The organism is Rudaea sp. (assembly GCF_036560865.1).
Classification (GTDB): Bacteria; Pseudomonadota; Gammaproteobacteria; order Xanthomonadales; family Rhodanobacteraceae; genus Rudaea.
Map to the genome: position 1 here is coordinate 1 of NZ_DATBQK010000140.1, position 57,176 is coordinate 57,176.

A 57,176-nucleotide genomic window follows, 5' to 3' on the forward strand; every position below is an offset into this window, starting at 1 on the left:
GTCGAATCGATCGATACGGCATCCGTCGCCGGCTTGAGCGGCGCCACCGCACGTCCGGCGTCGCGCACGTCGCGCGCCTCGATCTCGCGCAAAAGGGCGGCAAGTGTAACGCCCAAGCCCTTTTCTTTCAACTGCTTATAACGCCTGCGCGCGCGTTCCTCGGCGCTGGCGGTCAGGAAAACCTTGAGACCGGCGTCCGGGAATATGACCGTACCCATGTCGCGGCCGTCGGCGACCAGGCCGGGCGGCTTGCGGAAACTGCGCTGTTTGTCGAACAGGGCCGTGCGCACCGAGGGAATCGCCGCAATCGCAGATGCCGCCGCCCCGCAGGTTTCGGTGCGCAATTCGCCCGTGGCATCGAGGCCATTGACGATCACGCGCGTCTCGCCGCCGTCTTTGAGGTCACGAAATGTGATCTTGGTCGTCTCTGCGCAGCGGGTTACCGCCTCGGCATCGGACAGATCCAGCCCCGCCATGCCCGCGGCGAAGCCGACCGCCCGGTACAAGGCCCCGGAATCGAGCAGATGCCAGCCCAGCGCCTCGGCCACGCGCGCGCTGATCGTGCCCTTGCCCGAACCGGACGGGCCGTCAATGGTGAGCACGGGGATGACTTTCTCGGGGCTCGAAGCGGGCATGAAGGCATGGGCTGGCCTGGACGCGCGATTCTACCGGGCAATGCCAAGCCATAGCAAAACGCTCGATTTTAGTTCGATCTCGTTTGCAACATTGTCTAAAAGTATATATTTCGACATTAATTCGAGCCTCATCCCTATTTGCGCGCCGCGATGATCTGGCTCAGGTAATCCGGCGTGCCCTCGACGCGTACCAGATGCGGGTACTGCAGGCCGTCGTGGTAGTCCACGGGTATGGTCCGATATTCGCTCTGATACTTCAGCAGCAGCTGGATCGGCGCCTTGCCGTCCTTTGCCGCCGTAATCGCTTCCTTCAGAATGTCGCTCGTGTAGGCGTGGCCGTTCACCGCGACCAGGGTCGCGCCGGTGCTGACGCCCGCCTTGAACGCCGGCCCGTTCCAGCGCACGTCGTTGATCTGCCCCTTGTCGGTCAGCGTGAGGCCGATCGACCAGGCGAAGTTGTACAGGTGACGAGCCGGTTCCGGCCGGCTGTCGTACTGTTTTTCGAACCCGCTCTGCTGATCGGTGTAGACGAGCTTCCAGCCGACGCCGGCAATGCCGTCGAGTAGCGGCGGATGCGTCGCCTCGACGCGCGCGCGCAGGAAGGACGCCCAGTCGTCCTTTGCCACGCCGTTCAATGCCGCGACCACGTCGTCGAAGGTGTAGGTTTTGGTCACGAAGCTGCCGTTGTCGACGCCGAAAAACGCACGCGCGAAATCGTCCAGCGATTTGCCGTCATGGGTCAGCGCGCGGATGCGCGCGTCCGCCGCCAGCCACATCATCTGCCCGCCACTGTAATAATCCTCGCTGAGCTGCCAGCTGCGATACGGCAGGCCCGTGCGATGCGCGGCAGTCGGATCGTTGGTCGTGTCCTCGAGTGTGCGCCAGCCAAAACCGGGGCGGTTGCGCTCGTAGTTGGCCGCGACCATGGCCAGGGAGTCGCGAAACTCCTGCGCGGTCCACATACCCGAACGCGCGGTCAGCACAAAGCCCCAGTATTGCGTCTGTCCTTCGTACACCCAGAGCAGCGAGTCACCCATCGGCACGTTGAAGTTGGGCGTCCACAGGTCGGCCGGACGGCGGAATTTGCCGTTCCACGAATGGGTGTACTCGTGCGGCAGCAGGTCGCGACCGGGTGCGGCGTCCTTCCATGCGCTGAAGTAGTCGGCGCCCAGACCATTCTCGCTGGACTGATGGTGCTCCGTGCCATTGCCGCCCAATTGATCCGACAGCGAGAACAGGAAGTCGTAATGATCGTAGTGGTGCGAGCCGAACAGTTTGACCGCCTGTGTCACCAGCGCGCGGTGCGCTTGCAACTGTTCAGGCGTCATCTCCAGGTACTTCGGCGCGTCGGCGACGATGTCCAGATGTACCGGCGTCTCGCCGTCCGGGTTGAGATCGACGCGCTTGAAATACTGGCCCGCGTAGATCGGCGAGTCGACCAGCGTGTTGAGCGTCACCGGCTTGAACGTGATCGTGGCGCCCGCCTGCGAGGACGTCTCCAGCGCGGTGCCCAGCTGCCATCCCTGCGGCAAGGTCAAGCTGGCCGCAAAGGTGATGCCGCGCGAGAAATAGCCGGCCGGATACAGCACCACCTTGCTCCACTCCATGTTCGTCATGCGGTCGGTGATCTCGAAGCCTTCGCTGTCGGTGCGGCCCGACAGGTACTGGAAGGTCGCGTCGATCGTCGAGACGCCCGCGGGCACGTCGAGATGGAACGCGTACACATTGTATTTGTCGCGTTTCCACGCGAGCGACTGGCCGTTGGCGCTGAGCGTGAGCCCGCCGAGCATGGCGATCGGACCGCTGGGCGAATGGTCGCCCGGAATCCACTGCGGGTAGAGCAGCGTCAGCGCACCGGCGGTGACTGGAATCGTCTCCTGCACCCGGAAGATGCCCTGCGCCGTGTCGCTGGCATCGACATGGATCGCGATCGTGCCTTGATAAGGCGTGTCCTGCGGCGGCGGCACTTGGGCGCTTCGCGCCTCTTGCGCGGATACGGCACCCATCGCGAATGCGATCGACAGGGCCAGGACAACACGCGCAAGCGTACGGCGTGTGGGCAACGCGGCGAGAGAGACAGTGGACATCAAAGACTCCAGTAACCAGACCAATAGCAAATCACGAATAGCGCGAGACTCATACTTCCAAATCATGCGAAGACAAAATCGCATACCGATCTCGTAGCAAGGGCGGCCTCAGCCCAACACAAACCCGCAACCGTTGGCCAGCTCGACGAAGCCGGGAAACGAGGTCGCGACATTCGCGCAGTCGAGAATTTTCACCGGAGATCTCGCAACCAGGCCCGCAACCACAAAACTCATCGCGCAACGGTGGTCACCGGCGCTGTCGGCTGCCCCGCCATGCAAGGCCCCGCCATGGATGATGGCGCCGTCCGGAGTCTCCTCGATCGCGATACCGAGCGCGCGCAAGCCCTTGGCCATCACCGCGATGCGGTCGGATTCCTTGACGCGCAATTCGGCGGCACCGGTGACACGCGTCGTACCGGTTGCGGCAGCTGCGGCGACAAACAGGCTAGGGAATTCATCGATCATGTCCGGCACCAGCGCAATCGGCACGTCGACCCCGTGTAAAGGCGCGTGGCGGACGACGAGATCGGCGACCGGTTCACCGCCGAGTTCGCGCGCGTTCGTCTCGCCGATATCCGCACCCATCAGGCGCAACGCCCGCAGCAGACCGGTGCGGCGCGGATTCATGCCGACATCGCGCAGCGTCAATTCGGAACCCGGCACGATGCTCGCGGCGACCAGAAAAAAGGCAGCCGAGGAAAAATCCGCCGGCACGACCACGTCCGTCGCATGCAGTCGATGGCCGCCGCTGAGCCTTGCACGCCCGGCGGAAAACTCGATCGGATAGCCGAATGCACGCAGCATGCGTTCGCTGTAATCGCGCGTCGGGTGCGGCTCGGTGACCCGCGTTTCGCCCTGCGCGTAAAGCCCGGCAAGCAACAGCGCGGACTTCACTTGCGCGCTCGCGATCGGCAAGGTGTAATCGATGCCGTGAAGTGTACTTTTCCCGGAAATGCGCAGCGGCGGCAAGCCGCCGGATTGCGATTCGATCCTGGCACCCATTTGCGCAAGAGGTTCGATCACGCGGCGCATCGGCCGCTTCGACAGCGATTCGTCGCCGGTCAGGGTCGTATCGAAGCCCTGCCCGGCCAGCAGACCGGTCAACAGCCGCATGCCGGTGCCGGCATTGCCGCAATCGATCGCTGCCGCGGGTCGCTCGAGGCCATCGATGCCAACACCATGCACGATGCGCTCGCTGGCTGTCGGCGTCTCGATTCTCACGCCCATTTGCGCGAACGCACGCGCGGTCGCCCGCGTGTCTTCGCCTTCGAGAAATCCCGATATGCGCGACACACCGTCGGCGAGCGAGGCGAACATGATCGCGCGATGGGAAATCGATTTGTCGCCGGGGACGCGCACCTCACCGCGCAGCGGCGAAGTCGGCGAGCTTATCCAATCTTGTGATTCTGTCATGCTCGTCATTCCGGCAGGGATTGCCGGAATCCAGGGGCCACGGACGGCAAGCTCAGAAAAAGAAGTGGCGTTTTCCCCGCGCTCATCGATTAATTCCAAACTTTTCGCAATATTGGCATCCGTGCAGTCTGGGTTCCGGCAATCCCTGCCGGAATGACGGCTTTATAGAACCGCGACCGGATACGAGCCCAAAATCTTGATCTGCGCGGCGTGCGCCTTGAGTTCGGCGAGCGCTTTCTTCATCGGCTCGTCCTCGATATGGCCGGCGAGGTCGATGAAGAACGCGTATTCCCATTTCGCGTGGTGCGAAGGCCGCGACTCGATGCGGCTCATCGACACGCCGTGGCGCGCAAACGGACTGAGCACGTTGAACAGCGCACCCGGTTGATCCTTGATCGACACCAGCACCGAGGTGCGGTCGTGGCCGCTGCTCGGGAAAATCTGCCGGCCGAGCACAAGAAAACGCGTGGTGTTGTCGTCGCGATCCTCGATCGGACTGACGACCACTTTCTTCAGGCCGTAGACATGCCCGGCGGCCTCGCCCGCAATCGCCGCCGCATCGTCGGCATTGCGTGCACGACGTGCAGCCTCGGCGTTACTCGATACCGCAATCTTCTCCGCCTTGGGCAGATTCGAGCGCAGCCAGGACTTGGTCTGCGCAAACGACTGCGGGTGCGAATAGACGCGTTCGATATCCTCGATATGTCCGGAACGCGACAGCAGATACTGGCGCACGCGCAGTTCGACTTCGCCACAAATCTTCAGGTTCGAGGTCAGGAACATGTCGAGAGTGACCTGGATCGTGCCCTGCCCGGAATTTTCGACCGGCACGACACCGAAATCCGCATGTCCGGCTTCGACCTCCTGGAATACTTCCTCGATGCTGGCCAGCGGCAGACCATGCGCGGAATGGCCAAAATGCTTGCCCATCGCCTGCTCGCTGAACGTGCCCTCGGGGCCGAGATAGCCGACCTTGAGCGGTTCCTGCTGGGCAAGGCAGGCCGACATGATCTCGCGAAACACGCGCACCAGCACTTCGTCAGCGAGCGGGCCGTGATTGCGGTCGATGACCATGCGCAGCACCTGCGACTCGCGCTCGGGCCGGTAATAGTCGACGGCTGCCTTGAGCGGTCCCTTGGCCTTGCCGACCTGATGCGCCCAGCCGGCGCGCTCGGCGATCAGCTCCTGGATCTGCCGGTCGATGCCGTCGATGCGTTGACGCGCTTCGGCAAGCGCGGGCGCTGTTTTCGCGGGCGCGGCGGGTTTGGCTTTGATTTTTCTTGGCATATCGGGCTGAATCCGGCTGCGATGCGGCGTTGGTGCGATCAGCTCAACGGCCGATCGCGCGCACGCAAAGTATACCTTCAATCGCGCCGATCGAACGCACCAGTGCCTCAGGCAGCGGCGAATCGATATCGACCAAGGTATACGCCAGCTCGCCGCGCGAGGCGTTGTGCATCTGCGCGATGTTCGTCCCCGCCTCGCCCAGCACGTGGCTGAGCTGGCCGATCATGTTCGGTCGGTTCGAATTGGCGATGCACAGCCGCGTGCTTCCGGCGCGCCCCATGCGCATGTTCGGAAAGTTCACGGAATTGTATACATTTCCATTTTCGAGGAACTCACGCAGCTGATCGACGACCATCACCGCGCAATTTTCCTCGGCTTCGCCGGTCGACGCGCCCAGATGCGGCAGGCCGATCACGCGCGCATTGCCAATCAGGTCGGCGTCCGGGAAATCGGTCACGTAGCGGCCGATACGCCCGTTGGCCAGCCCTGCGCTCAATATCGATGGATCGATCACGCCTTCGCGCGCGAAATTGAGCAGGACCACGCCGGGCCGCGCAAGATCGAGCGCAGCCGGACCGAAAATTCCCCGTGTCGCGTCGTTGAGCGGCACATGAAACGTGATGTAGTCCGATGCCGCATAGAGCTCGTTCAGGGAGCCGGCGCGGCTCACGTCCGACGACAGCGCCCAGGCGCCATCGACGGTCATGTGCGGATCGAAACCCAGCACGCGCATGCCCAGCGCGTGCGCGGCGTTCGCGACCTTGACGCCGATCGCGCCGAGGCCGACCACACCGAGCGCCTTGCCCGCGAGTTCGGAACCGACGAAGCGTTTCTTCTCGGCCTCGACGCGGTCGTGCAGATTTTCGCCCGCGCTCAAACCGCTGACGAAGCTCAGCGCGTCGCCCAGGTTGCGCGCGGCGATCAGCATGCCCGCGATCACGAGTTCCTTGACCGCATTCGCATTCGCGCCGGGCGTGTTGAACACCGGCACGCCGCGTTTGCTCAGATCGGCCACTGGGATATTGTTCGTGCCCGCACCCGCGCGCGCGACGGCCTTCACCGACGCGGCGATCGGCTTGGCGTGCAGATCGGCCGAGCGCAACAGGATTGCATCGGGTTCGGCAAACTCGTTGGCGACCCGGTACAACGCGGTTGGCAGCCGGCTCAACCCGTTGCGCGAGATGCTGTTGAGCGTCTGGATCTTGAACATCAACCGTTGCGCCGAGCGAAATCGCGCATGAAGCCCACCAGCGCCTGCACGGCTTCGAGCGATACCGCGTTGTACAGCGAGGCGCGCATGCCACCCAGCGCGCGATGCCCCTTGAGCGCCATCAGGCCGGCAGCTTCCGCTTCCTTGAGGAACGCCGCATCGAGTTCGGCGCGCGGCAGGGTGAACGGCACGTTCATCCACGAGCGCGCGGATTTGTCGACCGGATTCTTGTAATAACCGGAGCCGTCGATATAGCCGTACAGTAATTCCTGTTTCGCGCGATTGCGTGCACCGATCGCCTGCATGCCGCCTTCGGCCAGCAGCCACTTGAAGATCAGGCTCGCCAGATACCAGCCGAAGGTGTTCGGCGTGTTGAGCATCGAATCATTGGCCGCATGCTCGGCATAATTGAAAATCTTCGGGATGTCCTTGGGACAGCGCGCGAGCAGGTCCTCGCGCACGATCATCACGACCAGTCCCGAGGCGCCGATGTTCTTCTGCGCGCCGGCATAGATCGCGCCGAAGCGGCTCACATCGATCGGCCGCGACAGGATATCCGAGGACATGTCGGCGATCAGCGGCAGCGCGCCGACATCGGGAACATCCTGGAACTCGACGCCATGGATCGTTTCGTTCGGCGTGTAGTGCACGTACGCGGCGCCCGGATCGAGCTGCCACGTCGCGCGCGCGGGAATCGCGCTGTAGTTGCCGTCCTTGCCGCTCGCCGCGATGCGCACCTGCGCCAGCGTTTTCGCCTCGCTCGCCGCCTTCTCGCCCCAATGGCCGGTGACGACGTAGTCGACAGCTTGGTCGCGGCGCGCGAAATTCATCGGGATCTGGGCGAAATGCTGGGTCGCGCCGCCCTGCAAAAAGAGTACTTTGTAGCTTTGTGGAATATTCAGCAATTTGCGCAGATCCTGCTCGGATTCGGCGGCCAGCGCGATGAAATCCTTGCCGCGGTGGCTGATCTCCATTACCGACGCGCGCGCCTTGCCCCAGTCGAGCAATTCGGCCTGCGCCTGGCGCAAGACCGCTTCCGGCACCGCCGCGGGACCGGCGCTGAAATTGTAACCACGACTCATGGGCAGTTTCCTCAAATGGCAGCGCATTATGCCGTGCGCCGACGATACGGCAACTGACGATCCGCTATATCGGCGAACGGATCAGACCTCGATGCGGAAATCGTCCGCATCCATCCACGCCGGAAAGCGTTCGCGATGCGCGGCGAGCGCCGCAGGATCGAGGGTGATCGTGACAACTTGCTCCTGCGTGCCGAGTTCGGCGAGCGACTGGCCGAGAAAATCGAGTGCAGCGCTGTCGCCGGCGTATGGCAGATCGTTGCCATCGACGCCGACGCGGTTGACGCCGACGACGTAGCTTAGGTTTTCGATCGCGCGCGCACGCAGCAGCGTACGCCAGGGCTGGCGCCGCGGTGTAGGCCAGTTGGCGACGAAGATAGCGAGATCGTAGTCGAAACGATCGCTTGCGGATTTGCCGTGACGATTGCGCGTCCACACTGGAAAACGCAGGTCATAGCAGACCATCGGGCAGATCCGCCAGCCATTGAGTTCCACGATCAGGCGCGTGTCGCCGCCGGCGTAGCGCTCGTGCTCCTTGGCCATGCGAAACAGATGACGCTTGTCGTAGATGTCGAACGTGCCGTCGGGCCGCATCCAGACGAGGCGATTGAAGTAGCGCTCGCCGTCACGGATCACCATGCTGCCGGTGATGGTCGCGCCGACTTCCTGCGCCAACGCTTTAAGCCAGGCGACGCTGTCGCCCTGCATGGTTTCCGCCTGGTGCAGGGTTTCATTGGTGAAACCACTGGTAAAGGTTTCCGGCAGCACGATCAGATCGGTCTGCCCTTTGAGCGCGCGCGCGAACGCACCGTAGTAATCGCGGTTCGCCGCCGCGTCGTGCCAACGCGTCGCGCCCTGGACCAGAGATACGCGGATTGGTGTCATGTCGCGCGATCGCCCCCTTCCGGCTGCCGCCACCTTCCCCCGTAAGCGGAGGAAGGATCACAATCTGCCGCGCTTCGCTTTTCCCTTCCCCTGCGAAGCTTGGGAAGGTGCCCGGAGGGGAGAAGGGGGCGCTTTTGCATCAAAGTTTGCACAACCGCTCCGCTGCCGCCCTCAGGGTCGCATCGCTCTTCGCGAAACAGAATCGTACCAGGCGCGTATCCGGTGGCGTCTCATAGAACGCCGTGACCGGAATCGCGGCGACGCCAGCTTCGTGGATCAGCCATTCGCAGAAGTTCAGATCGTCCTTGTCGCTGATCGCCGAGTAGTCGACAACCTGGAAATACGCGCCGCGCACCGGCAGCAGCTTGAATTTCGACGACGCCAGCAGTTTGCGGAAGGTATCGCGCTTGGCCTGATAGAACGCCGGCAGATCCAGATAATGCTGCGGATCGTTTTCCAGCACGTCGGCGAATGCCCATTGCGCCGGATTGAAAGTGCAGAACGTCAGGTACTGATGCACCTTGCGGAATTCCGCGCTCAGCGGCTGCGGCGCGATGCAGTAACCGACTTTCCAGCCAGTGCAATGATAGGTCTTGCCGAACGAGGACACGACGAAGCTGCGCACGGCAAGTTCCGCGTGGCGCAGCACGCTCTCGTGCGCGGCGCCGTCGAATACGATGTGTTCATATACTTCGTCGGAAAGTATGAAGATATTCGTGTCGCGCACCAGCTCGGCCAGCGTGTCGAGATCGCTCGCGGCTAGCACGGCCCCGGTCGGATTGTGCGGCGAGTTGATCAGGATCAGCCGCGTCTTCGCACCGATCGCATCTTTGACGCGCTGCCAGTCGACGGAAAAGTCCGGTAGACGCAGCGGCACATGCACCGCGCGGCCGCCCGCGAGCTCGATCGCGGGTTCATAGCTGTCGTAGCAGGGATCGAGCACGATTGCTTCGTCGCCCGGATGCACGACCGCGGCGATCGCGGCGAACAGCGCCTCGGTCGCGCCGCTGGTCACGGTAATCTCGGTATCCGCATTCACGCGTGCGCCATAGAGTTTTTCCGTCTTCAGCGCGATCTGCTCGCGCAACTTCGGAATGCCGGTCATCGGCGCGTACTGGTTCTTGTGCGAATTCATCGCCGCTGTCAGCGCATCGCGCAGACTTTGCGGACCGTCGAAATCCGGAAAGCCCTGACCGAGATTCACCGCCTGATGCTGCGCGGCGAGCTGCGACATGACGGTGAAGATGGTCGTGCCGACTTTGGGCAGCTTGCTTTCTATTTGCATTGGAATACTTGGCGAAAGAAAAGATTGAACCACGAAGGGTGCAAAGAACCCGAAGGATAACCAAGGAAGAAAAACAGGTTTGCTCCCTTTTGTGCCGCTCTCCTCCTTCGCTTCTTTTGCGCCCTTTGCGGCGGACTCCGCTTTGCTCCACTATTTGATCAAATTGAAATACTTGGAGCAAAGAAAAGATTGAACCACGGAGAACACGGAGAACACGAAGTAAAAAATAATCTCGATCTTCTTTGCCTTCCTTCGTGTTCTTCGTGATATGGGCTCCGCTCGTCCGGCGCGGTGCTATTTGATCAACTTGATCTCGCGCAAGCGTTGCTGCAGATACTCGTGCGACGTGATCGAGGTGTCATAGCGCTTCGGGTTGTCAGCAGTCACGCACGAAGCCAGCGGGTCAATCACGACGTCGGGATTCGGATGCAGGAAGAACGGCACCGAGTAGCGCGGCTTGCGCGCCTTCTCACCCGGCGGATTGACCACGCGATGCGTGGTCGACGGGTAAACATGATTGGTCAGCCGCTGCAGCATGTCGCCGATGTTGACCACGATCGCATCGCCCTGGGTCGTGATCGGCAGCCACTCGCCGCGGCGCGTGAGCAGCTGCAGGCCTTCCGCGCTGGCGCCGACCAGCAGCGTGATGAAATTGATGTCCTCGTGCGCACCCGCGCGCACGTTCGGAATGTTTTCCTCGGTGATCGGCGGGTAATGGATCGGGCGCAGGATGGAATTGCCGAAATTGGTCTTGTCGTCGAAGTAATGTTCCGGCAGATCGATGTGCAGCGCGAGCGCGCGCAACACACGCGTGCCAAGCTGATCGAGCGCGGTATACAAACCATAGCCGTACTCGTGGAATCCAGCGACGTCGGTCGGCCACAGATTCGCCGCCATGTAGTCGGCATACTTCGAGCCCGCCGGCAGTTCGCGGCCGATATGCCAGAACTCCTTGAGATCGGGATACTTTGCGTCTTTCGCCGTCTCGATGCCGAACGGCGTGTAGCCGCGCGCACCGCCCGTGCCCGGCACGTGGTATTTCATCTTCACGTCCTGCGGCAGCGCGAAGAAGCGCACGAACGCATCATAGGAATCGTCGATCAGCGTCTGCGCAATGCCATGCCCGCTGATGCCGCAAAATCCGAACTCTCGGTACGCCGCGCCAAGCTCGGCGACGAAGGCAGCGCGGTCGCTGTCGTAGCGGCGGATATCGAGGGTGGGAACGTGCTGGGACATGGTGGAATCTTTCATTTTGATTGGATTGCTGATCTTACAGTCTGCGCCAATGTATCGGCCAGACGTCTGACTTCGACACCGTCCTCGCCCTCCACGGTCACCCGCACGAGTGGCTCGGTGCCGGAGGGCCGCAGGACGACGCGCCCGCGTCCCTGCAGGGTCTGCTGCAGTTCGCCGAACACGCGCTGGACTTCCGCATTCGCAATCAGGGCCGCGCCACCGGCGGCCGGAATATTCACCGTGACCTGCGGCAGGCGTTGCAATTCGGCGCGCGTGCTCGCGAGCGTCGTGCCCATGCGTCCGAGCGCATCAAGTACGAGCAAGGCGATCAGGATGCCGTCGCCGGTCGTGCTGCGATCCAGGCATAGCACATGCCCGGAGGCCTCGCCGCCGAGAATACCGCCGTGCTCCCTGAGCATCTGCAGCACATTGCGGTCGCCGACCCTGGCGCGCAGGAACGGCACACCGAGTTTTCCGATCGCGCGTTCGACACCGTAGTTGGTCATCGCGGTGCCGACCACCGGCCCGTGCAGACGACCCTGCGCCTGCAGGTCCTTGGCCAGCAGATAGACGATATCGTCGCCGTCGGCGACGCCACCGTTGCGGTCGACCATCTGCACGCGATCGCCGTCGCCGTCGAAGGCGATGCCGAGATCGGCGCCATGCTCGACGGTCGCGCGCTTGAGTAGGGCGAGATCGGTCGCGCCGCAGCCGGCGTTGATGTTGAAGCCGTCAGGCTGGATGCCGATCGCGACCACATCGGCGCCGAGATCGGCGAACAGACGCGGCGCAATCTGGTAGGTCGCGCCGTTCGCGCAATCGAGCACGATGCGGCGCCCGCGCAGATTCAGGCCGGCGACGCTCGTGCGGCAGAAATCCAGATAGCGCGCCGAGGCGTCACTGACGCGCATCGCCTTGCCCAGGCGCTCCGAAGTGAGCGTGCGCATCGGTTCGTGCAGTGCGCGCTCGATCGCATGCTCGACCTCGTCGGAAAGCTTTTCACCCGCGGCGTTGAAGAATTTGATGCCGTTGTCGAAATACGGATTGTGCGAGGCGCTGATGACGATGCCCGCGCTCGCGCCGAGCACTTGCGTGAGCCAGGCGACCGCCGGTGTCGGCATCGGCCCGAGCAACAGCACGTCCACGCCCGCGGAAACCAGACCGGCTTCGAGCGCGGACTCGAACATGTAGCCGGAAACGCGTGTGTCCTTGCCGATCAGAACGCGCGCGCGGCCGCTGTCGCCGAGCACGCGACCCAGCGCATGGCCGACCTTGAGCATGAATTCCGCGGTTATGGGTTCCTCGCCGACGCGACCGCGAATGCCGTCGGTACCGAAGTATACTTTTCCGTTCATCAGCGGGGCGACGCGACGAATGCGATCACATCGTGTGCGTCGGTCGATCCGAGCTGAGGATGCCGGCCAGCGCCGCCTCGATCCGGGTGCGCGCGGTGTCGCTTTCCGAGGAATCGTTGAACTGCACGCCGATGCCGGCCACACGGTTGCCCTGCGCGCCGGGCGGCGTGATCCAGACCACCTTGCCGGCGATCGGCAGGCGATCGCTGTCTTCCATCAGGGTCAGCAGGATAAAGACCTCGTCGTCGAGGGAGTAATGCTTCACCGTCGGCACGAACAGCCCGCCATTGCGCACGAACGGCATGTAGGCGTTGTAGAGCGCCCCGCGGTCCTTGATCGCCAGCGACAGGATGCCTTGCAATGGCGCGTTGTTGGTCGGTGCTGCCACGATCTTCAGATCCTCTCCATTTTGGAACTATTGCCGCCCTGCCCCACGCTCCACGCGCTGAGCACTTCCAGCAACGCCAACTCCGGGCGCAGCGGACCGCGCAACAGATCGCGCGTACGGTTCACCTGATCGAACCACTGCGCTAGCTTGGGCAAATCGGTGGCGGCGGTCAAGGCAAGCGGACTATTCGCCCCCTGAACCGAGGCACGCCCCTGACGCTGCGCCAGCGCCGCGGCGAAACGCAGACGCAGGTCGGCCTGGTCGCGACTCCAGCGCTGGGCTACGTCCCAAGCCTGCACAAGACCCGCGCCGAGGTCGTGCAGATCCTTCGCCACCTCGCCGCGCAGCTGAATCGCGCCCGAACGCGACCACGCCAGCGCAAGGCCGGGATTGCCGTCGCTTGCGACCAGCGCGTCCTGCGCGCCTTTGCCGTCGACTCCATTTTTTTGCAGCCACTGCCCCGCGACTGCAGCAGCTGGCACGCGGAACTCGATGCGTTGGCAGCGGCTGCGGATCGTCGCCGCAAGCCGGCTCGGGTGATCGGCGAGCAACACGATGACCGTGCCCGGCGTCGGTTCTTCGAGCGTCTTCAGCAGCGCATTGCCGGCGCTGTTGTTCATCGCATCGGCCGGATCGATCAAGGCGATCTGACCACCGCCGAATTGCGCGGTCAGACTCAGACGTTCGTTCAGGAAGCGTATCTGATCGACCGTGATTTCGGTACGCAGCTTGCCGTCGTCGCGCAGCTCGAAATTCACGCGCACGATATCCGGATGCGTGCCGGCAGCGAACAGCCGGCATGCGCGACACTCGCCGCAGGCATATCCGTCCGCACGCGGCACCGAACACAGCAGTGCGTTTGCGAACGCGTCGGCGAATTCGCGCTTGCCCAGGCCTTCGGCGCCGCAGAGCAACAGCGCATGCGGCAACGCGTTGCGCTGACGGCGCTCGTGCAGGTTGCGCCAGGCTTCCTCATTCCATGGCGCGAGCGTCACGGCCGCGCTCCTTGCGCGCGCGCAGCGCCATTCGCGTCGAGGAACGCCGCGACCACATCGTGTACTTGGGCGAGTACGTATGCCAGCGGTCGGCTCGAATCGATCACGCGAAAGCGCGCCGGATCGGCCACGGCACGCGCGCGATAAGCGTCGCGGACGTTCTCGAAAAAGTGTGCATTCTCCATTTCTATACGATCGGCCGGGCCGCGTCCGCGCACGCGCGCGAGACCTTCGTCGACCGGCAAGTCGAGCAGCAGGGTCAGATCCGGCCGCACTCCCGCCGCTGCCCAGCGTTCGAGTTCGGCAATGCGCGCGAGCGGCTGGCCGCGGCCACCGCCCTGATAGGCAAAGCTCGCGTCGGTGAAACGATCGCTGAGCACCCAGCGTCCGGCCGCGAGCGCCGGCTCGACCAGTTCGCGCACCAGTTGCGCGCGCGAGGCGAACATCAGCAGCAGCTCGGTTTCGGCGCACAGGCCGGCGCGCGCCGGATCGAGCAGCAGGCTGCGGATCGCCTCGCCGACCGGCGTGCCGCCCGGCTCGCGCGTGACCACGGCGTCGATGCCATGCTGCGCGAGTTGCGTGCGCAGCGCATCGAGCACCGTGCTCTTGCCGGCGCCCTCGCCGCCTTCGAGCGTGATCAATTTTCCTTTCATGCGATGCTCACCGACGTCTGCCCTATTTCCGATGCAACTGGTATTTCGCGACGGCGCGATTATGCGCGTCCAGCGTCGCCGAGAATTCGTGCGCGCCATCGCCGCGTGCGACGAAATACAGCGCGTTGGTTTCTGCCGGATGAATCACTGCTGCGAGCGCAGCCTGGCCCGGCAGCGCGATCGGCGTCGGCGGCAGGCCGGTGCGCGTATAGGTGTTGTACGGCGTGTCGGTGTCGAGGTCGCTGCGGGTGATATTGATCTTTTCAATCTCGTCGGGATTAACGATGCCACCATGATTCACATAGTACTTGCCGTAGATTACGGTCGGATCGGTCTGCAATTTCATCCCCAACTTGAGACGAGAGAGAAACACACGTGCGATCTTTGGTCGCTCGTCGGCGCGCGCAGTTTCCTTCTCGACGATCGAAGCCAGGATCAATGCCTCGTATGGTGATTTCAGCGGCGTATCGGGCGAACGTTCGGCCCAAAGTTTATCGAGCGTCTTCTTCATCGCCTCACGGGCGCGGCGCATGATGTCCAAATCACTCATGCCTTTGACGTAACTGTAGGTCTCGGGCAAGAACAGACCTTCGGGCGGAACGTCAGGCTCTCCAAGGCGACTCATGACTTCCTGATCTTGAATCTGCACCTCAGGCTCGGCCGAAGCGAGTTCCACCTTGAGGGCTTTATCCGTGAATCTCGCTGAGTACAGGGCCAGGCGCATCTGCACAAACGTCCAGCCCTCGACGATCGTGAACTTGTGCTGGATCACCTCGCCCGCTGCCATCTTGCGCAGCAACGCGCGCGGAGTGAGGCCTGCTTCGAGCGCGTACTCGCCCGCATGCAGGTGCCCGGCGACGCCGAGCTGGCGCGCGAGGATACGCCAGTACAGCGAAGGTCCCGGGTTGATTCCCTGCTGCCGCATCAATGCGACCACGCCTGTCAGCGGCGCACCCAGCGGCACATCGATCTGGGTCTTTTCGGCAACGCCCGGGATCGGTACATCGGCGAAGGCGCGATATTCGGTATACAAATATCCTGCAAGCGCCAGGGCGCCGAGCAGGAGCAGGACAACGACGTTGCGCAGCACGCGCCAGATGCTGAAACGTTTCCGACTCACTTGCGATCCTCGACGGAACGAAGGTCCGATTGGTTGAGGATATTGTGCCCGAAACCAGTCACGCCGATGCGCCTAGCGCACGCAGCAGGCCGCGCGCCTTGGCTCGCGTTTCCTCGAGTTCGCGCAACGCAATCGAGTCGGCGACGATGCCGGCACCGGCGCGAAAGCGTACCTCGCTGCCATGCATGTGCATCGTGCGGATCAGGATATTCAAGTCCATGTCGCCATCGCGATTTAGATAGCCCAGCGCACCGGTGTAAGCGCCGCGCGCGCAGCCTTCGAGCTCCGTAATGATCTGCATCGTGCGCACTTTCGGCGCGCCGGTGATCGTGCCACCCGGAAACACCGCGCGGATCACCTGCGCCGGTGTGACGCCCGCGCGCAGGCGGCCGCGCACATTGGAAACGATGTGATGCACGTGCGCGTAGCTCTCAACGCCCATCAGCTCGTCGACGACGACCGAACCGGGCACGCTGATGCGGCCGAGGTCGTTGCGCTGGAGGTCGATCAGCATGATGTGTTCGGCGCGTTCCTTCGGGTGGCCGGCGAGTTCGCGCATGCGCAGCGCGTCGTCGTCGTCCGCGAAACGCGGGCGCGTGCCGGCGATCGGCCGCGTCTGCACGCGCTCGCCATGCACTTCGACCAGACGTTCGGGCGACGAGCTGGCAATTGCCCAGCCGTTCCACTGCAGCAGACCGGCGAACGGCGCAGGATTGGCCGCGCGCAGGCTCGCGTACAGCGCGGCGGGCGGCGGTGGCTCGGCGAACCGCGCACGCCACGCGCGCGACAGATTCACCTGGAACACGTCGCCGGCGCGCAGGTACTCATGGATGCGCGCGACGCCATCGAGAAAAAGTTGCGGATCGTCCTCGTCGATTTGCGCGTGCGCAATCGGCTCTGGCGCGAACGTGGACACGGCGGCGAGATCGGCCTGCATCGTATCGAGCCAATTCGCGCATTCGGTTTCCGCCACCAGCCAGGTCTTGCCTGTGTGCCGATCGACGACGATCGCTGCCGGGCAGCGCAACGCCATCGCGACTGGCAAGGTCAAGCCGCTGTCGGCCATGCGTTGCAAGTGCGCTTCGATCTCCGCGCCCAGTTCGTAGCCGAGAAACAACACCCAACCGCCACGGAACGGCAGGCTTTGCGAATCTACTTTTATATCAGGCACCACGGATTGTGCGCGCCAGTCTGCGTCAAGAGCCTCAAGGAATCGCTCGCCGCGATCCCTGCCTTTCGCATCGCGCACGCGACCATCGCTGCCCAAGGTCAGCGCCTCGCCGGAACACGCGAACAGCACGTCGTAGCGCGCGAGCGCCGCATTTTGTGCGGCACTGGCCTGCGCGGCGCTCTCGAGCAGGCAGGGGTAGCGCTGCGGCCAGGCTGCAGCCAACGCCAACAGGTCGGCGACGCCATGCGCTTCGCGCAGGACGCAACTCATGCGCGCGTTTGGATAGCGATCAAATGCGGCGGAACACCAGCGTGCCGTTCGTGCCACCGAAGCCGAACGAATTGGACAGCACGACGTCGAGCTTGGCATCGCGCGCGGTATGCGGCACGAAGTCCAGATCGCAGCCCTCGCCGGGTTCGTCGAGGTTGATCGTCGGCGGCAGCACGTTGTCGCGCAGTGCGAGGACCGAGAAGATCGCCTCGACGCCGCCGGCAGCGCCGAGCAGATGGCCGGTCATCGACTTGGTCGAACTCACCGGCATGCGCCGCGCGTGGTCGCCGAAGCAGGCCTTGATCCCGTGTACTTCAGCGATGTCGCCGACCCCGGTCGAGGTGGCGTGCGCGTTGACGTAATCGATCGCCTCGGCAGCAACGCCGGCGTCCTTGAGCGCAAGCGCCATCGAACGGCGTGCGCCATCGCCGTCTTCGGGCGGCGAAGTCATATGGTAGGCATCGCCGCTCATGCCGAAACCGGACAGTTCGGCGTAGATGCGCGCGCCGCGGCGTTTGGCGTGTTCGTATTCCTCGAGCACGAGCACGCCGGCGCCGTCGGACAACACAAAACCGTCGCGATTCCTGTCCCAGGGCCGGCTCGCCTTCTCGGGCGCGTCGTTGCGCACCGACATCGCGCGCGCCGAGCAGAACCCGCCCATCGCAGTGCCCGAGGTGGCGAATTCCGTGCCGCCCGCGACCATCGCATCGGCATCGCCGTACTGGATAAGGCGCATGGCGAGGCCAAGGTTATGCGTCGCCGTCGTGCAGGCCGTCACGCAGGCGATATTCGGCCCCTTGAGGCCGAGCAGAATCGACAGATTGCCCGCGGCCATGTTGATGATCGAACTGGGCACGAAGAACGGCGAGATCCGGCGCGGACCGTTTTCGTGATAGGTGATCGCGGTTTTCTCGATCGTGTAGATGCCGCCGATGCCGGCGCCGACCGCGACGCCGATGCGCTCGGCATCATGCTCATGCGTGGACAGACCCGCATCGTTGAGCGCCTGGATCGACGCGGCGACGCCGTAGTGGATGAACGGGTCCATCTTCTTCACGTCTTTCGCCGGGATGAAGGCTGCCGGATCGAAATCGCGTATCTCGCCCGCGATGCGCGTGGGGAACGCGCTCGCGTCGAAATGGGTGACCGGGCCGATTCCGCTCTTGCCCGCGACGATATTTTTCCACGCCGTCGCCACATCGTTGCCGACGGGGCTGATGATGCCGAGACCAGTAACTACGACGCGCCGTTTGCTCATGCTGCTTCACTCATGCTGCTTCGCTGATCTTGCGTTGTTCACTGAGGCCATGACTTTCCCGCCGCCCACGCGTACCGCCGACACCCGCGCAGGGTGGCGAATTCAAACATCTGTTTCGCCATCATAAAAATGCAAACTGCGCCTCGCGGGCGCAGTTCGACGCGCAGCGCAGTAGCGGATCAGGCTTTGACGTGCGCCTTGATGTAGTCGACAGCCTGCTGCACGGTGGTGATCTTTTCGGCTTCCTCATCGGGGATCTCGCACTCGAACTCTTCCTCGAGCGCCATGACCAGTTCCACCGTGTCCAGCGAATCGGCACCCAGATCGTCAACAAACGACGCGTTCGGCGTCACTTCATCTTCCTTGACGCCCAACTGTTCGACGACGATCTTCTTGACGCGTTCTTCGATGGTGCTCATGGCTACGCTTACCTCACGCAAGGGGTTTGGATTGATCAAGCTCAGGAATCGAGAGCGGCGAATTGTAGTGGATGCGGGGAAACAGCACCAGCATGGCCGCTATCGCCGGCAACCGCTTGGATACGCCCGCGTATCGAAGCGCAACGGGTCAAGCCATATACATGCCACCATTGACGTGCAGGGTTTCGCCGGTGATGTAGGCCGCGGCCGGGGAAGCGAGGAAGGCCACCGCCTCGGCGATATCGCCGGGCGCGCCGAGACGGCCGAGCGCGATCTGCGCAAGCAAGGCGTTGCGCTGTTCCTCGGTAAGCGACTTGGTCATGTCCGTGTCGATGAAACCCGGCGCGACCACGTTGACGGTGATGCCGCGCGAACCGATTTCGCGCGCGAGCGATTTCGAGAACGCGATGATGCCGGCCTTCGCCGCCGCATAGTTGGCCTGCCCCGGATTGCCGGTGACGCCGACCACCGAGGCGATGCTGATGATGCGCCCTTTGCGCGCCTTCATCATTCCGCGCAATACGGCCTTGGAAGTGCGATAGACCGAGCTGAGATTCGTGTCGAGGATCGCCTGCCAGTCCTCTTCCTTCATGCGCATCAGCAATTGATCGCGTGTGATGCCGGCGTTGTTGACCAGAATCGAGATCGGGCCGAACTCGCTGGCCACCGCCTCAATAAGTTTTTCAACCGCCGCGGTGTCGGTGACGTTGAGCGTGCGCCCTGCTCCGCCGAGTGCGGCCAAGCGCTCGCCGATCGCGGCTGCGCCGGCTTCAGTGGTCGCCGTGCCGATGACTTTTGCGCCCCGCGCGGCGAGCAGATCGGCAATGGCCGCGCCGATGCCGCGGCTCGCGCCGGTGACGACAGCGACTTCGCCTTGCAATTGTGTGGGCATAGGAGTTCTGAAATCTCAAGAAAAAGACGAGTCTAAAGTAGCTTTACGCTCTATTGCTTCCAGTCGGCAATCGCCTGCTCGAGATCCGCCGGCGCGCCGATCGCGCGGCCGTCGAGTGCGCGTTCGATGCGCTTGAGCAAGCCGGTCAGTACCTTGCCGGGGCCGCATTCGGCAACCCGCTTGACACCGCCGGCCGCGAGCACATGCATGCTGTCGGTCCAGCGCACCGGCTGATAAAGCTGGCGCGCCAGAGCTACGCGGATATCGTCGACGGAATCGTACGACTTCGCTTCGGCGTTCTGCACGATGCGGATTGCCGGCTGCGACCAGTGGATCGTGTTGAAGCGCTCGGCGAGCTTGTCCGCAGCACCGCGCATCAGCGCGCAATGCGAAGGTACGCTGACCGCGAGTTTCACCGCCTTCTTCACGCCGAGTTCGGCCAGTCGCGCGAGCGCGCGATCGACCGCGGCGGTGTCGCCGGCAATGACCAATTGACCCGGCGCGTTGTAATTCGCCGGCGCGACGACCTGCCCTTGCGCGACTTCCGCGCAGACCTGCGCAATCTGCGCATCGTCGCCGCCAAGTATCGCCGCCATTGCGCCGACCCCGGCCGGCACCGCGGCCTGCATCAGGCGTCCGCGTTCGGCGACCAGCGCCGCACCTTCGCCTAGCGACAGCGCCTGCGCGCAGACCAGCGCGGTGTATTCGCCAAGACTATGGCCGGCGAGCACGTCGGGCTGTGGGCCGTCGAGTTCCTGCCACACGCGCCATACCGCGACACCCGCGGCAAGCAGCGCTGGCTGCGTGTTCTCGGTGCGGTTGAGAGCTTCTTCGGGTCCATCCTGCGCGAGCGCCCACAAGTCGACACCGACGCTCGCCGAAGCCTCGGCAAAGGTCGCTTCGACCACGGAAAATTCGCTGGCGAGATCCGCCAGCATGTTCAGCGATTGCGAACCCTGGCCGGGAAAAACAAACGCCATATCTGAGCGGGGCTCGGGGCTCGGGACTCGGGACTCGCCTGAAGCACTGGCCGTTGCAGACTTGATTGGTTCGCTCATATTCGTTCGGAAAAATCTATAGAGGTATAAAATTTACAACAAGCTCTTCGCGAGCCCCGAGCCCCGGATCCCGAGCCCCGCTTCAGTAGCGCAACAACGCCGAGCCCCAGGTAAATCCGCCGCCGAAGGCTTCGAGCAGCAGCAACTGCCCGCGCTGCACCTTGCCCGAACGCACCGCGAAATCGAGCGCGAGCGGCACCGAACCGGCCGAGGTGTTGGCATGCTTGTCGACAGTGACGATGACGCGCTCCATCGGCATGTCCAGGCGTTTAGCGGTGGCCTGGATGATGCGCAGGTTGGCCTGATGCGGAATCAGCCAGTCGATCGCGTGGCGGTCGAGACCGTTCGCTTCAAGGGTTTCTTCGACCACGCGATCGAGCGTCTTGACCGCGACCTTGAATACTTCGCGCCCCTGCATGAGCACGCGCACGCCATGATTCTTCTCGTCCGTGAAACCCTTGGAGACGCCGACCGGATTCCACAGCAATTCCTTGTAGCCGCCGTCGGCGTGGATATGGCTGGAAAGAATGCCGGGTTCGTCGGCCGCTTTGAGCACCACCGCGCCGGCGCCGTCGCCGAACAGTACACAGGTCCCGCGATCGGACCAGTCGAGCATGCGCGACAAGGTTTCCGCGCCGATCACCAGCGCAGTCTTCACTGTGCCTGCGCGGATGAACTGGTTGGCCACGGTCAGTGCATAGATAAAGCCCGAGCACGCGGCGTTGACGTCGAACGCGGCACAGCCGTTGGCGCCAAGCCGATGCTGGACCAGGCAGGCAGTGGAGGGGAAAATCACGTCGGGCGTGGTCGTGCCGACGATGATCAGTTCGATGTCGCGCGCGCTGACGCCGGCCGCTTCCATCGCGGCGATCGCCGCAGCGTAGGCGAGATCGCCCGTGGTCTGCCCTTCAGCGGCGATATGACGCTGGCGGATACCGGTGCGCGACGCGATCCACTCGTCGGAGGTTTCGACGAGCTTTTCCATTTCGGCATTGGTGACGATGCGCTCCGGCAGAAAGCTGCCGGTGCCCGCGATGCGTGCGTAAGTCAGACCCTTATCCCCCTTGCGTCGCTCAAGCGCTGCGCCCGCGCGCGGGCATATGCAAAGTCATTGCTGACACGCGCAGGAGCCGGCGACGCGGATATCGGTGGTCGAATCGAACCGGAAACCCGGTTTCAATCTTCGTCGTGAACCGGAGTCTTGCTTTCGATCACCTTGCGGCCGCGGTAGTAGCCGTCCTTGGTGACGTTGTGGCGCAGATGGACTTCGCCCGAGGTCGGATCGGTGCCGATTTGCTTGGCGCTGAGCGCGTTGTGCGCGCGGCGCATGCCGCGACGGGACGGGGATTTGCGGCTTTTGGCAACAGCCATGATGTTTCTCCAATACTTTACTTGTTGAATTTCGCTTTCTTCAGCGCGGCGAACGGATTCGGTTTCGGCTCGTCTTCGGCCGCGCCCTCATCCTTCCATTCGCGCTGCATTTCCCTGGTTCCCGGCTTGACCGGCACGATCGGCACCGCCAGGATCAATTCGTCTTCGATCACGTCCGCCGGGCGCAATCCCGCCGCGTCCAGCAGCAAGGGTTCGTAGCCCCCGGGCAGCGCCGCCTCGTCGGCTTCATCGACGATGAAGCCCAGACGCGTGTCGATGCTGACCGGAAAGTTGAACGTCTCCAGGCTGCGCTGACAGGTCAACGGCAACGCCGTCGTCGCTCTGACATGCACTCCGGATACGCCGAATTCGTCTTTGCCGAAGTCGAGTTCGTAGTCGACCTCGCCCTCGGTGGTGGCCAGACTGGTCGCCAGCCGCGGCAGCGCCGACAACGGCAATCGGCCCTGAAATATACGCCGCGCACTCACCATGCGCCACGGATCGACAATTTCTGGCAAGGCGGAGGACACGGCGCGCGCGATGGTAGGTGCGGCGGTGCACAAAGTCAATCTTTTGCTTGGACTCGCCTGCCTTGCGCGGGGCGCCACAAAGACCTGTTTTGCGGCGAGAATAGCGCAATGATTTCCTTGGCCGACATCGATCTGGTCCTCGCCTCGACGTCGGCGTATCGACGCGATTTGCTCATGCGCCTTACGCCGAAATTCCGCCAGCAGGCGCCGTTGGTGGACGAAACGCCGCATCTCGGCGAATTGCCGGCGGCCCTCGCCGCGCGCTTGGCCGCCGCCAAGGCGCGAGCGGTCGCAGCAGCCAATCCGGACGCCTTGGTCGTCGGCTCGGACCAGGTGGCCGACTGCGAGGGTTTGATCCTCGGCAAGCCGGGAAATCCGAAAAACGCGCGCCTGCAGTTGCGCGCAAGCGCGGGACGCGAGGTGGTCTTCCATACCGCGATCTGCCTGATCGACACGCGCCGCAGCCCTGCGCGCGAAACGTCCGCCGTGGATACGACGCGGGTAGCGTTCCGCAGGCTCGACGAAGGCGAAATCGAACGCTATCTGGCGCGGGAGAAACCGTACGACTGCGCCGGCAGCTTCAAATCCGAAGGTCTGGGGATCAGCCTGTTCGAGCGCATCCACTCGCAGGACCCGACCGCACTGATCGGGCTGCCGCTGATCGCACTGTGCGCGCTGCTGCGCGAGGCCGGCATCGAGACCGTTTGAAGTCGGCGCGCCGACCACGCGGCGAGCGTGCGCTCACGCAGACTTGCAACGACCGGAAATGCCTATACTCCGTATGTAAAGGAGTCGCCGCCTCATGTCCGTTTCCCTGGTTTCTTCCGCCGCACAGACACCGCTGCTCGACGATGCACTCGCCCATGCGCTTGGCGAAGCGCTGCAACAGGTCAACCGCGTTTTGCTCGGCAAGACCGCGCAGGTGCGCATGGCCTTTGCCTGTTTCCTTGCCGGTGGTCATCTGCTGATCGAGGATCTGCCCGGCGTCGGCAAGACCACGCTCGCACATGCGCTCGCCGCGACCTTCGATCTTTCGTTTCAGCGCATCCAGTTCACCTCCGATCTGCTGCCATCGGACATCATCGGCGTGAGCATCTACGAACGCGAGCGCACCGAGTTCAAATTCCATGCCGGTCCGCTGTTCGCCCAGCTCGTGCTCGCCGACGAGATCAACCGCGCGACGCCGAAGACGCAAAGCGCGCTGCTCGAAGCGATGGCCGAGCAGCAGGTGACGGCCGACGGCGTGACCCATGCGTTGCCGGCGCCGTTCTTCGTCGTCGCCACGCAGAACCCGCTCGATCTGGCCGGCACGTTTCCCTTGCCCGACTCGCAGCTCGACCGCTTCATGCTGCGCATCAGCCTCGACTATCCCGATCGCGATGCCGAGCGTGCCCTGCTCAGCGCGGGCGACCGGCGCGAACTGATCGCGCATCTCAAACCCTGCCTGACAGCGCCGCAGATTGCGCAGCTGCGCAGCGCCGTCGCCAACGTGCTCGCCAGTCCCGCGCTGATCGATTATGCGCAGGCCCTGCTCGCCGAGAGCCGCGTGCGCGCCGAGATCCGCGTCGGCCTGTCGCCGCGCGCGGGATTGGCGCTGCTGTATGCGGCGCGCGCCCATGCCCTGCTCGCGGGGCGTGGCTACTGCATACCCGAGGACGTGCAGGCGGTATTCGTTGCGACCACCGCGCATCGGCTGATTCCTTCGGCGTCGAGCCATGCCTCGCGTGCCGAACTGGCCGCGCAACTGCTGGCGCAGGTTGCGGTGCGCTAGTGGCCTGTAACAGAGGAAGGGGAAGAGGGATCGCGCCGAGATCGGGGTGCTGGGCGCCGGTCCGGAATGAGGCCCATAGCCGAAGCTATGGGCCGATTGAGGATCAAGCGCAGCGCCGCGAGACCCAGCGAGCTGCTTTCGATTCCTCTGTTACAGGCCGCTAGGCGAGCCCGTTGCGCGCCGCCTTCGCCAGGCGCTGGTCCGATCTGCTGGTCCTTGCGGAGCGCCGGCTGCCCGCGCTCACGCGCCTGAAGCGGCCGGAAACGCTGCCGGCCATCCTCAACCGTCACCGTATCTACGTATTGCCCACGCGCTTCGGCCTGGTCTTTTCGCTGATGCTGCTGGTGATGATGATTGGCGCGCTGAACTACAACAACAACCCCGCCGTGCTGCTGACCTGCCTGCTCGGCGCGGCGGCGTATCAGAGCGTGTTCCAGGCATTCGCCGCGATCAACGGGCTCGAACTGCATGCGCTCAAGGCGCAGCCGTGCAGCGCCGGGGATACTTTGCAACTTTCTATCATTTTCCACTCGGGTGCATCCGCGCGCCGCGGTTTGCGCCTGCGCCGCGAGAAGGCATTGGCCGGCGACGCGGAAATCGTATTCGATACCGGCGCGAATGAAACCAAAGCGATCAAGGCCGAACTGCCAACGTTGCGACGTGGCTGGCAGCCGGTCGGACGCATCCGCGTGTTCAGCGAGTATCCGTTCGGCCTGTTCCAGGTGTGGAGCTGGCTCAATCCGGATTTCCAGGCCTTGGTCTATCCGCGCGCCGAGGCCCATGCGCCACCGCTCCCGCAAGCCGGTGGCGAGGCGCAGACAAGAATTCAGCACAGCGCGGGCGACGACCTGGCAACGCTGCGCGACTATCGTCCGAGCGATCCGCGCCGGCACATCGCCTGGAAGGCCAGCGCGCGCCACAACACGCTGCTGGTCAAGGAATTCGAGCAGCAGCGTGGGCACGAGACCGTACTCGACTGGTACGCACTCGACGGGTTGGATTATGAAGCGCGCATCGCGCGTATCGCGGCGTGGGTCGGACGCGCCGAAGCGGCGCAGACACCGTACCTGATCGTGCTGCCGCACACGCGCATCGGACCGGCTCTGGGTGCGGAACACCGACATGTTTGTCTGCGTGAGCTTGCCCTGATGCCCGAGGTGGCAACGTGAGCGGATCGCGGGCCCCCACGCTGAACGCACGCCAGTTCAGCCTGGTCTGCGCCAGCGTGCTCGCCGCCGTGTTGCCGCATATGTCGTGGCTGCCACTCTGGCTCACTGCACTGATGCTGGCGTTGCTCGCCGGCCGCTGGTTGCAGCGCCAGCGCGACACCCGGCGCATTCCGACATGGATCCGCCTGCCGCTGGTGGTCCTGTTCCCGCTGCTCGTGATCGTGCACTACGGCAATATCTTCGGACGCGAGCCCGGCGCTGCGCTGGCGTGCGCGATGATCGTGCTCAAGCTGCTGGAGACCGAGACACGGCGCGACGCGCGCGCGGCGGTCTGCTTCGCGAGTTTCGTGTTGATGAGCGCCCTGCTGTTCAACACCGACCTCTCCCTGACCCTGCTCCTGCTCGGCGCGCTCGCCTTGCTGCTGGCGACACTGCGCGCACTTGATCCGCGCCCCGCAGATGCACCGATCGCCGCGTGGCGCCCCGCGCTGCTGCAGGAATTGCGCGCCGGCGCCTTCGCACTGCTTGCCGCCATGCCGCTCGCCCTGTGCGCGTTCGTGTTTTTCCCGCGCCTCGACGCACCGCTGTGGCGCACGCCCGGCGACGATATCGGACGCACCGGCGTTGGCGATTCGATGGCGCCGGGCTCGATCCAGCAATTGTTGATCGACGACAGTCCGGCGTTCCGCGTTGGCTTCGACGCGGCTCCGCCGCCGCGCGCGCAACTGTACTGGCGCGGCCCGGTGCTGACCGATTTCGACGGCACGACGTGGAAGCGGCGCGATGCCGGCGTGGCCCGTCCGAATCCGGACCCGGGCGGCGCCACGACCACACGCTACGAAGTCACGCTCGAACCCACCGACAAACCCTGGCTGTTCGCGCTGGACCTGCCGCTCGATGCGCCGGCTGACGCGTTGCGCGGCAACGACATGACGCTGATGCGCCGGCGCCCGGTCAACGAACTGCTGCGTTATCGCGCCAGCTCAATCCTGCATTACCGGTTTGGCGCGAAATTGAATGCGGCACAGCGCAACGCCGCGCTCGCCCTGCCGGATGGTTTCGACCCACGCAGCGTCGAGCTTGCGCAAGGCTGGCGACGCGACCTCGGCAACGACGACGCGATCGTGCGCGCCGCGCTGGATCTTTTTCACAACGCATTTTTTTATACCTTGTCGCCACCACCACTAGGCCGCGATTCGATCGACGACTTCCTGATTTCGACCCGGCGCGGCTTCTGCGAACACTATGCCGCGGCGTTCGTGTTCCTGATGCGCGCGGCCGGGATTCCAGCGCGTGTCGTCACCGGCTACCTCGGCGGCTATTTCAATGCAGTCGGCGACTATCTCATCGTGCGCCAGTCCGATGCGCATGCCTGGGCCGAAATCTGGCTCGACGGCAAGGGCTGGACGCGCATCGATCCGACCGCTTCGGTGAGTCCGCAGCGCATCGAACTCGGCGCGCGGGCTGCGGCCGCCGGCGCGGGCGCGCGCTGGTATCAGAGCGACTGGATCGTGGGCGTGCGCAACCAGTTCGATCTGATCAATCGCGGCTGGAACAGCATCGTCGTGCAGTTCAATGCGCTGCGTCAGCAAAGCCTGCTCACCCCGTTCGGCGTCGACAAGGCCGACTACGCGACCCTGATCTGGGCGCTGATCGGATCGAGCAGCGTGCTGCTGTGCCTGATCGCTCTGTGGGTGATGCGCCAGCCGCGCCGCCGACTCGACCCACTGGATGCGGCCTACGACATGCTGTGCCGCAAACTCGCGCGCGCCGGTGCGGTGCGCGCGCCTGCCGAAGGCCCGCGCGACTACGCCGCGCGCGCTGCGCGTCACGGCTCGGCACAGGCCTTGTTGAGCGACTATGTCAGCCTGCGCTACGCCAGTGCGTTTCCATCGGGCGAGGCCATTGCCGCCTTTGCGCGCGCGGTGCGCCGGATGCCTGCGCCGCGAATCTGAACCTGGAGCAGCCACGCGCCTGAATCGATCCTGATCCTTTGCAAATTTTTACAGCTTGCCTGCCTTTGCGCGGGATTAGAATGCAACGCAACGAGTCGCAGATTCGTCTACATACATAGATTCGGAGATTCGCCATGCGCCACATCACGACAGCCATCGCTTCGACACTGGCCATTGCCGCCACGGCCCTGCTCGCTGGCTGCGCCACGGTTCCCGCGCCGCTCGCGGGCGACAACTTCACGCCGGTGACGCCACAGCAGGCGGCAGGTCAGGCTGCCAGCGGCCAGCGCGTGCGCTGGGGCGGTGAGATCATCAGGGTCGAGCCGCGCCCGAATGCGACCTGCTTCGAAATCCTCTCGCGCGAACTCTACGCCGACGCGCGCCCGAACCGACGCGACCACAGCGACGGTCGCTTTATCGCCTGCAAGCAGGGTTTCTTCGACCCGGCCGTGTACGACAAAGGTCGCGATATCACCGTAGTCGGCGCGATCAGCGGCAGCGAGAAGCACAAGGTCGGCCAGTACGATTATACATTTGCAAAAGTGGACGCCGATGAGATCTACATGTGGCCCAAGCGCGCCGCTTACCCAGCTGGCTACTACGATCCGTTCTGGGGCCCGCGGGCGTACGACCCATTCTGGGGCCCGGGCTGGGGTTGGGGCGGTTACTACGGCTGGCGCCGCTGGTGATCGTGTAATCGATTGCGCATGCCACGGCTCGCTTGCAACGCCGTGGGAACTCACAAACCGGTCGCTGGAGGATTCGCCATGCGCAACTCGATCAGGATTTTCGCTTTCGCGTCCACCTCGGTGCTTTGCGCATGCGCGACCACGCCACCTCAATTGCGTGGCGACTTCGCAGACATAACGCCCATGCAAGCTGCCACCAACAGATTCGCGGACTCGCATGTGCGCTGGGGAGGAATCATCGTCGGCTCGCGTGGGACCGACGCCGGAGCATGTCTGGAAATTGCCGCCTTTCCGTTACAGCCTGTAACGATGCAACCGATCGACTCAGCTTCCATCATTTTGCGGCATAGCGCCGGCATACCCAGATTTCTTGCATGCGGAACGCCAACAGCCGACCGCAATACCTACTACAACGGCAGAGAAGTATCCCTCACCGGAGCGATTGCATCCGCGTACACGTATGAAGTGGAGTCCGCTGACTGCAATTCTCGTCACCGACCGAGCGTGGCCGAAACAGAAGCCAATGCCGACTATTCGGGTAGCGCGCGTGTGAAGCTCGGGGACAAGTGCTTTATTTCCCTACCCACACTCAATGTCGAAACGGCTTACGCCTGGACTAGAGGGCCACGCTCCTTCGACGCATCGCGCCCAGGCGACGGTGGTCCGATTCTGGCCCCACCTGCGGTGCCAACCGCGCGCTGAAAGCGGACCCGCATCGGCATAGTTCCGTCGCAGCGATCGTGGAGTTATCCGGGCGGCCAATGCATCTGCCTGCCTGCAAGCAAGTGCAGATGGATGTGGTACACGGTCTGTCCGCCATCCTTGTTGCAATTCATCACCAGGCGATAGCCGTTGTCGGCGAAGCCCTGTGCTTTCGCCCAGCCCATTGCGGCGAGGAATAACTTGCCGATAACAGCCGCGTCCGCGGCGCCGAGATCGTTCAGGGTTGCGAACGCTTTTTTCGGAATGAACAACACATGCACCGGCGCCTGCGGATTGATGTCGCGGAACGCCAGCACGTCGTCGTCCTCGTAGACGATATCGGCGGGAATTTCGCGGCGGATGATCTTGCCGAACAACGTGTCGCCCATATCCCTCTCCTGCGCTTCAACGAGAAATCAGTCGCTCAATAGCTGCCTGCCGGCGAATGCATGCGCGAGCGTGCCGCGATCGATGAATTCGAGTTCGCCGCCGAGCGGCACGCCGTGCGCAAGGCGCGTGGCGCGCACGTTCGCCTGACGCGCGATCTGCGTGAGCAAATGCGCAGTCGCTTCGCCTTCGACGGTCGGATTGGTCGCCACGATCAATTCGTGCACTTCGTTTTCCGCCAGCCGCGCCGCGAGCAGATCCAGGCCAAGTTCCTTTGGTCCCATGCCATCGAGCGGCGACAGTCGGCCGAGCAGCACGAAATAGCGTCCGCGATAGCCGGTCGCCTGTTCCACCGCGAGTTGATCGACCGGCGTTTCGACCACGCACAGTAGCTGCGCATCACGCTGCGGATTGGCGCATAGCGCGCAGATGGGATCTTCGCTGAAGGTGCGGCAGCGCGAGCAGTTGCCGATGCGCTCGACCGCCGTCGCCAGTCTGTCCGCGAGCTTTTTTGCACCGGCACGATCGCGTTCGAGCACATGAAACGCCATGCGCTGGGCGGTCTTTGCGCCTACGCCGGGCAGGCAGCGCAGCGCGTCGATCAGGTCGTTCAACAGGGGCGATGAGGACATGGGATTGGAAGAAGTCAGCGGTGAGCGGTTGGCGGCTTGGAGGTCAGCGATAGATTGCGCGAGTTGATCTTTCCGCTTACCACTGACCGCTTACACCATCTGCTAGAACGGCAACTTAAAATCGGGTGGCAGATTCATCCCACCAGCGACTTCGCTCATCTGCGCCTGACTCGCGGCGGCGACCTTGTTCACTGCATCGTTGAACGCAGCGGCGATCAGGTCTTCGGTCATTTCCACATCGTCGGTCAGCAGCTTGCGGTCGATCGCGACGCGGCGCACTTCATGGCGGCCGTTCATGACCACGCTGACCACGCCGCCGCCGGATTGGCCGGTCACTTCGATCCTGGCGATTTCTTCCTGCGCGCGCTTCAGGTTCTCCTGCATGCGCTGCGCCTGCTGCATCAGTTGCGCCATCGGTCCGCGCATGATCGGTTCCTCGTGAAATGTTGTGTCAAAACAACTAGCCGCAAAGAGCGCGGAGTATTTTCTGATTTTGCGTCCTTTGCGCTCTTTGCGGCCAATCCGCTTTTCAAGCATCGCTACTTGTTCGGTCGTACCGATTCGGGAATCAGCCGCGCATCGAAATCGCGGATCAGCGCCTGCACGATGGGATCGTCGCTCATCGCCTGCTCGGTCGCCTGCTGCCGCGCCGAGCGCTCACGCCCGGCGATTTCCGCAGGCGCTTCCGGCGACTGCGCGGTGGCGGATTTTTCGAAGCGCACTTTCAGCGCGCGCCCGAGCACCATGCCGAGCTTCTCTTCCATCGTCGCGACCAGGGTCGGCGCATTGAAATGCTCGTGCTGCGGCTTCAATGCAAGGCGCACCACGTGCTGCTCGATCGCAATCAGCGTGCTGTGCAGGGCGAGTTGGCCCACCGGGCCCTTCAAACCCGCCGCTTCGATCAAGCCGCTCCAGTCGCCGGTATCCACGAGCACCGCAGGCGGCGCAGCTGGAATCGACGCATTCGACGTTCCGTTCGTTGCAATAGGCGTTTCGTTTGCGGGGCGCGACTCAGTTACGCCGGCACGCGAGGATGATTTGGAACCCGTCGACTCGGCCGCAACCGGCGGCGATTGCACGATCGTAGCTTGCGTCGTCGCGGGAGCCGCAGCGCGCACTGGGCTTGGTGTCTGGGCAACACGTGCCGGCATCGCGGGCCGTTCATTCGCTGCGGCCGGACGAAACGCGAGCATGCGCATCAGCGTCATTTCAAACCCGGCGCGTGTCGTCGGCGCCAACGGCAGATCGCGGCGTCCGATGATGGCGAGTTGATAATAAAGTTGGGTTTCTTCGGGCGAGAGTGCCGCTGCAAGTGCATCGATGCCGGAGTCGCCGGATTCTTCGGCCGAGACGTAATCACCGACCAATTGTTTCAGCTGCACGCGATGCAAAGCTCCGGCGAGTTCGTCGAGCACGCCGGCAAAATCCGGGGAAAATTCCGCCAGCCGATCGACCTCGGCCATGAGCTTTGCGCCGTCGCCGGAATGCACGGCATGCAACAGCGCATGCACTTGACCGCGCTCGATCGTGCCGAGCATCGCGCGCACTTCCGTCGCGCGCACCGCGCCTGCGCCGTAGGCGATCGCCTGATCGAGCAGGGACAAGCCATCGCGCAGCGAACCGTCTGCGCCGCGTGCGAGTTCGGTCAGTGCCTCGGCTTCGAATGCAATCTTCTCCGCATCGAGAATGCGCCGCATCTGGCCGTTGATCTGTTCGGGCAGCAGTCGCTTCAGGTTGAACTTGAGGCAGCGCGACAACACCGTCACCGGCAGCTTCTGCGGATCGGTGGTCGCCAGCAGAAACTTCACATGCGGCGGCGGCTCTTCCAGCGTCTTCAACAATGCGTTGAACGCCGACTTGCTGAGCATGTGCACTTCGTCGATCAGATACACCTTGAAACGACCGCGCGACGGCGAGTACTGCGCGTTCTCGATCACCTCGCGCACATCGTCGACGCCGGTATTGCTGGCTGCGTCGATCTCGATCATGTCCATGAAGCGTCCTGCATCGATGTCGACGCAGGCGCTGCATTCACCACACGGATTCGACGACTCGCCGCGTTCGCAATTCAGCGACTTGGCGAAGATGCGCGCGATGGTCGTCTTGCCGACACCACGCGTGCCGGTGAACAGAAACGCATGGTGCATGCGTTGCGTATCGAGCGCATTGGACAGCGCGCGAACGACGTGTTCCTGTCCGACCAGTTCGGAAAACCGCTTCGGCCGCCATTTGCGTGCGAGGACTTGATAGGACATGCGTCAGGAGATGGGAGCAGAAGTCATGAGGACAAGATGGGATTGTCTCAAGTTGCGCAGTCAGGGGCCAGCGGTTGACATCTGAATTTTTCAGTTCGTCATCCTGGCGCAAGCCGGGATCCAGTTCTTGATCCAGCCTTCATCACCTGGTGGGAAGAACTGGATTCCAGCTTGCGCTGGAATGACGGCGCCAAACCGCACGACTTGATAGGTGGCAGTCCCGCCAGCTACATCCCGGCACCCGAATCATTCACTACCGTTGCTGCCTTCCGGCCCTGGCGGGGTTTGCAAACTATCGTCGCGAGAGAACCAACGGGACCGCCATTGAAACTGGCGGAGAGAGCGGGATTCGAACCCGCGAAGCGGGTATAAGCCGCTTACACACTTTCCAGGCGTGCTCCTTCAACCGCTCGGACACCTCTCCACACACAAAAACCATCTTGCTGCCCGACGTCCATGCGGGATTGCTCGTCGCGTCCTTGCGAGTCGCCCCTCGCTTTCGCTCAGGGCCAGCCTTCGGCTGTCCAATTCGTTCCGGACGAATTTGTCGAACCCGCGAAGCGGGTATAAGCCGCTTACACACTTTCCAGGCGTGCTCCTTCAAGCGCTCGGACACCTCTCCGCACCCTTGAGGGGTCGCGCAGAATACAGGACACCGCAACCCCAAACAAGCAAATCCGGACAAACGGAACAGCCAATGTGAGGGACTCACTCGACCGGCGTGTTGTCCGGGTGCAACCAACCCGACTCGCCCTCGGCATAGTGCTCGTTCTTCCAGATCGGCACGCGCCGCTTCACTTCGTCGATGATGAAGCGGCAGGCGTCGAATGCCGCGCCGCGGTGCGCGGCACTGACACCGACCCAGACCGCAAGATCGCCGATGGCCAGCGCGCCGACGCGATGCGCGCAGCGCGCGTCGACAATCGCAAAACGCGCGCGCACCTCGGCCAGGATGCGCTCGCCCTCCGCTTGCGCGAGCGGCGCGTAGGCCTGGTAATCGAGCCGGCTGACGGCGCGGCCATCATTGTGGTCGCGTACCCAGCCTTCGAAACTCACGCTCGCGCCAGCTGCGCCACTCGCCAGTTCGCGCGCGAGGCCAGCGACATCGATCGGTCGTTCGGCGAGCGAGAAATGGCTCATCGCAGTTTTGCCATGCCATCAGCCACCGGAAACCGGCGGCAGAAAAACGATCTCGTCACCGTCGCTGAGCGGGTGATCCCAAAGTGCAAAATCGCCGTTGATCGCGACGCGCAGGCGATCCTGAGCCAATGAGAAGCCGTGCCTTGCGCGCAATTCCGCGTACAACACACTCGCTTCGGCTGCTGCGGAGTCCACTCGTTCAGCGTCGCAACCGGCCTGATCACGCAGCGAGGCGAAGTACAGCACCCTGAAATTCATGCAATCACTTTGCCCTTGCGCACCAGACGCTTGCCGCCGGATTTTTCGACGAGACGCAAATCGGCGATCACGATCTCGTGCGACAGCGCCTTGCACATATCGTAGACCGTGAGCGCCGCGACGCTGGCGCCGGTTAGTGCTTCCATCTCGACGCCGGTCTTGTGCGAAACGGCGACTTCGCAGCGTATCGCCAGTTCGCTATCGGAAACGAATTCGATCGCGAAATCACAGCGCTCGATCGCCAGTGGGTGGCAGAACGGAATCAGCTCGTGGGTGCGTTTGACCGCCAGCGTACCGGCGATGATCGCGGTATCGAGCACCGGACCTTTCTTCGCGCGCATACCGCCGGCGCGCAGGGACCGGGCAACCTTCGCGGGGAAACGGACGATGACCTGTGCTATCGCGCAGCGCGCCGTCACGACCTTGCTGCCGACATCGACCATACGCGGGCGGTTTTGCGCATCGATGTGGGTCAGTGCTTCTTGCTTGTCATTCCGGCGCAAGCCGGAATCCAGTGACTTTGCTTTACGTCCAAGAACCACGCTGGATTCCGGCTTGCGCCGGAATGACGAACCAAAATCCTTTGCTTGACCGGCAGGCTTTTTCATCAACCGCCTACCGCGAACATTTCCACATGTTGGGTCTCGCCCTGCGCGCGCAATTGCGCGCGTTGTTCACTGTAGCGATCCGCACGCTGCTGCCAACGCGATGAAATCAAGGCCGCGAGTTCCTCGTCGCTGGCTTCGTCGCGCAGCGGCCCGCGCAGATCGTGTCCGCTGCGCGCGAACAGGCAGGTATACAATTTTCCGTCCGCCGACAGACGCGCGCGCGCGCAATCGCCGCAGAACGGTTGCGAGACGGAACTGATGAAACCGATCTCGCCTGCGCCATCGACGAAGCGATAGCGCTCGGCGACCTCACCGCGATAGTTGGCTTCGAGCCCGGCCAGCGGCCAGCGCGTGCCAATGCGCTCGATCAGTTCCGCGCTGCGCACGACGGTCTGGTTGTCCCAGTGGTTGACCGTGCCGACGTCCATATACTCGATGAAGCGCACGATATGCGGCGTGCCGCGAAAACGTTCGACGAGGTCGAACACCTGCATGTCGTTGATGCCGCGCATGACCACGCAGTTGAGCTTGATCTGACCAAAACCGGCGCGCTCGGCAGCGGCGATGCCGTCGAGCACTTCGCTCACCTCGCCGCGCCCGCCCGACAGCGTGCGAAAGGTCTCTGCATCGAGCGTATCCAGCGACACAGTCAGGCGCTGCAGACCCGCATCGCGCAGGGCTTGGGCGAATTTCGGCAGCAACACGCCGTTGGTGGTCATCGCGATATCGTCGACCTGCGGAATCCGCGCCAGCTGCTGCACCAGTTGCGGCAGATCGCGGCGCAGCAGCGGCTCACCGCCGGTCAGACGCAGCTTGCGCACGCCGAGGCTGACGAACGCGCGCGTGAGGCGATCGATCTCCTCAAAGCGCAAGCGCTGGTCCTTGCTCAGGAATACATAGTCCTGTGCGTACTGGTCTTCCGGCATGCAGTACGGACAACGGAAATTGCAGCGATCGATGACCGAGATGCGCAGATCGCGCAGCGGCCGCGACAATGTGTCGCGCGGCATCGGGATAACCTGTACTGGAATATTACCGCCCATCGCTGCTCAGGTCTTTGCTTGCGCCAATACGATATCGGGATGCGGCGCCGGCAATGCAATGCGCTCATCGCGCCGCGCCACGCGATAACCGCGCGCGGTGATTGCCGCAGCGTCCGCGACGCTATTGTAATGGTAGATCAGCAGACGCGAGCGCAGTTCCGGCGGATATTCGCGTTCCAGATCATCCAGACCGGTGTGCGAAGGATTGCCTTGCAGCCCGCAATCATGAGCCACCAGTTCGCCGCTGCGCGCGTACTGCGCGAGCATTTCCGGAATCGGCCGCGTATCGCCGGTCCACGCGAATGTGCCGCGCAAGGCGAACCCAAACGACGTCATCGGCAAATGATGACGCGTGGCGAATACGTCGAACCACAGACCTGCGTGCCAGAACCCGCGCGACAGCGCGACAAGCTGGAATGCATCCCAGAAATTCGCGCCACCCTCGGCGAGCACGTTCGGATAATCGGCCACACGCGCCTGCAGATGCGGCACCAGAGCCGCATGCGCGTAGATGCGCACATGCCCTTTCAGTGCCGGATCGAAATAGGCGCGATAGAACAGGCGCTCCAGTCCGCCGACATGATCCATATGCGTGTGCGTGATGTAGATCGCGCGCGGCGCCGCATTGTATACATCGAGGTAACGGGTCAGGGTTTCCGGACCGCAATCGATCAGCAACAGTGGCTCGCCGTCGCGTTCGAGCACCGCGCCGGACGATCCGAGATCGACCGCTGCCGCCGAGCCGACACCGAGAAAACGCAGGCTCAGTTGCATCAGTGCGCACCCGCGGTCTTCGTAGCAGCGTGGTCGAGGCCGTGTTCATAGGCCACCATCAAGGGCTGCCAGATCCTGCGCTCGAACGCCGCTTCGCCATCTGGCGCAGCGCCAAGCTTGAGCAGGGAACGCTTGAGACGCGCGAGATTGGCAAGCTGCCAGGCGCGCTGCGGCGCACGCAACTCGCCGCGATCGAAATCGACTACCCAGACCGTGCTCGGATCCAGCAATACGTTATGCGCGTTGAGATCGGCGTGATCGGCGCCCACGGCATGCAGGCGCGCAATGGCCGTGCCGACATCCTGCGCGACGCGCGCATCGAGCGGCTCGCGCACCAGACGTTGCGCCAGGGTCTGTGCATCGGCGATCTGCAGCGTGATCAGATCGGCACGGTAATGCACGCCGATGCGGCGGTAGCGTGCCGCCACCGGACGCGGCACGTGCAAGCCGCGCCGCGCAAGCTCGGCAAGCAGCCGGAATTCGGCGAAACTGCGCGTCTGCTGCGCACCGCTCCACAGATAGCGGTCACCCATCACGCGCGCCACCATGCCGCCGCGGCGGTAGTGGCGCAGAACCCAGTTGCCATGCGCTGTCTGCGCATAGGTGACACTGCCGCGGCCAGCGGACTCGGTCGTCGCAAGGCCGCGCCCGCTCCAATACCCGGGCTCGAACCAGTCCGCCTCGAACGCGCCAGCTTGTCGCACGCACGCGTTATCGAACAGAATCGCGCCGTCGCCGGTGGTCTGTTGACGTATCTCGATGGCATCCACTTTGGCCATGAGGTTGCAGAGTGCCGCCTCTCCCGCCCTGTAAGGGTTGCAGTCTAACAAGCCTGAGTTCGAAGCCCAATGCCGGAAACCGAGTTTTCCATCGACCATCCGCCGCAATCGCTGTGCCTGCTGCGCACCTCGGCGCTCGGCGACGTGACCCACGTGGTGCCGATGATCCGCACCCTGCAGGCGCGCTGGCCGGATACCAGGCTCACATGGATCGTCGGCAAACTCGAGTCGCGCCTCGTCGGCGATCTGCCTGGTGTGGAATTTCTGGTCTTCGACAAGGGCGCAGGCTGGCGCGGGTTTCGCGATCTGCGCGCGCAGCTGACCGGCCGCCGCTTCGACGCCTTGCTGCATATGCAGGTCGCGCTGCGCGCGAACGCGGCCAGCGCGCTGGTGCATGCGCCGCTGCGCATCGGCTACGACGCGGCGCGCGCGAAGGATCTACACGGCCTGTTCGTGAATCGACGCATCGCCGCACGCAGCGGCGAACATGTACTCGATGCGATGGCGAGTTTTCTCGAACCGCTGGGTCTGCACCAGACCGAAGTGCGCTGGGATATACCGATTCCGCCCGAGGCCGAAGACTTCGCCGCCCGGCATCTTGCCGGCGAGGCGCGCACTTTGCTGGTCAGTCCCTGCTCCAGTCACGTGCTGCGCAACTGGCAGGCACAGCGCTACGCAGTGATGATGGATCACGCTGCGACTCAGGGCTGGCGTGTTGTGCTCTGCGGCGGTCCGAGCGCTTTCGAGCGTGATTTTGGTACGGCGATTGCGGCAAAGTGTAAAAGTCCACCGCTGGATCTGATCGGCAAGGACACGCTCAAGCAGTTCCTCGCCTTGGCGCGCCGCGCAGACTTGGTCCTGAGCCCGGATTCCGGTCCGATGCATATGGCCAACGCGGTCGGCACGCCGGTACTCGGTCTGCACGCGGCGAGCAACCCCGCGCGCTCGGGCCCCTACTCCGAGCGGCGCTGGTGCGTGGACCGCTACGATGCCGCCGCGCGCAAGTTCCGCGGCAAGCCGGCCGCGGCGCTGCCCTGGGGAACCAAGCTCGAATATCCGGGCGCGATGGAGCTGATCGAGACCGAAGCCGTGATCGAACGCTTCGACGCGTTTGCCGCGCATACACGCAACATGTGAATGGATTCACCCTGCGAACGGCTGTTTACGATCTCCTGGATAGTGTTTCGAGCGCCCGCTGCAGCACGCTGCGAATGTGCTCGGTCTCACGCGCGTCGACCATCGTCGAGTCGAGATAAAAATCGAGCCCGGCCGTGTGCTCGCTGAAAATCGCGCTCGCCTTGCCTGCCGCATCGAGCAGCCCTTCGACCACATACGGAATGATTTCGCGACTGATGCCCTTCATTGTGATCGGCGGCAACGGACGTGCCGACAGGATGCCGCGCACGAGCGCATACGTCTCATAGCGAATCATGAGTTGTCCAGGTTCCGCAATTTGTTGCAGCCGCGCCGCCAGATTCGCTTCCGCGCCGATGATCGTGTAGTCCATGCGGTCGGCGCTGCCGAAATTGCCGACATTGCAGAAGCCGGTGTTGATGCCCATGCGCACGCGGAACGGATATTCCACGCCTTCGTTGCGCCATTTGGTATTCAGCTCGGCAACGCGATGCTGCATCTCGATCGCCATGCGCACGCAGGCTTTCGCGTCTTCCGCCTCGCCCTTGCTTTCCAGATCGCCGAAGAAAATCAGCATTGCGTCGCCGACGAACTTGTCGATCGTGCCGCCGTACTTCAGCGCGATGGCCGACATCTCGGTGAAATATTCGTTGAGCAGCAGCGTGATCTGCTCGGGCTGCAACCGCTCGGTGGTGGCGGTGAAATCCTTGATGTCGGAAAAGAAGATCGTGAGTTTCTTGCGCTCGGTATGCACGACGACGTCGCGCTGCCCGCTGAAAATGCTCTTGTAGATTTGCGGTGAGAGATAGCGCGAGATCTTGATCGACAGCGAGGCGAGGAAATCGTTGGCGGTCTCAAGTTCGCCATTCATCGCGGTGATCTGTGCGGCCTGACGCCGCTGCAACAGAAGGAACGTCGCCGCGGTGGCCGCCATCAGGACGAAATACATCAGCAGATACTTGAACGAGAAGATGTTGGCCGCGAAAGGCTGGGTGATGCTCACTTCCTGGATACCGCGCACATCGCCGACCTTCCAGTCCTGCTTGGGACTTTCCGGATGCGTGTTGTGGCAAGCCACGCACGCCGCGCCCATGACGATCGGTTCGACCGCGCGCACGCGAACGCTGAACAGCGAATTCTCCACCTCGCGCAGCGACGCGAGTGGCTCCGCGCGCAACGCCGTCAGGGCGTGCTGCTCGAACGCGTCCAGGTCATGCGGCGCCCGATTCTTGAACGGATAGTCCGATACGAAGCGGTAATCGATACTCTTTTGCTGCTCGCTGATGACCTTGCCGAGTTCGAGAGAAAGCGTTGCCGGTATCGGAATGGCTCCAGGCACCGACTGGTAATCGTTGGTGACCTTGGTCGACCCGGGCGACGCGAGCACGCGGCTGACGACATTCTTGGCGTAATAACTGCGCACGCTCGTGATCACTGAATTCAGGTCGTCGGCCTGGCGGCGAAGCGCGTTCTCGGTGAGATTGTGCACATCCAGCCAGACGGTGAAAGGCAACCCGAGCAACAGAACGATGACGATCGCAGTCAGCGCGAGCCCGTGCGCTCGGCTGTTTGTAGGGCGGGTATTTGGCATGATTTATCCCGAATGACGCATGGTGCGCGCGAATTCAGCGGACGTCGGCCTGGAATGATCGTATCGGCCGATTGTCTCATTCCTTTGGCAATAGTGCGCCTGCCGCCGCGGCATCCAGCGATTGTCCTGCAAACTTGAAGGCTTGCGCCAAGGCGGGGTCGCGACCTGCCGCCAGATCCTCGGCCGTCGGCAGAACAATGAAATCTGGAGTAACCCCTTTCTTTTCGAGGCGCCCGCCGTCGGACATGATTACATCGGCTGTCGTTACCAGGGCGCCATAAACGATGACGTTCTCGCCGTGACTCACGAGTAGAGGGTTGTATTGGGCGGTCATCACTGCGCCCGCGGTGCGGTCCCCGATCACGGTTCCGCGCTCGATCAGTTGCACCGTGCGCGCGAACAGTTCAGAAGCCGAGGCGGACTCGGCATCGACCAGCACAAATACTCGCCCGGCGAATGCATCTTTTCCAACACCCTTGGCGAGGAGCGGCGTGGTGTGCCCGCGCTCCTTCAAGGATCCGATGGCTACGTCCTTTGCAGAGAGACCGCCGAGGAGTGCCTGCAAGGCCACCACGGGCCCTCCCCGATTGCCGCGCAGGTCAAGAATCAGCGTCTCGTAACCGTGCGCACGATGCAAAATCTGGCGGATTGCGCTCTCATCAATGGCAAACGTAGGCAACCGCACAAAAAGAACCTGCTTGCCCACTTCAACCGTCACAGGTTGCTGTTCGCGCGATTCCTTGGCCCGCTCATCGTTGATGCGCGCGATATCCCAGCTGCTGTCCGCACCGGTGAGCGCCACGACCCTCTTTCGCTGACGCACCTCGGCCGCCAGATCGAGTTCGCGCGCGGCGCCCTTGGAGGTCGCCAACTCCACATGCAGCCCAGGCTGGGGACGCAGCATCCGGAACAGATATTCAAGACGCCAAAAGCTCTCGCGCGTCGGACGATAGCCATTGACGGTTTTTACCGCGTCGCCTCGCGTGACGCCTTGACGGGCTGCGTCGCTTCCCGGTTTTACGCGCACCACGTAGCAGGTCTCACCGACCATTTCCATGCTCCACCCGTAGTCAACCACGGTTGTCTGCCAGGGCGGAACAAAGAATGTATGCGAGTCATCCAATTCCAATACGAACTGGGCGATGGCAGCGAACGCCTCGCCGATCGACGTTGCCTTCGCGATCCGCGTCTTGGCAACTTCGGCGTTGGCAGCCATGTCGATCCCCTTGAAAGCCGGATCAAAATACTTCTGCTCGATCTCGAGTCGCACATCACGCAGCATGGTGTACGCATGGTCGCGGTCCGATTCACGAAAATCGGCAGCCGATACCAGCGGTGTCGCCAGAGCCGCCACCAGAAACAGCAGGATCATTCCGAATCTCATATCGTCATCGCACCGGTTTGGGGATTCGGTAGTCCTGATACGACTTCTCTTCCACAAGCTTCGAGCCCAGCTTGAGGTTGATCGCACGCTTCACCGCCGCGCGCTCGTCGTTGCGGAAATAGACCGAACGCGCCAGTTCGATGAATTCCGCATCGAACGCCTGCGCTTTTTCCTTGAGGCGGATGCGATCCTCGATATCCCACAACGCTTCGTTCACCGCTTTCAACTGCGCGCGCTCGGTGTCGATATCGATGCGCGAGGCCGGATGCGCGTTCCAAGTGCTGTTGAGCAGGTCAAGTTCGGTACGCACGTTGGCGAGCTTGGCGGCGTCGTGGATCTGCGCGGACTTGATTTCGAGGATCGTGATTTTGTCGATCAGCTCGCCGATGGAAATGGGGGTGGAAAGTTCGGTCATGCGCGTGCTCAAGGAAACAAGAGCACGCAGTTTAGCGAACTTGGTCAGGGTGAGATGACCCGTCCCGTCCCGAGACTCAGCCTTCGCGCTGCGGCGTCAGGCAAAGTTGTAACTTGCCCGCGTCGCCCGTATCATGCGCGGCCTTCGATCGACCGATCGACGCATCTTCTGGAGAGGTGGCAGAGTGGTCGATTGTACCTGACTCGAAATCAGGCGTACGTGTGAACGTACCGTGGGTTCGAATCCCACCCTCTCCGCCAGACACAGTGGGGCCATTGGCCCCATTTTTTATGCGCATTTTTTGTGTCTGATCGTCATGGGTTGCTGTACGAACCCAAAGTCACGGGGGTTCGACAAAATCATCCGGAGCGGATCTTGGATAGCCGGAGGCTGGCCCGAAGCTCCTGCCCACACACTTCCGCAGCCCTTCACCCCTCGCCCGCAAGCACGCCCATGAAACGGCGGTAGTAGCGCAATTCCTCGATCGAGTCGCGCACATCCGACAGCGCGGTATGCGTGGATTCCTTGTTGAAGCCCTTGTACACCTCCGGCGCCCAGCGCCGCGCGAGCTCCTTGAGCGTCGACACGTCGAGGTTTCGATAGTGGAAAAAACGCTCCATGCGCGGCATCAGCCGGTGCAGGAAGCGGCGATCCTGACAGATGGAGTTGCCGCACATCGGCGACTTGCCAGCCGGGACCCAGCGCGTGAGGAAATCCATCGTTGCGGCCTCGGCCGTCGCGATGTCCACGGTCGAGTCGAGTACCCGTTGCCACAGTCCGCTCTTGCCGTGCTGATGGCGATTCCATTCGTCCATTGCTTGCAGCCGCTCAAGTGGATGGGCGATGGCAAACTCGGGGCCATCAGCCATAATATTCAATGACTTATCGGTTATTACGGTAGCTATTTCGAGAATCGAATCCTGATCGGTATCGAGTCCGGTCATTTCCAGATCAATCCAGATCAAATGGTCTTCATGCGGGATCGGCTCAGTCATCGTTGCAACGCTTCGGGCGACGCCGAACGATACCACCAGGCGCCGATTTTCGCAGGTACAAGCACAGGCGAGGGTATTCGTGGTGCGTTATGGGCCGCGCGGCATTGCAGCACACCCAACGCGCAGCGGCTGCGTTATCATCAATCTCGGGGAAGGCAGCCGCAGCGGACAGCTACAGTGCGGATGGCTACATTCGATTCGCGTTCGGAGGGAGATGCGATGCGGAATGCACGACTGCTCTGGTTGTTCTTCGCCACTTCGCTGACGCTGGGCGCGTGCAGTGGCGGCAGCAATTCGGGCAGCTCCGTGGGTACCTCGCCACCCCCGCCGCAAACGACACCCGATTCCGGCTGCACGGGTTCGTGCGCGAACGCCTCGTCCTTCCTCACCCAGGCCGATGTGCAGACGGTGATCGCGCAAGCGGCCGCCGAAGCGCAAGCGCAGGGCAAGCCCGCAGTCATCGCGGTAATCGATCGTGTCGGCAATGTGCTCGCCGTCTACAAGATGACGGGTGCGCCGCCGCTGACAACCATAACCTCGCAGCGCGGCGTGAGCGGCGGCCTGGAAAACCTGCAAGTACCCAGCGAGCTTGCTGCGATCGCCAAGGCCGTGACTGGCGCCTATCTGTCGTCCGAAGGCAATGCGTTCACTACGCGCACCGCAAGTCAGATCGTGCAGGAGCATTTCAATCCGGGCGACCTGGGTACGCCCGCGGGACCACTGTTCGGCGTGCAGTTTTCGCAACTGCCCTGCTCCGACCTCTCCCGCCGCTTCAGCGCCGGTGTCGGCGCGGGGCCGCACCGGTCGCCGCTCGGATTGTCTGCCGATCCGGGCGGTTTCCCATTGTATAAAAGTGGAACCCCGGTCGGCGGGATCGGCGTGAGCGCCGACGGCATCTATGGCCTGGACGCGAATGTCGAGGACAAGGACCGCAACATCGACGAATTCATCGCGATGGCCGGCACCTATGGCTACGGTGCGCCGACCGATCGCCGCGCCGACACGATCACCGCCGGCGGCATCACGCTGCGTTTTTCCGACGTGGAATACGCAGGCCTTGCAGTTTCGCCAGCGAGCGCGCCACCCTATTCCGCACTGACCGGCACGCTGATGCGAGTGCCGGGTTATCACGACGGCACTGCGATTCTGGCGGGCACTGCATTCGGGCAGACAAGCTCCGGCATCCGCCCGGATACAGGCCTGTATCCCGGACTCGATGCCTTTGTGCTCGACGACGGCAGCGGCAACAACCGCTATCCGCCGATTGCGGGGACCGACGGTAGCAATGCGCTGACAACGGCCGAAGTGCAAACGCTGATGCAACAGGCGCTCACGATCGCCAATCGCGCGCGCGCTCAGATTCGCAATCCGCTCGGCAGCCAGGCACGCGTGTCCGTTTCGATCGTCGACACCAACGGCGTCGCGCTCGCGATCGCACGCACGCGCGACGCGCCGGTGTTCGGCACGGATGTTTCGCTGCAGAAGGCGCGCACCGCCGCCTTCAATTCCGGCGCCTACGCGGCTGGCGATCTCGCGGCAGCCATAGCGCCGACGCCACTCATGACGATAGCCGCCGCCGATTATCTTTCCGATGCAGTGGACGCCGGCGCTGGAACTGTTTCGCTCACTACGGTTGCAGTCAGTCATCTGAGCGATTACGTGACTCGCGTGCGCAGCTTTCTCGGGTTGCCTAATGCGCTCGGCGATGGCGCGATTGCGTTCACCGACCGCGCCGGTGGCAATCTGGCGCGACCGTTCTACCCGGACGGCGTCGACGGCAATCCGCCCGGACCTTTCAGTTTTCCGCCGGCACAATGGAGCCCGTTCAAGGACGGCCAACAGCTGGATCTGGTTTACAACCGCCTTGCGCTGCATCTGGCGTTCTATCTGCAAAACGTGCCGCTGCCTGCGCCGGTGAATCATTTCAGCGTGTCGCTCAACGGCACGACGTTACCCGCGCTCGGCGACGTCGCGCAAAACTGTACGGGTATACCGCGCCTGCCGAACGGCATCCAGATCTTCCCCGGCAGTGTGCCGATCTATCGCGGCAGCGTCCTCGTCGGCGGCATCGGCGTCTCCGGAGACGGTGTGGATCAGGACGACATGGTCAGCTTTCTTGGCCTGTACAACGCCGGCGTCGCGCTGGGCGGCAAGATCGCCAACGCGCCAGCAGCGATGCGCGCGGACCAGCTCGCGCCGCAGGGAAGCCATCTGCGCTACGTCGAATGTCCGCAGGCACCATTCCTCGACAGCAACGACGCCAACGTCTGCGAGGGCAAGTGACATGCGTTCGTCAACCCGCCAGCAACGCATCCATCACGCCGCCCTGCTCGCCGGCATTGCCACATTTTCCACAATGGGAAATATTCAAGCGCAACAGAGCGCTCAATTGGCGACGGACTGGCTGGAGTTGATCGGCGTGCTGCCTGCACCGACCTACGACCCTTACACGTCGCAGATTCCGCGTCGGCGTCCGGGCCATCCCTACGAGCCGCTGCCGGAATTCACAATACAGAATCCCGACGGCGTGGCGCCGGCGCCGGTCGATCAGGCCGGTGCGTTTCTGCCGGTGCCGGATCGCTGGCGCATCATGGAGACCCTCGGCTTCAAGTTTCCGCTGAGCGACCCGTACAACCAGAACGTGCTCAAGGGCGACAAGCCGATCGACGGCAAGGATCATTTTCTCGCTCTGAGCTTTATCTCCGACAGCTTTCTGAAAGCGCAGAGCGTGCCGACGCCGGTCGGTCCGCAGGGCACCGGCCGCGCCGGCGAGCTTGATGTGCTCGGCCATATCGGTCAGTCCGCTTTCGTGCAGAACTTCATCGCCAGCGCGGACTATTACAAGGGCGATACCACATTCAAACCGCCCGAGATCGAATACAAGGCGACGCTCGCGTTCAACTACAACCGCGTGAACACCGACGAGGCGCGCGCACTGCAGATCGATCCGCGCCTCGGTACCGATCGCGACGACGGCTTTATCGGCGTGCAGGAACTGTGGGTCGACAAGCATTTGCGCGATCTGGATTCGCGCTACGATTTCGACAGTCTGCGCGTCGGCATCCAGCCGTTTTCCACCGATTTTCGCGGCTTCCTGTTTCAGGACAGCGAGCCGGGCATCCGTCTGTTCGGCGACCGCGACAACAACCGCTGGCAATACAACTTCGCCTATTTCCGCCGCCTGGAAAAAGATCTCAATTCCGGACTGAACGACATCACCAGGTCGCCACGCCACGACGACATCCTGCTCGGCAACGTGTATCGCCAGGATTTCCCGTGGACCGGCTTCACCTCGCAGGCGACCGTCGTCTTCAACCACAACAGCGACGGCCGTTTCTATGACTCCAACGGCTTCATCGAGCGGCCCGCGGCGATCGGCCTGCAACTGCCGCGCAGTTATGACGTCACCTATCTCGGTTACAACGGCGACGGCCACATCGGCCGCGTCAACCTGACCGCATCGGCCTACTACGCCATCGGCCACCAGTCGCACGGTATATTTGTGGAAGAATCCACTAGCATCCGTGCCGGCTTCCTCGCCGCCGAAGCGTCGATGGACTTCGACTGGATTCGCGTGCGCCTGTCCGGCGCCTACGCGAGTGGCGACAAGAACGCCTACGACAACCGCTCCACCGGCTTCGATGCGATCTTCGAAAATCCGATTTTTGCCGGCGCCGACACCAGCTACTGGATCAGCCAGGGCATTCCGCTGATCGGCGGCGGTGGCGTGGCCCTCGTGCAACCGAACGGCATGCTGCCGGACCTGCGCACGTCCAAGGAACAGGGCCAGTCGAATTTCGACAATCCTGGCCTGCGTCTGATCGGCCTCGGCGCCGACTTCGACCTGACACCCACCTCGCGCGTATCCGGTAATCTCAACGAGCTGTGGTTCGACAACACGGCGACGCTGGAAGCGCTGCGTCAGCAGGCCAATATCGGTCGCAACATCGGCACCGACGCCTCGGTCGCGTGGATCTATCGGCCGTTCTTCACGCAGAACATCGTCGTGCGCCTTTCAGGCGCGGCACTGTTGCCGGGATCCGGTTTCAAGAGCCTTTACGGCACGGATCACTCGGTCTACTACTCCGTGCTGGCCAACGTGATTGTGACCTATTGAGAACGCAGCCATGACGAATGCGAAATGGGTCATCACTGCTCGTCATTCCAGCGAAAGCTGGACTGCGAAGGCAGGATGCCGGAGCGAACATCCGCGCAGCGGATGGCCCGAAGGGCAAACTGCGGATGCAGTTTGTAATCCAGTTTTTTCTTTTGACGCTTACAGGAGCAAGAGCTGGATCCCGGCTTTCGCCGGGATGACGGCATTGTGTCTTGTATCGCTACTCTGTCATCCGGTAAATGCCAGCGAAGAAGAAAAACCCGTCGAGCGCACCTACACCGCAGCGCCCGCTGCGCCCGCGTTCCAGACTTGGGACGACGCGCACCGGAAATCCGCGGGCTGCGTGTCCTGCCACACCAAGTCCGATCGCAAGACCATGCATGCGAACGAGGCGGTCGTGCTCGGCTGCACCGATTGCCACGGCGGCGATGCGAACGTCGTTGCGCCGCCAGGCAACGCCTACTCCGCGGACGATCACCACGATGCGCGCGACTGGTCGAGCGAATACCGCGCGAGCATGGACAAAGCGCATGTGTTGCCGCGTTATCCGCAGAACTGGGCGACCAGCGCGCACCCGCAGCGCAGCTATACGCAGTGGCTGAAGGAAGCGCCCGAATTCGTGCGCTTCATCAATCCGGGCGACCTGCGCGCCGCGACCGAGGCCTGCGGCGCTTGTCACCTGCCGGCGATTCAGGCCAATCAGAAGAGCCTGATGGCCAATGCCGCGATGTTCTGGGGTGCGGCCGCGTACAACAATGGAATTCTGCCCTACAAGCATTCGGTACTCGGCGAGGCTTATACACACGATGGCGTCGGCGCAACCACCGACAGCCAGATCGAGCCGGATGCGAACATGCAGAAACACGGCATCCTGCCGAAACTCCAGCCGATGCCAACCTGGGAAACGACGCCGCCCGCCGACGTCTTCCGCGTGTTCGAGCGCGGCGGGCGCAATATCGGCACCGTATTCCCGGAAATCGGCCTGCCGGACGAGGCCGGTCTGATCCAGCGTCTGGAGGAACCCGGCCGACCCGATCTGAAGCAATCCAATCGCGGTCCCGGCACCGGTCAGCGTGTAGCCATCCCGGTGTTGAACCTCGTCAAGACGCGACTCAACGATCCGTTCATCTGGATGCCCGGCACCAACGACAATCCGGGTGACTACCGCTCGTCCGGCTGCTCGGCCTGCCACGTGATCTATGCCAATGATCGCGATCCTTATCATTCGGCGATTTACGCGAAGTTCGGCAACACCGGCACTTCGCAGCAGGTCGATCCGACGATACCGAAGAACGAATCCGGCCACCCGCTCAAGCACGAGTTCACGCGCCAGATTCCGACCAGCCAGTGCATGATCTGCCACATGCATCAGCCGAACATGTTCATCAACACGATGCTCGGCTACACCATGTGGGACTACGAGTCCGACGCGCCGTCGATGTGGCCTGCACAGCAGAAATATCCGACCGATGAGGAGCAGCACAAGATTCTCGAGCGCAATCCCGAGGAGGCGGCGATCCGCGGCAAGTGGGGCGACGTGGACTTCCTGAAAGACGTATCGCTGCTCAATCCGCAACTGAAAGACACACAGTTCGCCGACTACCACGGCCACGGCTGGAATTTCCGCGGCGTCTACGCGCGCGATCGCAAAGGCGACTTGCTCGACAAGGACAAGCAGATCGTCGCCGACAACGATCCGGACAAATGGAAGAAAGCCGTGCACCTGCAATCGATCCATGTCGATGCCGGCATGCAATGCGTGGACTGCCATTTCGCGCAGGATGCGCACGGCGACGGATACATGAAAGCCGAAGTCATGGGCGCGGTGGAAGTCCAATGCCAGGACTGCCACGGCACGGTCGACAAGCTGCCGACGCTGAAAACCTCGGGCCCGGCCGCCTCGCCCTACGGCAAGGATTTCCTCTTGATCCGCAATGCGGACGGCAAGAAACGTTTCGAATGGATCGACGGCAAACTGATACAGCGCTCGGCGGTCACGCCGGGCCTGGAGTGGACGATGTCGCTGGTCAAGGACACCGCCGATCCGAAGTCGCCCAAGTACAACGCCAAGGCGACACGCGCGCACGCGATGGCCACGGATCCGTCGACCCAGCATTGGGGCGCCGACGTGCCGAAAGAACAGCGCGCGCACAATGAAGACAAGATGACCTGTTACACCTGCCACACCTCATGGACGACGAGTTGCGGCGGCTGTCATCTGCCGATCCAGGCGAACTGGAAGACCGAGCGGCACAAATACGAAGGTGGCGAGACGCGCAACTTCGCGACCTACAACCCGCAGGTCGCGCGCGACGACATGTTCATGCTCGGCGTGCACGGCGAGATCAAGGATCACAAGATCGCGCCGGTGCGTTCGTCCTCGGCCCTGGTCTTGTCCTCCACGAACATAAACAGGGAAAAAATATACATCCAGCAACCGCCGATTTCCGCGGCCGGCTTTTCCTCGCAGGCGTTCGCGCCGCACTACCCGCACACCGAGCGCAAGACCGAGACCAAGGACTGCGAGGACTGCCATCTGGCCAAGGCCAACGACAACAATGCGATCATGGCGCAGTTGCTGTTGTTCGGCACCAAGTTCATCGACTTTATCGGCTACCACGCATGGGTCGGCGAAGCCGGTGGCGTCGGCGCGGTGCAGGTTACCGAGTGGGACGAACCGCAGGCGGTGATCGGCAGCTATCTGCATAGGTACGCCTATCCGGATTGGTACAAACAACATCAGGATCGTGGTCAGCAATTGCAGACCGCGCACGAGCACAAGGCCGGCGATGCGCAATGCATCCAGTTGCGCGGCGAATATCTCTACGTCGCCGAAGGCGCGAAGGGCATGCGCGTTTACGACGTCGCCAGCGTCGGCAACAAGGGTTTCTCCGAAAAACTCGTCACTGCACCGTTCTCGCCGCTCGGCCAGGACACGCATATCGCCTCGAAGAACGCGACTTGCGTCGTGCTGGCGACAACGCAGCCGGTCGATCCGACGCGCAACCAGAGCGAGCTGATGCAGGGCGCGAATCAGGAACAGCTCATGCATCCGATCTACCGCTACGCCTACATCACCGATGCGGAAGAAGGCCTGATCCTCACCGACATCACCACGCTGAACGACCGCGAACCGCGCAACAATTTCCTCAAGCGCGATCTGACCTGGAACGAAGGCGGCGTGCTCAAGGGCGCGCGCCATATCGCGATCGCCGGCGACACGTTTTATGTGTCGGCCGACGCCGGCATCGTCGCGCTCGACATGCATGATCCGCTGAAGCCGCGGCTTCTGGCGATTGTGGGCGTAGCCGAGCCGCGCGCAGCCCAGGTGCAGTTCCGCTATCTGTTCGCCACGACCAAGGATGGCCTGCATGTCATCGACATCACGCGGCCGGAAACCCCGCGCGACATCGCCCACGTCGCGCTGCGCGATGCGCACAAGGTGCATGTCGCGCGCACCTATGCCTATGTCGCCGACGGCGCCGACGGCATCGCGATCGTCGATGTGACCAATCCCGAGAAACCCTTCGTCTATCAGATGTTCAATGCCGACGGGAAAATCAACGACGCGCGCGACATCGTCGTCGGCACGACCAATGCTTCATTGTTCGCCTATGTCGCCGATGGCAGGAACGGTCTCAAGGTGCTGCAACTGACGAGCCCTGAATCGCAGCCGAAATTTTATGGGTTCAGCCCCGATCCGAAACCGCAACTGATCGCGTGGTATCCGACGAAGAACGCGGCGCTGTCGCTCTCGCGCGGTCTCGAACGCGATCGCGCCGTCGACGAGTCCGGCAACCAGATCGCCGTCTTCGGCCGCATCGGGTCGCGGCCGTTCCACCTCGACGAAATGCAGAAGCTTTATTTGCAAGCCGATGGAACGCCGTGGACGGTGAGTAATTCGATCGGCGCCGCGAAGAGCGCGAAATCATCGGTCGTTGCGGGCGCGCCCGACACGGCGCGGGATACAAAAGCCGGAGCGACGTCGCCAAACTGATGCAGGCTCGGGCGCCTGGCGCTGGCGCCTTGGCAAAGGGCCATCACTGGCTCGCGGCGCTCTTTTCTGCTACACATTCGCGCTACAGCAGATCCGCGAGTCCGGAGAGAACATGACGTCGATAGTCGTGATCGTAGCGATCCTCGGAGCGATATTCGTGATACTGCGGGTGCGCAACTCCGGCGAGCGCAGCGTGGAGCCGCCGCGGATGACGGAACGGCATACTCCGCTTCCCGCTGCCAGACGCGATCGGACGATGGCCACCCTGCACGTGCCCGATATGGCAATCGCTTGCGATCTCGCGCGATATCAAGCCGGCAAGACTTTCGAAGCGGCAAGCGCGCCGCCTCTTCCATTGCCGGGCTGCAGTCGCGCCGCCTGCCGCTGCCATTACGAGCGCGTGGCCGATCGCCGTCGCGGTCAACGCCGCTCAGGCGATGACCGTCGCGAAGTCATTCGATTCCAGACCGAGGGAGATCGGCGCAAGAACCCGGATAGACGTCGGTCTAATCGCCCGTGGGAGCGGAAGGAACACTGACGCATCGGCTGACGCCGGCGACCTTGACCTGCCTTTAGCCGCCCAGCAGAAAACCGCATCGCAAACGATGCGGTTCTTGGTTAGTCGATCAATACTGCGGACTTAAGAGCGACGGCGGCGCGAAAGAATGAATCCGCCGAGCAACGCAAAAGCAGCGCCGAGCAGAATCATTGCCCACTCGGACAGCGCAGGCGCCGAAACGGCCTGCGGCAGTCCGATAATCTGAGTTATGGTCAGTGCGCCTTCAAGGGCAAACCACGCCGTGGCTCCGTTCGCCAGCGCGGGGGTGAAGCCAACCGTCCCTGAGGTAAATGTGCCGTTGATACCGCTGAAAAACACACCCGGTCCGCCATATCCGCTGGGATCGCTGCTGCAGCCGGTAGCGAAGGGCGCCAGCGCGATGCAGGGTCCGTCAAGGTCAAAGCCAAAAATATCCACGGTGCTGGTGAGCGTGAAAGAACTGGCAGGCGCACCGGAATTATTGACCACACCGACGAGCGTATCTTCAATGCCGTCATAGGGGCCATTATTCGGCGCATTCGTATCCTGCGCAACGCTGAGGCTTCCGCCTGGATTAATCGTAATCAAGAATTGACAACCGGTATTGACCCCGGTCGGCGGGCATTGCGGAAACAGCGGAACCGCTGACGCGGTACTTGCAACCAGAGCCATTGAAACGACCAGCACACCACCTAGAATCTTGATCAAACCCATTCGTGACAGTGACATATCGATATCCCCATATCTATGTATCGTGAGCGCATTGGTCCGAGTCAAGCTTACTGTTGGGCCCATTTAACAACAGTTCAGTAGTCAAGCGTCTCACAGAATTCCGGGCTCTGCAACTTCGGGCGCTCCACGGCAAGGGTCCGACCGTCCGTGCAAGGCAGATGGTCGCACGCTAGGATATGGAAGCCCGGCAACTACCGATGTCGCCGCCATGACCACCATCATCACCGAAGCCGCGATCCGCAGACCCATAGCCGAGGTGTTCGACTACGTCACCACGCCCGCGCACTGGCTGCGATGGCACCCTTCGTCGGTGGCCTTGCGTGGCGCGACCGATCATTCGCTCGCGGTCGGCGAGGAAGTGACCGAGGATTTCCGCGTCGCCGGCCGGTCCGGCTCGGTCACCTGGCGGGTGATCGCACGCGAGGCGCCGACGCGCTGGGCGATCGCCGGCAAGGTCGCCGCCGGCGGCAGCGGGACGATTACCTACACCTTGACGCAGACTCCTGCAGGCACGGCCTTTCGGCGCGAGTTCGTCTATGCAATGCCGAACTGGTTTGCGGCGCTGCTCGACCGGTTGTTTATCCGCCGTCGCATCGCCGCCGAATCGGCAGAGGCCGTAAACCGATTGAAACAGACGCTGGGATCGTCCTGAAACTCGTCGGCGTTGCGTCGGCCACAGGAGCGAAGTAACACGCGATCCCTGCGGGTGTAGCATTGCGTGGTAGCGTTCTCGGACGAACCGCCTCGCGGCCCGTTCGACCCATGCCAGATACAACTTCCGATACGAGGTGACAAAATGGTTCTCTGTCCAGTAGCGATTGCCGTCGGGTGCCGGAAGTGTCCCGTATTCAACGTCTGCCCTGTCAAGGGAATCATCGGCGACTACAAGCCGGATGAACCTGCGGAGACGGCGTCGACCGCAAAAGACAAAAAGAAAAATTGACGATGGCGGGCAGCGCATCGCGATCGATCGATCGAATCCAGATTTCACCGACAGCCATGTCCAGGCAAAACCTGATTACGGTCCTTTATGGCGGCTTCATCGCCGGCACGCTGGACATCGGTGCAGCGGCGCTGATCAATTGGCTGAGTCCGTTCGTCATTCTGCAGGTTGTCGCGCGCGGTGCGCTCGGCAAGGCATCGTATTCTGGCGGGGCGTACAGCGCGGCGCTGGGCATGCTCCTGCAATGGGCGATGTCGCTCGTCATCGCGGCCATCTTCGTGTTCGCGGCCACGCGCCTGCCGATCCTGCGCCGGCGCTGGATCGCGGCCGGACTTGCCTATGGTGTCGTGGTATTTTTCGTCATGAACTATGTGGTGATGCCGCTTTCACGCGTGGGATCGTCGCCGCATTTCACGGTATCGACGTTCGCCATGAACATGCTGGCCATGCTGCTGTTCGGCGGGATCATCGCCTTCTTCGCCCAACGGTTCGGGTCAGCGCCACGCGACTCTTGACACGGCAGGCCGCGAACCGCGAGATTGCGTCATGAAAACACGCAGCGCATTCGGTCAGCATACGCTCGGCCGCGAGTACTTCGTCTCGGACGACATCTTCAAGGCCGAACACGAGCGGATTTTTTTCCGCTCCTGGCTGCTCGCCGGACACGTATCGCAACTCGAACAACCCGGCAGCTACTTCCTGTTCGAGATCGAACGCGAAAGCGTGATCGTCTTGCGCGACAGCGCGGGCGAGATTCGCGCGTTCCACAATCATTGCCGGCACCGCGGCAGCAAACTGTGTCGGCAGGCATCCGGCACACTCGGTGCGACGATTCAGTGCTCGTATCACGCTTGGACCTACGGACTCGACGGCGCGCTGCGCGCCGTGCCGACGATGAGCGAGGTGGCTGGCTTCGACGTCGCGGAACATCCGCTGCACCGCGTGGCGCTGACCAACTGGGAGGGCTTCCTGTTCGTCAATCTCGCGCAGCAGCCGGCGCCGCTCGCCGAGGCGATGCCTGGCCTCGCCGGCCGCTTTCGGGCATGGCCGACTGCGGAACTGCGCGCCGTGCAACGCAATGTCTACGAAGTCGACGCGAACTGGAAACTGATTTTCCACAATTTCAGCGAGTGCTATCACTGCCCGCTCGCACACCCGCATCTGAACAAGCTGACGCCGTTCCGCAACTCGGAGAACGACCTCGACGAAGGCCCCGTGCTCGGCGGGCCGATGTGGATGGCCAATCCGCAAGGCAGCATGACGACCGGCGGCGAGCGCTGCGCCGCGCCGTTCGCCGCGCTGAGCGAAGAACAGCGCGCTCGTGTATACTATTACAGTCTGTCGCCGAGCGGATTCCTGTCGTTCCATCCGGACTACGTGATGATGCACCGCGCGCAGCCGTTGTCGCGCGACCGCACGCGCGTCGTCTGCGAATGGTATTTCCATCCCGATGCGATCGCCGCGCCCGGTTTCGATCCGCGCCCGGCGATCGAGTTCTGGGACTTGACCAACCGCCAGGACTGGGAGTTGTGCGCGAACGCGCATCGTGGTGTGACTTCGCGTGCGTGGGAGCCGGGGCCCTACTCCGAACTGGAAAGCCAGCTCGCCGCGTTCGACCGGCAGTATCTGCGTGCATTGGGCAACGACGCCATTGGCACGCGGCGGACCGGCTGAAAGCTGCGCATGTCCGCACTTCCCGAATCTCCCGCGCCCTACTCCGTCTCCGCCCAAAGCCTTACCAGCCACGCGCTCGACCGTGCCACCGGCGCCGCGCTGAGCGAGGGTAATGCGGTCGAGCTATTGATCGACGCACGCGCCAACTTCGATGCGTGGCTGACGGCAATCCACGCCGCGCGCAAAAGCATCTTGCTGGAAAATTATATCGTCGCCGACGATGCGGTCGGCCGCGAATTTCTCGATGCTCTGGTCGAGCGCGCGACCGCCGGCGTGCGCGTCTGCGTGACCCACGACTGGCTGGGCTGTCTGGGCAACTCGAAGGCACGCTTCTGGCAGCCGTTGCGCGCGGCGGGTGGCGAGGTGCGCGCCTACAATCCGCTGCGCTTCGACAACCCGTTCGGCTGGCTGAGCCGCGATCATCGCAAGCTTCTGGTCGTCGACGGCGACGCGAGTTTCGTCTCCGGCATCTGCGTTGCGCAGAAGTGGCTGGGCGATCCGCAGAACGGCATTGAACCGTGGCGCGATACCGGCGTTGGGATTCGCGGACCTGCCTGCGCCGATATTGCGCACGCATTCGCCGATACCTGGGCGCAGCTCGGCGCGCCTCTCGAAGCCGACACGCTGGCGCGCGAGCCCGCACACGCGGGCGATATCGGCCTGCGCGTGATCGCGACGACGCCGAATCGCGCAAGCCTCTACCGCACGGATCTGTTCATCGCCGCGATGGCGCGCAAGACGCTGTGGCTGACCGACGCGTATTTTGTCGGCTTCGCGCCCTATGTGCAGGCCCTGTGCGCAGCCGCGCGCGACGGCGTCGACGTGCGTCTGCTGGTGCCTGGCACAAGCAATCTCAAACTGGTCGCGCGCCTGTCGCATGCCGGCTATCGCCCCCTGCTCGAAGCCGGGGTAAAAGTATACGAATGGAACGGCACGATGCTGCACGCGAAAACCGCGGTCGCGGACGCGCGCTGGGCGCGAGTCGGCTCGAGCAACCTCAATATCGCCAGTTGGCTGACCAATTGCGAAATCGACGTCGCGATCGAGGATGCCGCATTCGCGCAGCGCATGGCGGCTCAATACGAAACCGATCTGCTCAACGCAACCGAGATCGTTCTCTCCGAAAAACGGCGTGTCGCGCGCAGCGGGCCGGCGGTTCGCCGCACGCGTCGCGGCAGCGGCAGCACAAGCCGCGCCGCAGCGGGCACGTTGCGGCTGGTCAACACATTCGGCGCCGTACTCGGCAACCGGCGCGTGCTCGGCAGCACGGACGCCGGCTTGTTGCCACCCGTGGCCCTGGCGCTGGTCGTGTTGGCCACCTTTGCAGCGATCTGGCCGCAGATCATCGCCTGGCCGCTCGCCGCACTCGCGCTCTGGGTCGGCGCGAGTCTGCTGCTGCGCTACCGGCGGCTGCGCCGTGAGCGCGCCGCGCTTGGCGCAAAGCCACCCGCAGGGTAACCTCAAGCCTCGAACTTCTTCTGGCTCGTCATTTCCGCTAATAGCTTGTGGGAATGACAAATCTCTTGTCTGCGCAAATCGACATGATGGAAAGCACCGGCACATCCGAATCCGAACGTGAAATTTTTTCTCCGAGCATGCTTGTGCGCCTCGCGCGCGATCTGCTCGAGGACACGTTTCCGCTGATCTGGGTCGAGGGCGAAATTTCCAATTTTTCGCGGCCGGCCTCCGGACATCTGTATTTCAGTCTCAAGGACGCGCAAGCGCAGGTGCGCTGCGCGATGTTCAAGACGCGCAGTGCGTATCTGCGCTTCAAACCAGCCGATGGCCAGCGCGTGCTGGCGCGCGCACGCGTGAGCCTGTACGAGGCGCGCGGCGAATTCCAGCTGATCGTCGAACACCTCGAAGAAGCCGGCGAAGGCGCATTGCTGCGCGCGTTCGAACAGCTCAAGGCGAAACTCGCCGCGGAAGGCCTGTTCGATGCCGCGCGCAAGCAGCCGATTCCGAAACTTCCGCGGCGCATCGGCGTGATCACCTCGCCCACGGGCGCGGCAATCCGCGATGTGCTCAGCGTGATCGCGCGACGCTTCCCGCTGGTCGAAGTCGAGATCCTGCCCGTGCCAGTGCAGGGCAAGGAAGCGCCGCCGGCGATCGTCGCCATGTTGAACGCCGCGTCGAAAGCAAAGCGCCATGATGTGCTGTTGCTCACGCGCGGAGGCGGTTCGCTGGAAGACCTGTGGGCGTTCAACGACGAGGCCGTCGCGCGCGCGATCCGCGCCAGCGCGATTCCCGTGGTCAGCGCGATCGGTCACGAAGTCGATTTCACGATCGCCGACTTCGCCGCCGACCTGCGTGCGCCGACGCCGTCGGCCGCCGCCGAATTGCTCGTGCCCGATGCGGGCGAAACCCTGCGCCGTCTGCGGCGCGAGCGTACACAGCTCGAACAACTGCTACGGCGGCGCCTGCAAGGCGCGGCGCAACGCGTCGATCAGGCCTACACAAGATTGCGCGCACAGCACCCGCGCGCGCGTCTGCGTCTCGGCGGCGAGCGTCTCGCACAATTGCATGCGCGCCTGCAATCGCAGCATCCACGCATTCGCCTTGGACAGAACCGCGAACAACTTCAGGCGCTGCGGCGTCGACTGCACGCAACAACCGTGCGTCATCTGCAATCCAGCACCCTGCGCCTGAGCGAACTCGCGCGCACACTCAATGCGGTCAGTCCGCTCGCCACCCTGCAGCGCGGCTACGCGATCGTACTCGAACGCGACGGTGGCTACGTCGTCCGCACCGCCGAGCAAGCGCGCACGGTCGAGCGCTTCGATGTGAGTTTTGCCGACGGCAGCGTGCCGTTGCGCCGCGACGACTGAGTGAAAGGCCCGTTGCTGATTTTCAGCCGAAACATGCGCCCGTAGCAATTGACGCGGTCGCGCACCGCG

At 63.1% G+C, this 57,176-nt stretch carries 53 protein-coding genes, 2 tRNA genes and 1 other RNA gene; 16 read left to right on the forward strand and 40 right to left on the reverse strand.

Annotation, left to right across the window (positions count from 1 at the left end; translation table 11 throughout):
• From cmk to VIE67_RS13535, 22 genes are all read right to left on the reverse strand, one after another.
• Positions 1 to 635: (d)CMP kinase (cmk, locus tag VIE67_RS13430; protein WP_332026954.1), on the reverse strand; the 635-nt coding region annotated here is incomplete at its 3' end.
• A gap of 134 nt (positions 636 to 769) precedes the next feature.
• The gene (locus tag VIE67_RS13435) at positions 770 to 2,722 is read right to left on the reverse strand and encodes a M61 family metallopeptidase (protein WP_332026955.1); all 1,953 of its coding nucleotides are present in this window, start codon (positions 2,720 to 2,722) and stop codon (positions 770 to 772) included.
• A gap of 108 nt (positions 2,723 to 2,830) precedes the next feature.
• On the reverse strand, positions 2,831 to 4,135 hold the full coding sequence (gene aroA / locus VIE67_RS13440; RefSeq protein WP_414707370.1) for a 3-phosphoshikimate 1-carboxyvinyltransferase: 1,305 nt from the start codon (positions 4,133 to 4,135) through the stop codon (positions 2,831 to 2,833).
• Between the two features lie 162 nt (positions 4,136 to 4,297).
• Positions 4,298 to 5,422 (reverse strand): prephenate dehydratase, encoded by a 1,125-nt coding sequence (gene pheA, locus VIE67_RS13445; RefSeq protein ID WP_332026957.1) that lies wholly within the window; start codon positions 5,420 to 5,422, stop codon positions 4,298 to 4,300.
• Positions 5,423 to 5,465: 43 nt separating this feature from the next.
• A complete protein-coding gene (locus tag VIE67_RS13450; protein ID WP_332026958.1) occupies positions 5,466 to 6,632 on the reverse strand; it encodes a 3-phosphoglycerate dehydrogenase family protein in 1,167 nt (388 codons plus the stop codon).
• Complete coding sequence (serC, locus tag VIE67_RS13455) at positions 6,632 to 7,714, reverse strand: 3-phosphoserine/phosphohydroxythreonine transaminase (RefSeq protein WP_332026959.1); 1,083 nt, start codon at positions 7,712 to 7,714, stop codon at positions 6,632 to 6,634. The genes VIE67_RS13450 and serC overlap by 1 nt, the downstream gene beginning before the upstream one ends.
• An 81-nt stretch (positions 7,715 to 7,795) precedes the next feature.
• Complete coding sequence (locus VIE67_RS13460) at positions 7,796 to 8,596, reverse strand: amidohydrolase (RefSeq protein ID WP_332026960.1); 801 nt, start codon at positions 8,594 to 8,596, stop codon at positions 7,796 to 7,798.
• A 139-nt stretch (positions 8,597 to 8,735) separates the two neighbouring features.
• Entirely contained in the window at positions 8,736 to 9,881 is a 1,146-nt protein-coding gene (locus tag VIE67_RS13465) for a pyridoxal phosphate-dependent aminotransferase (RefSeq protein ID WP_332026961.1), read from the reverse strand.
• A gap of 294 nt (positions 9,882 to 10,175) precedes the next feature.
• Positions 10,176 to 11,117: an isopenicillin N synthase family dioxygenase gene (locus tag VIE67_RS13470; protein WP_332026962.1), complete on the reverse strand. Its 942-nt coding sequence runs from the start codon at positions 11,115 to 11,117 to the stop codon at positions 10,176 to 10,178.
• 11 nt (positions 11,118 to 11,128) lie between these two features.
• The gene (glmM, locus tag VIE67_RS13475) at positions 11,129 to 12,472 is read right to left on the reverse strand and encodes a phosphoglucosamine mutase (RefSeq protein ID WP_332026963.1); all 1,344 of its coding nucleotides are present in this window, start codon (positions 12,470 to 12,472) and stop codon (positions 11,129 to 11,131) included.
• Positions 12,473 to 12,497: 25 nt separating this feature from the next.
• Positions 12,498 to 12,860 (reverse strand): PilZ domain-containing protein, encoded by a 363-nt coding sequence (locus VIE67_RS13480; RefSeq protein ID WP_332026964.1) that lies wholly within the window; start codon positions 12,858 to 12,860, stop codon positions 12,498 to 12,500.
• Between the two features lie 5 nt (positions 12,861 to 12,865).
• Positions 12,866 to 13,855 carry a DNA polymerase III subunit delta' gene (gene holB, locus VIE67_RS13485; protein WP_332026965.1) on the reverse strand — a complete coding sequence of 330 codons (990 nt, stop codon included), beginning with the start codon at positions 13,853 to 13,855 and terminating at the stop codon, positions 12,866 to 12,868.
• Complete coding sequence (tmk, locus tag VIE67_RS13490) at positions 13,852 to 14,508, reverse strand: dTMP kinase (RefSeq protein WP_332026966.1); 657 nt, start codon at positions 14,506 to 14,508, stop codon at positions 13,852 to 13,854. Before tmk ends, holB begins: the two co-directional genes overlap by 4 nt.
• Positions 14,509 to 14,530: 22 nt before the next feature.
• Positions 14,531 to 15,628: an endolytic transglycosylase MltG gene (gene mltG, locus VIE67_RS13495; protein WP_332026967.1), complete on the reverse strand. Its 1,098-nt coding sequence runs from the start codon at positions 15,626 to 15,628 to the stop codon at positions 14,531 to 14,533.
• A 58-nt stretch (positions 15,629 to 15,686) separates the two neighbouring features.
• Complete coding sequence (locus VIE67_RS13500) at positions 15,687 to 17,069, reverse strand: aminodeoxychorismate synthase component I (RefSeq protein WP_332026968.1); 1,383 nt, start codon at positions 17,067 to 17,069, stop codon at positions 15,687 to 15,689.
• A 19-nt stretch (positions 17,070 to 17,088) separates the two neighbouring features.
• On the reverse strand, positions 17,089 to 18,327 hold the full coding sequence (gene fabF, locus VIE67_RS13505) for a beta-ketoacyl-ACP synthase II (protein ID WP_332026969.1): 1,239 nt from the start codon (positions 18,325 to 18,327) through the stop codon (positions 17,089 to 17,091).
• A 179-nt stretch (positions 18,328 to 18,506) separates the two neighbouring features.
• A complete protein-coding gene (acpP, locus tag VIE67_RS13510) occupies positions 18,507 to 18,746 on the reverse strand; it encodes an acyl carrier protein (RefSeq protein WP_137912864.1) in 240 nt (79 codons plus the stop codon).
• Between the two features lie 148 nt (positions 18,747 to 18,894).
• Complete coding sequence (gene fabG, locus VIE67_RS13515; protein WP_332026970.1) at positions 18,895 to 19,638, reverse strand: 3-oxoacyl-ACP reductase FabG; 744 nt, start codon at positions 19,636 to 19,638, stop codon at positions 18,895 to 18,897.
• A 50-nt stretch (positions 19,639 to 19,688) separates the two neighbouring features.
• Positions 19,689 to 20,618, reverse strand: coding sequence for an ACP S-malonyltransferase (fabD, locus tag VIE67_RS13520; protein WP_332026971.1), 930 nt, complete (start codon positions 20,616 to 20,618; stop codon positions 19,689 to 19,691).
• 160 nt (positions 20,619 to 20,778) lie between these two features.
• Positions 20,779 to 21,747: a beta-ketoacyl-ACP synthase III gene (locus tag VIE67_RS13525; protein WP_332027007.1), complete on the reverse strand. Its 969-nt coding sequence runs from the start codon at positions 21,745 to 21,747 to the stop codon at positions 20,779 to 20,781.
• Between the two features lie 125 nt (positions 21,748 to 21,872).
• Positions 21,873 to 22,067, reverse strand: a complete 195-nt coding sequence (rpmF, locus tag VIE67_RS13530; protein WP_332026972.1) for a 50S ribosomal protein L32 — start codon at positions 22,065 to 22,067, stop codon at positions 21,873 to 21,875.
• Positions 22,068 to 22,084: 17 nt separating this feature from the next.
• Positions 22,085 to 22,597: a YceD family protein gene (locus VIE67_RS13535; RefSeq protein WP_332026973.1), complete on the reverse strand. Its 513-nt coding sequence runs from the start codon at positions 22,595 to 22,597 to the stop codon at positions 22,085 to 22,087.
• A 108-nt stretch (positions 22,598 to 22,705) separates the two neighbouring features.
• On the opposite strand from VIE67_RS13535, the gene VIE67_RS13540 reads away from it, so the two are divergent.
• The 6 genes from VIE67_RS13540 to VIE67_RS13565 all read left to right on the forward strand — a co-directional run bounded on the left by VIE67_RS13540 (position 22,706) and on the right by VIE67_RS13565 (position 28,883).
• The gene (locus VIE67_RS13540) at positions 22,706 to 23,305 is read left to right on the forward strand and encodes a Maf family protein (protein WP_332026974.1); all 600 of its coding nucleotides are present in this window, start codon (positions 22,706 to 22,708) and stop codon (positions 23,303 to 23,305) included.
• A gap of 94 nt (positions 23,306 to 23,399) precedes the next feature.
• Positions 23,400 to 24,368, forward strand: a complete 969-nt coding sequence (locus tag VIE67_RS13545) for an AAA family ATPase (RefSeq protein WP_332026975.1) — start codon at positions 23,400 to 23,402, stop codon at positions 24,366 to 24,368.
• A gap of 173 nt (positions 24,369 to 24,541) precedes the next feature.
• Complete coding sequence (locus tag VIE67_RS13550) at positions 24,542 to 25,537, forward strand: DUF58 domain-containing protein (RefSeq protein ID WP_332026976.1); 996 nt, start codon at positions 24,542 to 24,544, stop codon at positions 25,535 to 25,537.
• Positions 25,534 to 27,492: a transglutaminase TgpA family protein gene (locus VIE67_RS13555; protein WP_332026977.1), complete on the forward strand. Its 1,959-nt coding sequence runs from the start codon at positions 25,534 to 25,536 to the stop codon at positions 27,490 to 27,492. The genes VIE67_RS13550 and VIE67_RS13555 overlap by 4 nt, the downstream gene beginning before the upstream one ends.
• Before the next feature lie 134 nt (positions 27,493 to 27,626).
• On the forward strand, positions 27,627 to 28,181 hold the full coding sequence (locus VIE67_RS13560; protein WP_332026978.1) for a Slp family lipoprotein: 555 nt from the start codon (positions 27,627 to 27,629) through the stop codon (positions 28,179 to 28,181).
• 78 nt (positions 28,182 to 28,259) lie between these two features.
• Positions 28,260 to 28,883 (forward strand): Slp family lipoprotein, encoded by a 624-nt coding sequence (locus VIE67_RS13565; protein ID WP_332026979.1) that lies wholly within the window; start codon positions 28,260 to 28,262, stop codon positions 28,881 to 28,883.
• Between the two features lie 44 nt (positions 28,884 to 28,927).
• Here the strand turns inward: VIE67_RS13565 and VIE67_RS13570 are convergent, their stop codons facing one another.
• The 12 genes from VIE67_RS13570 to VIE67_RS13625 form a co-directional block, all read right to left on the reverse strand.
• Entirely contained in the window at positions 28,928 to 29,272 is a 345-nt protein-coding gene (locus tag VIE67_RS13570; protein ID WP_332026980.1) for a histidine triad nucleotide-binding protein, read from the reverse strand.
• A gap of 27 nt (positions 29,273 to 29,299) precedes the next feature.
• The gene (gene recR, locus VIE67_RS13575) at positions 29,300 to 29,902 is read right to left on the reverse strand and encodes a recombination mediator RecR (RefSeq protein ID WP_332026981.1); all 603 of its coding nucleotides are present in this window, start codon (positions 29,900 to 29,902) and stop codon (positions 29,300 to 29,302) included.
• Between the two features lie 102 nt (positions 29,903 to 30,004).
• Positions 30,005 to 30,328, reverse strand: a complete 324-nt coding sequence (locus VIE67_RS13580) for a YbaB/EbfC family nucleoid-associated protein (RefSeq protein ID WP_332026982.1) — start codon at positions 30,326 to 30,328, stop codon at positions 30,005 to 30,007.
• Between the two features lie 113 nt (positions 30,329 to 30,441).
• Positions 30,442 to 32,157: a DNA polymerase III subunit gamma/tau gene (gene dnaX / locus VIE67_RS13585; RefSeq protein WP_332026983.1), complete on the reverse strand. Its 1,716-nt coding sequence runs from the start codon at positions 32,155 to 32,157 to the stop codon at positions 30,442 to 30,444.
• Positions 32,158 to 32,375: 218 nt separating this feature from the next.
• Positions 32,376 to 32,472, reverse strand: an RNA gene (gene ffs, locus VIE67_RS13590) — signal recognition particle sRNA small type.
• A 16-nt stretch (positions 32,473 to 32,488) separates the two neighbouring features.
• A tRNA-Ser gene (locus tag VIE67_RS13595) sits at positions 32,489 to 32,581 on the reverse strand.
• 284 nt (positions 32,582 to 32,865) lie between these two features.
• On the reverse strand, positions 32,866 to 33,297 hold the full coding sequence (locus VIE67_RS13600) for a molybdenum cofactor biosynthesis protein MoaE (protein ID WP_332026984.1): 432 nt from the start codon (positions 33,295 to 33,297) through the stop codon (positions 32,866 to 32,868).
• A gap of 18 nt (positions 33,298 to 33,315) precedes the next feature.
• Entirely contained in the window at positions 33,316 to 33,555 is a 240-nt protein-coding gene (locus VIE67_RS13605) for a MoaD/ThiS family protein (protein WP_332026985.1), read from the reverse strand.
• Positions 33,552 to 34,058 carry a cyclic pyranopterin monophosphate synthase MoaC gene (moaC, locus tag VIE67_RS13610; RefSeq protein WP_332026986.1) on the reverse strand — a complete coding sequence of 169 codons (507 nt, stop codon included), beginning with the start codon at positions 34,056 to 34,058 and terminating at the stop codon, positions 33,552 to 33,554. The genes VIE67_RS13605 and moaC overlap by 4 nt, the downstream gene beginning before the upstream one ends.
• Before the next feature lie 104 nt (positions 34,059 to 34,162).
• Positions 34,163 to 35,173 (reverse strand): GTP 3',8-cyclase MoaA, encoded by a 1,011-nt coding sequence (moaA, locus tag VIE67_RS13615; protein WP_414707371.1) that lies wholly within the window; start codon positions 35,171 to 35,173, stop codon positions 34,163 to 34,165.
• A 39-nt stretch (positions 35,174 to 35,212) separates the two neighbouring features.
• Positions 35,213 to 35,980, reverse strand: coding sequence for an MBL fold metallo-hydrolase (locus VIE67_RS13620; RefSeq protein WP_332026988.1), 768 nt, complete (start codon positions 35,978 to 35,980; stop codon positions 35,213 to 35,215).
• A complete protein-coding gene (locus VIE67_RS13625; RefSeq protein ID WP_332026989.1) occupies positions 35,980 to 36,759 on the reverse strand; it encodes a 3-deoxy-D-manno-octulosonic acid kinase in 780 nt (259 codons plus the stop codon). The genes VIE67_RS13620 and VIE67_RS13625 overlap by 1 nt, the downstream gene beginning before the upstream one ends.
• A gap of 69 nt (positions 36,760 to 36,828) precedes the next feature.
• Between VIE67_RS13625 and VIE67_RS13630 the strand changes: the two genes are divergently transcribed.
• Positions 36,829 to 37,896 carry a glycosyltransferase family 9 protein gene (locus tag VIE67_RS13630; protein ID WP_332026990.1) on the forward strand — a complete coding sequence of 356 codons (1,068 nt, stop codon included), beginning with the start codon at positions 36,829 to 36,831 and terminating at the stop codon, positions 37,894 to 37,896.
• Positions 37,897 to 37,921: 25 nt separating this feature from the next.
• Here VIE67_RS13630 and VIE67_RS13635 read toward each other — a convergent pair whose 3' ends face one another.
• The 3 genes from VIE67_RS13635 to VIE67_RS13645 all read right to left on the reverse strand — a co-directional run bounded on the left by VIE67_RS13635 (position 37,922) and on the right by VIE67_RS13645 (position 41,283).
• On the reverse strand, positions 37,922 to 39,484 hold the full coding sequence (locus VIE67_RS13635) for an adenylate/guanylate cyclase domain-containing protein (protein ID WP_332026991.1): 1,563 nt from the start codon (positions 39,482 to 39,484) through the stop codon (positions 37,922 to 37,924).
• Positions 39,485 to 39,560: 76 nt separating this feature from the next.
• Positions 39,561 to 40,856, reverse strand: coding sequence for a S41 family peptidase (locus VIE67_RS13640; protein ID WP_332026992.1), 1,296 nt, complete (start codon positions 40,854 to 40,856; stop codon positions 39,561 to 39,563).
• 16 nt (positions 40,857 to 40,872) lie between these two features.
• Positions 40,873 to 41,283 carry a DUF6165 family protein gene (locus VIE67_RS13645; RefSeq protein ID WP_332026993.1) on the reverse strand — a complete coding sequence of 137 codons (411 nt, stop codon included), beginning with the start codon at positions 41,281 to 41,283 and terminating at the stop codon, positions 40,873 to 40,875.
• A 170-nt stretch (positions 41,284 to 41,453) separates the two neighbouring features.
• Here VIE67_RS13645 and VIE67_RS13650 point away from each other — a divergent pair.
• Positions 41,454 to 41,543, forward strand: a tRNA-Ser gene (locus VIE67_RS13650).
• A gap of 168 nt (positions 41,544 to 41,711) precedes the next feature.
• Here the strand turns inward: VIE67_RS13650 and orn are convergent.
• Positions 41,712 to 42,278, reverse strand: a complete 567-nt coding sequence (gene orn, locus VIE67_RS13655; protein ID WP_332027008.1) for an oligoribonuclease — start codon at positions 42,276 to 42,278, stop codon at positions 41,712 to 41,714.
• A 219-nt stretch (positions 42,279 to 42,497) separates the two neighbouring features.
• Here orn and VIE67_RS13660 point away from each other — a divergent pair, with 219 nt between their 5' ends.
• The 3 genes from VIE67_RS13660 (at position 42,498) to VIE67_RS13670 (ending at position 50,392) form a co-directional block, all read left to right on the forward strand.
• Complete coding sequence (locus VIE67_RS13660; protein WP_332026994.1) at positions 42,498 to 44,561, forward strand: heme-binding protein; 2,064 nt, start codon at positions 42,498 to 42,500, stop codon at positions 44,559 to 44,561.
• Between the two features lies 1 nt (position 44,562).
• Positions 44,563 to 46,395, forward strand: coding sequence for a hypothetical protein (locus VIE67_RS13665; protein WP_332026995.1), 1,833 nt, complete (start codon positions 44,563 to 44,565; stop codon positions 46,393 to 46,395).
• 196 nt (positions 46,396 to 46,591) lie between these two features.
• Complete coding sequence (locus tag VIE67_RS13670) at positions 46,592 to 50,392, forward strand: multiheme c-type cytochrome (RefSeq protein WP_332026996.1); 3,801 nt, start codon at positions 46,592 to 46,594, stop codon at positions 50,390 to 50,392.
• Positions 50,393 to 50,474: 82 nt separating this feature from the next.
• On the opposite strand, the gene VIE67_RS13675 is transcribed toward VIE67_RS13670, so the two are convergent.
• Both VIE67_RS13675 and VIE67_RS13680 read right to left on the reverse strand, forming a co-directional pair.
• Positions 50,475 to 50,615 carry a hypothetical protein gene (locus VIE67_RS13675; RefSeq protein ID WP_332026997.1) on the reverse strand — a complete coding sequence of 47 codons (141 nt, stop codon included), beginning with the start codon at positions 50,613 to 50,615 and terminating at the stop codon, positions 50,475 to 50,477.
• 417 nt (positions 50,616 to 51,032) lie between these two features.
• Positions 51,033 to 51,644 carry an IPTL-CTERM sorting domain-containing protein gene (locus VIE67_RS13680; protein WP_332026998.1) on the reverse strand — a complete coding sequence of 204 codons (612 nt, stop codon included), beginning with the start codon at positions 51,642 to 51,644 and terminating at the stop codon, positions 51,033 to 51,035.
• A 226-nt stretch (positions 51,645 to 51,870) separates the two neighbouring features.
• Here VIE67_RS13680 and VIE67_RS13685 point away from each other — a divergent pair, with 226 nt between their 5' ends.
• The 5 genes from VIE67_RS13685 (at position 51,871) to xseA (ending at position 57,107) form a co-directional block, all read left to right on the forward strand.
• Entirely contained in the window at positions 51,871 to 52,314 is a 444-nt protein-coding gene (locus VIE67_RS13685; protein ID WP_332026999.1) for an SRPBCC family protein, read from the forward strand.
• Positions 52,315 to 52,607: 293 nt separating this feature from the next.
• Positions 52,608 to 53,120, forward strand: a complete 513-nt coding sequence (locus VIE67_RS13690; protein WP_332027000.1) for a hypothetical protein — start codon at positions 52,608 to 52,610, stop codon at positions 53,118 to 53,120.
• Positions 53,121 to 53,151: 31 nt separating this feature from the next.
• Positions 53,152 to 54,279 carry an aromatic ring-hydroxylating oxygenase subunit alpha gene (locus VIE67_RS13695; RefSeq protein ID WP_332027001.1) on the forward strand — a complete coding sequence of 376 codons (1,128 nt, stop codon included), beginning with the start codon at positions 53,152 to 53,154 and terminating at the stop codon, positions 54,277 to 54,279.
• Between the two features lie 9 nt (positions 54,280 to 54,288).
• Positions 54,289 to 55,737, forward strand: a complete 1,449-nt coding sequence (locus VIE67_RS13700) for a phospholipase D-like domain-containing protein (RefSeq protein WP_332027002.1) — start codon at positions 54,289 to 54,291, stop codon at positions 55,735 to 55,737.
• An 86-nt stretch (positions 55,738 to 55,823) separates the two neighbouring features.
• Positions 55,824 to 57,107 (forward strand): exodeoxyribonuclease VII large subunit, encoded by a 1,284-nt coding sequence (gene xseA, locus VIE67_RS13705; protein WP_414707372.1) that lies wholly within the window; start codon positions 55,824 to 55,826, stop codon positions 57,105 to 57,107.
• The last annotated feature ends 69 nt before the right edge of the window (positions 57,108 to 57,176 follow it).

Excerpts from the sequence above, each read along its gene's own strand:
- VIE67_RS13435 (WP_332026955.1), bottom strand. The coding sequence starts at position 2,722 with ATGTCCACTGTCTCTCTCGCCGCGTTGCCCACACGCCGTACGCTTGCG.
- aroA (WP_414707370.1), bottom strand. The coding sequence starts at position 4,135 with ATGACAGAATCACAAGATTGGATAAGCTCGCCGACTTCGCCGCTGCGC.
- pheA (WP_332026957.1), bottom strand. The coding sequence starts at position 5,422 with ATGCCAAGAAAAATCAAAGCCAAACCCGCCGCGCCCGCGAAAACAGCG.
- VIE67_RS13450 (WP_332026958.1), bottom strand. The coding sequence starts at position 6,632 with ATGTTCAAGATCCAGACGCTCAACAGCATCTCGCGCAACGGGTTGAGC.
- serC (WP_332026959.1), bottom strand. The coding sequence starts at position 7,714 with ATGAGTCGTGGTTACAATTTCAGCGCCGGTCCCGCGGCGGTGCCGGAA.
- VIE67_RS13460 (WP_332026960.1), bottom strand. The coding sequence starts at position 8,596 with ATGACACCAATCCGCGTATCTCTGGTCCAGGGCGCGACGCGTTGGCAC.
- VIE67_RS13465 (WP_332026961.1), bottom strand. The coding sequence starts at position 9,881 with ATGCAAATAGAAAGCAAGCTGCCCAAAGTCGGCACGACCATCTTCACC.
- VIE67_RS13470 (WP_332026962.1), bottom strand. The coding sequence starts at position 11,117 with ATGTCCCAGCACGTTCCCACCCTCGATATCCGCCGCTACGACAGCGAC.
- glmM (WP_332026963.1), bottom strand. The coding sequence starts at position 12,472 with ATGAACGGAAAAGTATACTTCGGTACCGACGGCATTCGCGGTCGCGTC.
- tmk (WP_332026966.1), bottom strand. The coding sequence starts at position 14,508 with ATGAAAGGAAAATTGATCACGCTCGAAGGCGGCGAGGGCGCCGGCAAG.
- VIE67_RS13500 (WP_332026968.1), bottom strand. The coding sequence starts at position 17,069 with ATGAGTTGCGTCCTGCGCGAAGCGCATGGCGTCGCCGACCTGTTGGCG.
- fabF (WP_332026969.1), bottom strand. The coding sequence starts at position 18,327 with ATGAGCAAACGGCGCGTCGTAGTTACTGGTCTCGGCATCATCAGCCCC.
- acpP (WP_137912864.1), bottom strand. The coding sequence starts at position 18,746 with ATGAGCACCATCGAAGAACGCGTCAAGAAGATCGTCGTCGAACAGTTG.
- fabG (WP_332026970.1), bottom strand. The coding sequence starts at position 19,638 with ATGCCCACACAATTGCAAGGCGAAGTCGCTGTCGTCACCGGCGCGAGC.
- fabD (WP_332026971.1), bottom strand. The coding sequence starts at position 20,618 with ATGGCGTTTGTTTTTCCCGGCCAGGGTTCGCAATCGCTGAACATGCTG.
- rpmF (WP_332026972.1), bottom strand. The coding sequence starts at position 22,067 with ATGGCTGTTGCCAAAAGCCGCAAATCCCCGTCCCGTCGCGGCATGCGC.
- VIE67_RS13540 (WP_332026974.1), top strand. The coding sequence starts at position 22,706 with ATGATTTCCTTGGCCGACATCGATCTGGTCCTCGCCTCGACGTCGGCG.
- VIE67_RS13545 (WP_332026975.1), top strand. The coding sequence starts at position 23,400 with ATGTCCGTTTCCCTGGTTTCTTCCGCCGCACAGACACCGCTGCTCGAC.
- VIE67_RS13560 (WP_332026978.1), top strand. The coding sequence starts at position 27,627 with ATGCGCCACATCACGACAGCCATCGCTTCGACACTGGCCATTGCCGCC.
- VIE67_RS13565 (WP_332026979.1), top strand. The coding sequence starts at position 28,260 with ATGCGCAACTCGATCAGGATTTTCGCTTTCGCGTCCACCTCGGTGCTT.
- VIE67_RS13570 (WP_332026980.1), bottom strand. The coding sequence starts at position 29,272 with ATGGGCGACACGTTGTTCGGCAAGATCATCCGCCGCGAAATTCCCGCC.
- recR (WP_332026981.1), bottom strand. The coding sequence starts at position 29,902 with ATGTCCTCATCGCCCCTGTTGAACGACCTGATCGACGCGCTGCGCTGC.
- VIE67_RS13580 (WP_332026982.1), bottom strand. The coding sequence starts at position 30,328 with ATGCGCGGACCGATGGCGCAACTGATGCAGCAGGCGCAGCGCATGCAG.
- dnaX (WP_332026983.1), bottom strand. The coding sequence starts at position 32,157 with ATGTCCTATCAAGTCCTCGCACGCAAATGGCGGCCGAAGCGGTTTTCC.
- VIE67_RS13600 (WP_332026984.1), bottom strand. The coding sequence starts at position 33,297 with ATGAGCCATTTCTCGCTCGCCGAACGACCGATCGATGTCGCTGGCCTC.
- VIE67_RS13605 (WP_332026985.1), bottom strand. The coding sequence starts at position 33,555 with ATGAATTTCAGGGTGCTGTACTTCGCCTCGCTGCGTGATCAGGCCGGT.
- moaA (WP_414707371.1), bottom strand. The coding sequence starts at position 35,173 with ATGCCGCGCGACACATTGTCGCGGCCGCTGCGCGATCTGCGCATCTCG.
- VIE67_RS13620 (WP_332026988.1), bottom strand. The coding sequence starts at position 35,980 with ATGCAACTGAGCCTGCGTTTTCTCGGTGTCGGCTCGGCGGCAGCGGTC.
- VIE67_RS13625 (WP_332026989.1), bottom strand. The coding sequence starts at position 36,759 with ATGGCCAAAGTGGATGCCATCGAGATACGTCAACAGACCACCGGCGAC.
- VIE67_RS13630 (WP_332026990.1), top strand. The coding sequence starts at position 36,829 with ATGCCGGAAACCGAGTTTTCCATCGACCATCCGCCGCAATCGCTGTGC.
- VIE67_RS13635 (WP_332026991.1), bottom strand. The coding sequence starts at position 39,484 with ATGCCAAATACCCGCCCTACAAACAGCCGAGCGCACGGGCTCGCGCTG.
- VIE67_RS13640 (WP_332026992.1), bottom strand. The coding sequence starts at position 40,856 with ATGATCCTGCTGTTTCTGGTGGCGGCTCTGGCGACACCGCTGGTATCG.
- VIE67_RS13645 (WP_332026993.1), bottom strand. The coding sequence starts at position 41,283 with ATGACCGAACTTTCCACCCCCATTTCCATCGGCGAGCTGATCGACAAA.
- orn (WP_332027008.1), bottom strand. The coding sequence starts at position 42,278 with ATGACTGAGCCGATCCCGCATGAAGACCATTTGATCTGGATTGATCTG.
- VIE67_RS13660 (WP_332026994.1), top strand. The coding sequence starts at position 42,498 with ATGCGGAATGCACGACTGCTCTGGTTGTTCTTCGCCACTTCGCTGACG.
- VIE67_RS13665 (WP_332026995.1), top strand. The coding sequence starts at position 44,563 with ATGCGTTCGTCAACCCGCCAGCAACGCATCCATCACGCCGCCCTGCTC.
- VIE67_RS13670 (WP_332026996.1), top strand. The coding sequence starts at position 46,592 with ATGACGGCATTGTGTCTTGTATCGCTACTCTGTCATCCGGTAAATGCC.
- VIE67_RS13675 (WP_332026997.1), bottom strand. The coding sequence starts at position 50,615 with ATGCCGTTCCGTCATCCGCGGCGGCTCCACGCTGCGCTCGCCGGAGTT.
- VIE67_RS13680 (WP_332026998.1), bottom strand. The coding sequence starts at position 51,644 with ATGGGTTTGATCAAGATTCTAGGTGGTGTGCTGGTCGTTTCAATGGCT.
- VIE67_RS13685 (WP_332026999.1), top strand. The coding sequence starts at position 51,871 with ATGACCACCATCATCACCGAAGCCGCGATCCGCAGACCCATAGCCGAG.
- VIE67_RS13690 (WP_332027000.1), top strand. The coding sequence starts at position 52,608 with ATGGCGGGCAGCGCATCGCGATCGATCGATCGAATCCAGATTTCACCG.
- VIE67_RS13695 (WP_332027001.1), top strand. The coding sequence starts at position 53,152 with ATGAAAACACGCAGCGCATTCGGTCAGCATACGCTCGGCCGCGAGTAC.
- VIE67_RS13700 (WP_332027002.1), top strand. The coding sequence starts at position 54,289 with ATGTCCGCACTTCCCGAATCTCCCGCGCCCTACTCCGTCTCCGCCCAA.
- xseA (WP_414707372.1), top strand. The coding sequence starts at position 55,824 with ATGGAAAGCACCGGCACATCCGAATCCGAACGTGAAATTTTTTCTCCG.